General features: G+C 35.1%; 52 protein-coding genes and 1 pseudogene (1 of these 53 only partly in view). 35 read left to right on the top strand and 18 right to left on the bottom strand.

The genetic code is table 11. From position 1 onward, the window contains the following. Positions 1-349 precede the first annotated feature (349 nt). Together ychF and I5435_RS23035 are read left to right on the top strand one after the other, a co-directional pair. Positions 350-1,450: a redox-regulated ATPase YchF gene (gene ychF, locus I5435_RS23040; RefSeq protein ID WP_024364641.1), complete on the top strand. Its 1,101-nt coding sequence runs from the start codon at positions 350-352 to the stop codon at positions 1,448-1,450. A gap of 169 nt (positions 1,451-1,619) precedes the next feature. Beyond that, entirely contained in the window at positions 1,620-2,660 is a 1,041-nt protein-coding gene (locus I5435_RS23035; protein ID WP_024364642.1) for an acyl-CoA dehydrogenase family protein, read from the top strand. Between the two features lie 26 nt (positions 2,661-2,686). Here I5435_RS23035 and I5435_RS23030 read toward each other — a convergent pair whose 3' ends face one another. After that, entirely contained in the window at positions 2,687-3,250 is a 564-nt protein-coding gene (locus I5435_RS23030; protein WP_108031100.1) for a DUF3267 domain-containing protein, read from the bottom strand. 173 nt (positions 3,251-3,423) lie between these two features. Here I5435_RS23030 and rpsF point away from each other — a divergent pair, with 173 nt between their 5' ends. The 12 genes from rpsF (at position 3,424) to I5435_RS22970 (ending at position 14,933) form a co-directional block, all read left to right on the top strand. After that, a complete protein-coding gene (rpsF, locus tag I5435_RS23025) occupies positions 3,424-3,714 on the top strand; it encodes a 30S ribosomal protein S6 (protein ID WP_024364644.1) in 291 nt (96 codons plus the stop codon). Positions 3,715-3,750: 36 nt separating this feature from the next. After that, entirely contained in the window at positions 3,751-4,323 is a 573-nt protein-coding gene (gene ssb / locus I5435_RS23020) for a single-stranded DNA-binding protein (protein ID WP_024364645.1), read from the top strand. A 47-nt stretch (positions 4,324-4,370) separates the two neighbouring features. After that, positions 4,371-4,607: a 30S ribosomal protein S18 gene (gene rpsR, locus I5435_RS23015; RefSeq protein ID WP_024364646.1), complete on the top strand. Its 237-nt coding sequence runs from the start codon at positions 4,371-4,373 to the stop codon at positions 4,605-4,607. A 233-nt stretch (positions 4,608-4,840) separates the two neighbouring features. Next, the gene (locus I5435_RS23010; RefSeq protein WP_108031099.1) at positions 4,841-5,260 is read left to right on the top strand and encodes a hypothetical protein; all 420 of its coding nucleotides are present in this window, start codon (positions 4,841-4,843) and stop codon (positions 5,258-5,260) included. Between the two features lie 286 nt (positions 5,261-5,546). Then, on the top strand, positions 5,547-6,479 hold the full coding sequence (locus I5435_RS23005; protein ID WP_153062816.1) for a hypothetical protein: 933 nt from the start codon (positions 5,547-5,549) through the stop codon (positions 6,477-6,479). Continuing rightward, a complete protein-coding gene (locus I5435_RS23000) occupies positions 6,476-7,762 on the top strand; it encodes a hypothetical protein (protein ID WP_337983045.1) in 1,287 nt (428 codons plus the stop codon). The genes I5435_RS23005 and I5435_RS23000 overlap by 4 nt, the downstream gene beginning before the upstream one ends. Next, entirely contained in the window at positions 7,755-8,420 is a 666-nt protein-coding gene (locus I5435_RS22995; protein ID WP_051147788.1) for an ABC transporter ATP-binding protein, read from the top strand. The genes I5435_RS23000 and I5435_RS22995 overlap by 8 nt, the downstream gene beginning before the upstream one ends. A 286-nt stretch (positions 8,421-8,706) precedes the next feature. Beyond that, positions 8,707-9,648, top strand: a complete 942-nt coding sequence (locus I5435_RS22990) for a YybS family protein (protein ID WP_231785345.1) — start codon at positions 8,707-8,709, stop codon at positions 9,646-9,648. Between the two features lie 14 nt (positions 9,649-9,662). Then, the gene (locus tag I5435_RS22985) at positions 9,663-11,636 is read left to right on the top strand and encodes a DHH family phosphoesterase (protein WP_025220901.1); all 1,974 of its coding nucleotides are present in this window, start codon (positions 9,663-9,665) and stop codon (positions 11,634-11,636) included. Continuing rightward, entirely contained in the window at positions 11,633-12,079 is a 447-nt protein-coding gene (gene rplI, locus I5435_RS22980; protein WP_024364652.1) for a 50S ribosomal protein L9, read from the top strand. The genes I5435_RS22985 and rplI overlap by 4 nt, the downstream gene beginning before the upstream one ends. A 13-nt stretch (positions 12,080-12,092) precedes the next feature. Continuing rightward, positions 12,093-13,454: a replicative DNA helicase gene (dnaB, locus tag I5435_RS22975; RefSeq protein ID WP_024364653.1), complete on the top strand. Its 1,362-nt coding sequence runs from the start codon at positions 12,093-12,095 to the stop codon at positions 13,452-13,454. 189 nt (positions 13,455-13,643) lie between these two features. Beyond that, entirely contained in the window at positions 13,644-14,933 is a 1,290-nt protein-coding gene (locus I5435_RS22970) for an adenylosuccinate synthase (RefSeq protein ID WP_024364654.1), read from the top strand. Between the two features lie 282 nt (positions 14,934-15,215). On the opposite strand, the gene I5435_RS22965 is transcribed toward I5435_RS22970, so the two are convergent. Beyond that, positions 15,216-16,028 carry a YitT family protein gene (locus I5435_RS22965; protein WP_167397278.1) on the bottom strand — a complete coding sequence of 271 codons (813 nt, stop codon included), beginning with the start codon at positions 16,026-16,028 and terminating at the stop codon, positions 15,216-15,218. A 401-nt stretch (positions 16,029-16,429) separates the two neighbouring features. Between I5435_RS22965 and I5435_RS22960 the strand changes: the two genes are divergently transcribed. From I5435_RS22960 to I5435_RS22910, 11 genes are all read left to right on the top strand, one after another. Beyond that, positions 16,430-17,896, top strand: a complete 1,467-nt coding sequence (locus I5435_RS22960) for a peptidoglycan DD-metalloendopeptidase family protein (protein WP_337983044.1) — start codon at positions 16,430-16,432, stop codon at positions 17,894-17,896. A gap of 202 nt (positions 17,897-18,098) precedes the next feature. Further along, positions 18,099-18,812 (top strand): response regulator YycF, encoded by a 714-nt coding sequence (yycF, locus tag I5435_RS22955; RefSeq protein WP_024364334.1) that lies wholly within the window; start codon positions 18,099-18,101, stop codon positions 18,810-18,812. Between the two features lie 5 nt (positions 18,813-18,817). Beyond that, positions 18,818-20,683 carry a cell wall metabolism sensor histidine kinase WalK gene (gene walK, locus I5435_RS22950; RefSeq protein ID WP_024364333.1) on the top strand — a complete coding sequence of 622 codons (1,866 nt, stop codon included), beginning with the start codon at positions 18,818-18,820 and terminating at the stop codon, positions 20,681-20,683. Further along, positions 20,680-21,996 (top strand): YycH family regulatory protein, encoded by a 1,317-nt coding sequence (locus tag I5435_RS22945; protein ID WP_025220898.1) that lies wholly within the window; start codon positions 20,680-20,682, stop codon positions 21,994-21,996. The genes walK and I5435_RS22945 overlap by 4 nt, the downstream gene beginning before the upstream one ends. Further along, positions 21,983-22,816 (top strand): two-component system regulatory protein YycI, encoded by an 834-nt coding sequence (locus tag I5435_RS22940; protein WP_231785343.1) that lies wholly within the window; start codon positions 21,983-21,985, stop codon positions 22,814-22,816. Before I5435_RS22945 ends, I5435_RS22940 begins: the two co-directional genes overlap by 14 nt. 2 nt (positions 22,817-22,818) lie before the next feature. Continuing rightward, on the top strand, positions 22,819-23,607 hold the full coding sequence (locus I5435_RS22935; protein ID WP_337983043.1) for an MBL fold metallo-hydrolase: 789 nt from the start codon (positions 22,819-22,821) through the stop codon (positions 23,605-23,607). A gap of 182 nt (positions 23,608-23,789) precedes the next feature. Then, entirely contained in the window at positions 23,790-25,088 is a 1,299-nt protein-coding gene (locus I5435_RS22930) for a S1C family serine protease (protein ID WP_337983042.1), read from the top strand. 262 nt (positions 25,089-25,350) lie between these two features. After that, positions 25,351-25,515 carry a CxxH/CxxC protein gene (locus I5435_RS22925; RefSeq protein WP_036205521.1) on the top strand — a complete coding sequence of 55 codons (165 nt, stop codon included), beginning with the start codon at positions 25,351-25,353 and terminating at the stop codon, positions 25,513-25,515. Positions 25,516-25,605: 90 nt separating this feature from the next. Further along, the gene (gene rlmH / locus I5435_RS22920; protein WP_024364328.1) at positions 25,606-26,085 is read left to right on the top strand and encodes a 23S rRNA (pseudouridine(1915)-N(3))-methyltransferase RlmH; all 480 of its coding nucleotides are present in this window, start codon (positions 25,606-25,608) and stop codon (positions 26,083-26,085) included. A 118-nt stretch (positions 26,086-26,203) separates the two neighbouring features. Continuing rightward, positions 26,204-26,662 (top strand): Panacea domain-containing protein, encoded by a 459-nt coding sequence (locus tag I5435_RS22915; protein ID WP_337983041.1) that lies wholly within the window; start codon positions 26,204-26,206, stop codon positions 26,660-26,662. Then, positions 26,663-28,549 (top strand): SUR7/PalI family protein, encoded by a 1,887-nt coding sequence (locus tag I5435_RS22910; protein WP_337983040.1) that lies wholly within the window; start codon positions 26,663-26,665, stop codon positions 28,547-28,549. 113 nt (positions 28,550-28,662) lie between these two features. On the opposite strand, the gene I5435_RS22905 is transcribed toward I5435_RS22910, so the two are convergent. From I5435_RS22905 to I5435_RS22890, 4 genes are all read right to left on the bottom strand, one after another. Then, entirely contained in the window at positions 28,663-29,904 is a 1,242-nt protein-coding gene (locus I5435_RS22905; RefSeq protein WP_337983039.1) for a restriction endonuclease subunit S, read from the bottom strand. Between the two features lie 2 nt (positions 29,905-29,906). Beyond that, entirely contained in the window at positions 29,907-31,460 is a 1,554-nt protein-coding gene (locus I5435_RS22900) for a type I restriction-modification system subunit M (protein ID WP_337983038.1), read from the bottom strand. A 22-nt stretch (positions 31,461-31,482) separates the two neighbouring features. Further along, entirely contained in the window at positions 31,483-32,073 is a 591-nt protein-coding gene (locus I5435_RS22895) for a restriction endonuclease subunit S domain-containing protein (protein ID WP_337983037.1), read from the bottom strand. Positions 32,074-32,225: 152 nt separating this feature from the next. Beyond that, positions 32,226-34,997, bottom strand: coding sequence for a type I restriction endonuclease subunit R (locus tag I5435_RS22890; RefSeq protein WP_337983036.1), 2,772 nt, complete (start codon positions 34,995-34,997; stop codon positions 32,226-32,228). Between the two features lie 1,152 nt (positions 34,998-36,149). On the opposite strand from I5435_RS22890, the gene I5435_RS22885 reads away from it, so the two are divergent. Both I5435_RS22885 and I5435_RS22880 read left to right on the top strand, forming a co-directional pair. Further along, positions 36,150-37,442, top strand: coding sequence for a reverse transcriptase/maturase family protein (locus I5435_RS22885; RefSeq protein WP_337983035.1), 1,293 nt, complete (start codon positions 36,150-36,152; stop codon positions 37,440-37,442). A 163-nt stretch (positions 37,443-37,605) separates the two neighbouring features. Continuing rightward, a complete protein-coding gene (locus I5435_RS22880) occupies positions 37,606-38,787 on the top strand; it encodes a hypothetical protein (protein ID WP_337983034.1) in 1,182 nt (393 codons plus the stop codon). Positions 38,788-38,889: 102 nt separating this feature from the next. Here I5435_RS22880 and I5435_RS22875 read toward each other — a convergent pair whose 3' ends face one another. Further along, entirely contained in the window at positions 38,890-39,558 is a 669-nt protein-coding gene (locus I5435_RS22875) for a uridine kinase family protein (protein ID WP_337983888.1), read from the bottom strand. Positions 39,559-39,728: 170 nt separating this feature from the next. Between I5435_RS22875 and I5435_RS22870 the strand changes: the two genes are divergently transcribed. The 3 genes from I5435_RS22870 (at position 39,729) to I5435_RS22860 (ending at position 42,640) form a co-directional block, all read left to right on the top strand. Beyond that, entirely contained in the window at positions 39,729-40,469 is a 741-nt protein-coding gene (locus tag I5435_RS22870) for a MerR family transcriptional regulator (protein WP_024364325.1), read from the top strand. Further along, positions 40,462-42,171, top strand: coding sequence for an ABC transporter ATP-binding protein (locus I5435_RS22865; protein WP_337983033.1), 1,710 nt, complete (start codon positions 40,462-40,464; stop codon positions 42,169-42,171). The genes I5435_RS22870 and I5435_RS22865 overlap by 8 nt, the downstream gene beginning before the upstream one ends. A gap of 259 nt (positions 42,172-42,430) precedes the next feature. After that, positions 42,431-42,640 (top strand): TM2 domain-containing protein, encoded by a 210-nt coding sequence (locus I5435_RS22860; RefSeq protein ID WP_024364324.1) that lies wholly within the window; start codon positions 42,431-42,433, stop codon positions 42,638-42,640. Between the two features lie 151 nt (positions 42,641-42,791). Here I5435_RS22860 and I5435_RS22855 read toward each other — a convergent pair whose 3' ends face one another. Genes I5435_RS22855 through I5435_RS22840 form a run of 4 tightly spaced genes read right to left on the bottom strand, consistent with a single transcriptional unit; the run spans position 42,792 to position 44,237 of the window. After that, positions 42,792-43,118 carry a zinc-ribbon domain-containing protein gene (locus I5435_RS22855; protein ID WP_024364323.1) on the bottom strand — a complete coding sequence of 109 codons (327 nt, stop codon included), beginning with the start codon at positions 43,116-43,118 and terminating at the stop codon, positions 42,792-42,794. Between the two features lie 18 nt (positions 43,119-43,136). After that, positions 43,137-43,556, bottom strand: coding sequence for a zinc ribbon domain-containing protein (locus I5435_RS22850; RefSeq protein ID WP_024364322.1), 420 nt, complete (start codon positions 43,554-43,556; stop codon positions 43,137-43,139). 15 nt (positions 43,557-43,571) lie between these two features. Further along, a complete protein-coding gene (locus tag I5435_RS22845; RefSeq protein ID WP_024364321.1) occupies positions 43,572-43,853 on the bottom strand; it encodes a zinc-ribbon domain-containing protein in 282 nt (93 codons plus the stop codon). 18 nt (positions 43,854-43,871) lie between these two features. Continuing rightward, positions 43,872-44,237, bottom strand: coding sequence for a DUF2085 domain-containing protein (locus I5435_RS22840; RefSeq protein WP_337983032.1), 366 nt, complete (start codon positions 44,235-44,237; stop codon positions 43,872-43,874). Positions 44,238-44,558: 321 nt separating this feature from the next. Here I5435_RS22840 and I5435_RS22835 point away from each other — a divergent pair, with 321 nt between their 5' ends. Together I5435_RS22835 and I5435_RS22830 are read left to right on the top strand one after the other, a co-directional pair. Beyond that, positions 44,559-45,629 carry a DUF2920 family protein gene (locus tag I5435_RS22835; protein ID WP_337983031.1) on the top strand — a complete coding sequence of 357 codons (1,071 nt, stop codon included), beginning with the start codon at positions 44,559-44,561 and terminating at the stop codon, positions 45,627-45,629. A gap of 275 nt (positions 45,630-45,904) precedes the next feature. Then, positions 45,905-47,396, top strand: a pseudogene (locus I5435_RS22830) (IS1182 family transposase); the annotation flags it as partial. A gap of 130 nt (positions 47,397-47,526) precedes the next feature. Here I5435_RS22830 and I5435_RS22825 read toward each other — a convergent pair. Continuing rightward, on the bottom strand, positions 47,527-48,261 hold the full coding sequence (locus I5435_RS22825) for a glucose 1-dehydrogenase (RefSeq protein ID WP_024364318.1): 735 nt from the start codon (positions 48,259-48,261) through the stop codon (positions 47,527-47,529). Positions 48,262-48,369: 108 nt separating this feature from the next. After that, positions 48,370-49,002, bottom strand: coding sequence for a TetR/AcrR family transcriptional regulator (locus I5435_RS22820; protein ID WP_337983030.1), 633 nt, complete (start codon positions 49,000-49,002; stop codon positions 48,370-48,372). A 448-nt stretch (positions 49,003-49,450) separates the two neighbouring features. On the opposite strand from I5435_RS22820, the gene helD reads away from it, so the two are divergent. Beyond that, positions 49,451-51,775 (top strand): RNA polymerase recycling motor HelD, encoded by a 2,325-nt coding sequence (gene helD / locus I5435_RS22815; protein WP_025220889.1) that lies wholly within the window; start codon positions 49,451-49,453, stop codon positions 51,773-51,775. Positions 51,776-51,926: 151 nt separating this feature from the next. Here helD and I5435_RS22810 read toward each other — a convergent pair whose 3' ends face one another. Next, entirely contained in the window at positions 51,927-52,418 is a 492-nt protein-coding gene (locus I5435_RS22810) for a hypothetical protein (RefSeq protein WP_024364315.1), read from the bottom strand. A gap of 231 nt (positions 52,419-52,649) precedes the next feature. Here I5435_RS22810 and I5435_RS22805 point away from each other — a divergent pair, with 231 nt between their 5' ends. Together I5435_RS22805 and I5435_RS22800 are read left to right on the top strand one after the other, a co-directional pair. Beyond that, positions 52,650-52,799, top strand: coding sequence for a hypothetical protein (locus tag I5435_RS22805; RefSeq protein ID WP_227665392.1), 150 nt, complete (start codon positions 52,650-52,652; stop codon positions 52,797-52,799). A gap of 163 nt (positions 52,800-52,962) precedes the next feature. Further along, complete coding sequence (locus I5435_RS22800) at positions 52,963-53,181, top strand: hypothetical protein (RefSeq protein ID WP_024364314.1); 219 nt, start codon at positions 52,963-52,965, stop codon at positions 53,179-53,181. A gap of 79 nt (positions 53,182-53,260) precedes the next feature. Here the strand turns inward: I5435_RS22800 and I5435_RS22795 are convergent, their stop codons facing one another. The 4 genes from I5435_RS22795 to I5435_RS22780 form a co-directional block, all read right to left on the bottom strand. Continuing rightward, positions 53,261-54,994: a sensor histidine kinase gene (locus tag I5435_RS22795; protein ID WP_025220888.1), complete on the bottom strand. Its 1,734-nt coding sequence runs from the start codon at positions 54,992-54,994 to the stop codon at positions 53,261-53,263. A 3-nt stretch (positions 54,995-54,997) separates the two neighbouring features. Continuing rightward, positions 54,998-55,765, bottom strand: a complete 768-nt coding sequence (locus tag I5435_RS22790; RefSeq protein WP_025220887.1) for a response regulator transcription factor — start codon at positions 55,763-55,765, stop codon at positions 54,998-55,000. Positions 55,766-56,023: 258 nt separating this feature from the next. Beyond that, positions 56,024-57,136 carry a bifunctional peptide-methionine (S)-S-oxide reductase MsrA/peptide-methionine (R)-S-oxide reductase MsrB gene (gene msrAB, locus I5435_RS22785; RefSeq protein ID WP_337983029.1) on the bottom strand — a complete coding sequence of 371 codons (1,113 nt, stop codon included), beginning with the start codon at positions 57,134-57,136 and terminating at the stop codon, positions 56,024-56,026. 18 nt (positions 57,137-57,154) lie between these two features. Beyond that, a protein-coding gene (locus I5435_RS22780) for a redoxin family protein (RefSeq protein WP_337983028.1) crosses the window boundary here: on the bottom strand, positions 57,155-57,671 show its 3' portion. 14 nt of this gene lie beyond the right edge of the window; the window shows 517 of its 531 coding nt (coding positions 15-531); the start codon falls outside the window, past its right edge; its stop codon occupies positions 57,155-57,157.

The following is a 57,671-nucleotide window of genomic DNA, read 5'->3' as shown; positions in this document are numbered from 1 at the left end:
GTGTATTAGACTTTTTATGGGCGAATCAATATAATAGATAGGGTTATAAAGAAAACTTTAACTTGCTTCAACAGAAGTTCCCTGCCCTTAGGTGGGGAATACCAACTATGCACTTAAATTCATGGGGGATTTCAATCCCGATTGCTTCAAGTGAATTGCCCCAGCGAATGGACAGATTTATAGAGAAACTTTTTGACAAGGAAGCTCGAAAGAAAAATCTGGACAAAATGACGTAGGGTGTAATTGCTTGTGTCGGTCTCCTTCATTACGGATTAGGCGTTAGAGTGTCATAATACTGTGGTTTAACAGAAACAAAATTGAACTGATTATAGAAAGGTTGTGTCCATTTATGGCATTAACAGCTGGAATCGTTGGTTTACCTAACGTTGGAAAATCAACATTATTTAACGCAATTACAAAAGCGGGCGCTTTGGCTGCCAACTATCCATTCGCAACAATCGATCCAAACGTAGGTATTGTTGAAGTACCTGATGCACGTTTAGACAAACTGACAGAGTTAGTAATACCAAAAAAGACTGTGCCAACAGCATTTGAATTTACTGATATTGCAGGTATCGTAAAAGGTGCTTCTAAAGGAGAAGGCTTAGGAAACAAATTCCTTGCACATATCCGTGAAGTAGATGCAATCTGCCAAGTAGTACGTTGCTTTGTAGATGAAAATATTACACACGTGTCAGGTGCGGTAGATCCAATTGATGACATTGAAGTAATTAATTTAGAGCTAGCACTTGCTGATTTAGAATCAGTGGATAAACGTTTACAACGCGTAAGCAAAATGGCAAAACAAAAAGATAAAGAAGCGATGGTGGAAGAACCGATTCTTCTAAAAATCAAAGCTGAATTAGAAAACGGACGACCTGCTCGTGCTGCTGAACTTTCAGAGGACGAACTAAAAGTGATTAAAGGTCTTCACCTATTAACGATTAAACCAATGCTTTATGTTGCCAATGTTTCAGAAGACGAAGTGGCAGATGCAGATAATAATGAATATGTTCAAAAGGTACGTGAATATGCATCAGCTGAAGGTGCACAAGTCATTACAATTTGTGCAAAAATTGAAGAAGAAATTTCTGAGCTTGACGATGAAGAAAAAGCGATGTTCTTAGAAGAACTAGGCATTAAAGAATCAGGTTTAGACCAACTAATCCGTACTTCATATGATTTATTAGGTCTTGCCACATACTTCACAGCTGGAGTCCAAGAAGTACGTGCATGGACATTCCGTAAAGGCATGAAAGCACCACAATGTGCTGGTATTATTCATACAGACTTTGAGCGTGGATTTATTCGTGCAGAAACAGTTGCTTTCGATGATTTAGTAGAAGCAGGCTCACAAGCTGCTGCGAAAGAAGCGGGGAAAGTACGTCTTGAAGGTAAAGAATATATTGTACAAGACGGCGATATCATGTTATTCCGCTTTAACGTGTAATTTAAAATTGCCATTATGAATGTAAGCAATTCTCATGAAATACGAACAGAACTTAGTTTATATTCATAAAAACATAATAGGCTATCTCCTAGCGAATCTTTTCATGTTTGGGATAGCCTATTTTTGGTTATATAGATATCAGAATTTTCAATTTCTAAAGGGGGATATTATGAACATAGTAGAAATAAAAAAGCGGGCTTTAGAAATCGAACAGTCAGGAAAGTTACCACAAGATATATTAGAAATTATTTATGAGCAACGATTGTTTAAATTATTTATTGCAAAAGAGTTAGGTGGTAAAGATTTAGACTTACTCGAAGGAATAAAAGTATTTCAGCGCATGTCTGCTATCGATGGAAACTTTGGCTGGCTTGTGACAATAGGAACAGGCGGAAATATGTTTGTGCCAACGTTTAAGCAAGAAATAGCTGAAGAGATTTTTTCACCAAGCGATGCAGTAATAGCAGGGAGCGGCTACCCTACAGGTACAGCCGTAAAAATGGACAGCGGTTATTCGGTAACAGGGCAGTGGAAGTATTGTAGTGGTGCTGACTATGCAACAACATTTACCATGAATTGCTTTATTAAAGAAGATGGTATGCTGACAGATAAAATCATTAGTTGCGCGGTGAGCCGGGAGCAAGTAGAAATTATCAATGATTGGCAAGCAATGGGTCTAAAAGCAACAGCAAGTCATACAATCCGAGTACAAGATATATGGATACCATTCGATCAAACATTCCAATTAGGTATTTGTAAAAATAATTATGATAATGCAGTCTATCGTTTTCCGTTTGGCACTTTTGCAGAGGCTTCTTTTTTAAGTGTTTGTCTGGGCATTACGGAGAATTTCTTAGAGGAGGCTGCAACTGTCATTGAACGAAAAAATAAAGAATCCCATCGCACAGAACGTATTGGCGCATTGCAGTTTCTTTATATGCAACAACTAAAGCGTTTTAGACAGATTGAAGAACATTTTTACGCTATGTTGACAATCTATTGGCAAAAACATAAACAGGGAATTGAACTGACAGAGCAAGAATACCAACAGTTTACGGAAATGAGCAAAGAAAGTGCAGCTGACTGTGTGGACATTGCTAATAGTATTATTCGCAGTCTCGGAATGGACGCTATTATTGAAACAGCAACGATTAACCGCATTTGGCGAAATTTATGTACAGCTGCACAACATGGATTTTTAACACCATAATAACTTATGCTCCTAGAAGATAGCCATTACTTATCCGTTTTCTGTGGAGGATAAACATACAGCTTTGGTAACTGAGGATCGTCCTCTACAAGAGCATGTTTAGGATATTTGCGTAATTCCTTATACATGGCGAAATCTCCGACTGCTCCGCCAATTAAAAAGGCACCTGCAAGTAGTAAGATGGTATTGTTAAAGTAAAAGCCAGCAATGGTTGGAACAATACCAGTTGTCCAAAATGGCAATAACAACGCCTTTTTCATTGCATAATTAGGGAGAGGTTTGTCGGTCGTTGCATAGGCTACCCCAAGCTCTAAGTTAATACCGTATTTTAGCGATTTAAAAGGCACGCCACCAAAGAGCATAAAGCCAATTAAATGAAAGGCTTCATGCAATATGATAAGCACGATATAAAGTACGACAAAAAGGATAAATCCACTTAGCATTTGCCAAACCGAAATTTGAAACTCCTTCATACATATGAATTGTATGGCAATAAATAAAATAGCGAGGCCACTAGTAATAACAACACTATCCATCATTAGTTTCTTAATATCTAATTCAATTACTTCGGGTTTTTGATCGGGTAACATAGAAGTCCTCCTTCATGAAATTAGTAATCTTCATTATATCGAATGAATTATTTGATTGCGACTTGAAAGACAGATGCCAATGTGTTACAATTCATTGATGTGAGTAATATTTATTACTTACTCCTTGCTCCCTGCAAACAGGAGAGCCTGAGTCCATAAGGAGGTGTAAACAGATGAGAAAATACGAATTAATGTACATCGTACGTCCAAACATTGAAGACGAAGCGAAGAAAGCTTTAGTTGAACGTTTCAACGAAATCTTAACTTCTAACGGTGCTGAAGTCATCGAAGCAAAAGAGTGGGGCAAACGCCGCTTAGCTTACGAGATCCAAGACTTCCGCGAAGGTTACTACCAAATCGTGAAAGTAAACGCTCCTTCAGAAGCAATCAACGAATACACACGTCTTGCTAACATCAGCGAAGATATCATTCGTCACATTGCAGTTCGCGAAGAAGCAAAATAATTTTAAACAAAATGCTGAAAAGGAGGTTGCATTCTGATGATAAATCGTGTCGTATTAGTTGGAAGACTAACAAAAGACCCTGAGCTGCGCTACACACCGAATGGTATTGCGTCTACTCGATTTACAGTAGCTGTGAATCGTACATTCTCAAACCAACAAGGTGAAAAAGAAGCAGATTTCATTAGCTGCGTTGCTTGGCGTAAACAGGCTGAAAACTTAGCGAACTTCATGAAAAAAGGAAGTTTGATTGGAGTAGAAGGTCGTATCCAAACAGGTAGCTATGAAGGACAAGATGGTAAGCGTGTATATACAACTGATGTTGTGGCAGATAGCGTACAGTTTTTAGAGCCTCGTAGTGGTGGAGGTGCTCCTGCATCGAACCAATACGGCGGACAATCTTACGCTAATAGCCAGCCGTCATATGGCGGTGGACAACCACAACAACAGTATGGTGGCGCGATGCCTCAGCAAGGTTCATTTGGCGGCGGTGCTTCTTATCAGCAAAATCAACCACCAATGAATCAGCCGAACTATACACGAGTAGACGAAGATCCGTTTGCGAATAGCAAGGGACCGATTGAAGTATCAGAAGACGATCTTCCATTCTAATTCTTCGAGCTACAAAAACTATAAACTTATAAGGAGGAGACATCACTATGGCACCACGTCGCGGAGGCCGCAAACGCCGTAAAGTTTGCTATTTTACATCTAATAACATTACGCATATCGACTATAAAGATGTGGATTTATTAAAAAAATTCATCTCTGAACGCGGTAAAATTTTACCACGTCGCGTAACTGGCACTAGCGCTAAGTACCAACGTAAATTAACTTCAGCTATCAAAGTTTCTCGTATTATGGGATTACTTCCATTCGTATCTGAAGATAAATAAGATGATTGAGCACAACAAGGTTTAATGCCTTGTTGTGCTTTTTTATTTCCTTGAAAATCGATACAGAACAAACCCCTAAAAACGGAGGCAGATTTACATAGATGTCTAAATAAACATCACTATTAAAACTATCAATTTTTATTAAATTTAGAATATTGACAGATAATTATATTTTAAATTATTATAATATTGAAAATTTTAAAATTTATTTTGTAATTCAAGGGGTGTTAAATTTGAAAACTACAAAATGGATGTTGGTAGGTGCACTTACATTAAGTTTAAGCGGCACAATTTTATCTTCAGCAAAGGCAGTAACACTAGATGACCCAACGATTTATGGCGGGTGGAGTGAAGATACGGGCTATTTTACTTTACGACAAGATAGCAGTATTTCTTCATTGGCTACTACTAACCCTGTACATAGGGCAACAAAAGATTATACTAGAAGAGGTTCAGCAGTGTATGAACGTGTTATTGCAAACACGACTTGGCCGGGTGTATACCATTATTCTAGAGCTCGTTACGAATCGGCTATTACGGGTAGTGTAGCAGCAGATAGTGGCCGTGTATGGGGGCTTGGTACAACACAAGCAATTAGCGGTTGGCACCCTGGAGATTTAGACTGGGTTGCAAAAACCTACTACGGAAAATAATATACATGAAGAGGCAGGGACATAACTAAAAAAATTTGGGGAACAGAGGAAAGGTGTTCATAAATTTGCTATATGGAGAACTTAGCTATCTAGTTGTTGGTAGCGGAGGCGGTGACTCCTGCTCAGAACGCACACAGCGTAAGATGCATCAAACCTGCGCGTTAGCGAGGGTTGCGGCTTACTGTGCTGAGCGGAAAGCACCGCCGAAGTTGACAACAACGGCGCAGCAAAAAAGTGTTAGATCTCTTTTGTCCCATCCTCTTTCTTACAATGAAGGTAAAACAAAGTGAAAAACTGTTTAGTATCTAGTAGGTTTTTGTTACTAACGTTGCTATTGTTTACTAGCGCCACTTCCTTGCTTTATATACTGGACTCTGTTAGTTATACCAATATGATTAACAATGGCTATATCAGTAAAAATGCTGTTGAATTCATTATTAAAACCGAAGAGCCTTCTCTAGACATTGACTTAGAAGAACCATATTTGTTAATGCAATATAAACTAGACAATCCACAATTAAAATATATTTATATTCATCCATCCGTAAAGTTGCCACCTATAAACTATCAAAAACAACCACGCTCAACAGACTATATAATTACAGGCAATGTTTTTCCTGAAGAGGTACTGTCAAGAAATATGAAAAGCCTCGTTATTGGACAATTTGACACACCATCCTCTTACTTAAATAGAGAGGCATGGTATATAGTCATGTCTCAACAAATCAACTTGAAAAATGGAACGAAGTTTATTCTCAATGTGGAAAGTGGCAATCCACATCTATTAATTGAAAAAATATTTCCTAATACGAGTTATCAGCTACTTGAAAACGAGGATAGAGGAACTGCCATATTAACTTCCAATATTTTATTGAAAGGATTCTTAATCATTTCTTTACTATTTGTCATTATTGCACAAGCTGTTTCAGTCGTTTATGCCATTCAAAGTAAAAAATCTATTGTTCAAATATTGTATTTTGCAGGAGGGAAATGGCAACTTATATTTCTTAAAGTGTTTAAATTAGAATTCATTGCGCTCATCATGATCATGTTATTGGCATTTTTATCATTAATAGCGTTTAACCATTTCTATTCGATTTGGGGGAATCAGTGGTACTACGTATCTGTTTTCTATATATTAGTAACATTTATAGTGTATTTTTTAGCCTGTCTGCTCATGACAAAGTCCTTGATTAAAAAAGGAGTAAGATCGTTTTGAATACAGCTAGACTTCTACTGAAAAATAATAAATGGTTTACGTTGTTTATAGGGTTACTTTCATTTCTATTTTCTGCCGTTTTATTTGTACTGTTAGTAAATATAAATATTTCAAAAATAGAAATACGTTCAGCAAGTAAATTTCATCACTACAATATCTATCAGATTACGGATGATTTAATCGGTAAAAGAGAAATTGAATTTTTTAAAGATGTAAAAAACTATGATATACTCAATGATTTTAATAACCGGGTATTTGAAAATAGTAAATTGATCTTTTATAATGCCGTATCGCAACCAATAGGCCTAAAACAATATCCCCCTGATAAGAAGTTCTCCGCCAACTATGAATTTGGTTCCAATAATGATGTATACGAGTACGATGGGCAGTTTTATCAATCCACTAAATCGATTCAAATTACTAAATCCGTTTTTGATTATAATGTCGTTGAACTGGTGGAAGGACAGCCTTTTGATGATTCTGCTTATGTCTACGTAGCAGGAAAAAATGAAATACCGGTCATTCTTGGCTCTGACTATCGTCAATACTATAAGTTAAATGACCAATTAGAGCTTCATTATTACTATGAAAAATTTGTCGGGCGAGTAGTCGGTTTTGCAAAGGAAAATTCATTTATTTTCACTAATCTTGAACCGCAGCAAGTGCTCAATCGCTACATTCTACTGCCTTCCATGTCGCTTTCTGAACAACCTTCTATGTTGTTACAAAAAACAGAGGTAGATGAAATATTCTTTCGCGCACTTCTATTAAGTAACATGGGTGGTTATTTAATGACCAACTTAAACGCGCTTGAGTTAAGAAAGGAAGTTGCAGACATAGGAAAAGTTACGAATTTCACTAATTATCAAATTATTGGTGCGAATTCGCTATCAGTGAATCTTTTATACAAAATGGTTGATGCCAATCAAACACTTATTTTTACAATATCGGGTGTTGTATTTATTTTCATATTGTGTGCTTTCTATTTGTTCGTTAAGAGTTTCATAAAAAGACAATTCGATACGTATTTAGTGTTCATTATGAGTGGGGTTACAAATAATAAAATTAAAAAAACTATACAATTCCAATTTTCAACCCTCAATGGTATGAGTATAGGACTGGCATTGTTGTGCACCGTTCTATTTATGCAAGACATTACGCTACTATCTATTTTATTAATTGCTGGGTTCTTGGTTTGGTTGTTATTCTATGTCGTAGTTTATATATTAGTGAATCAATTATTAGCAACGACGAATATCATTGAAAAGTTAAAGGGTGATTAAAATCATAAGCTTTATTTCTTTAGATAACATCGTAAAAGCGTATAATGAAAAAATAATATTACATCACATTAATTTAGAAATTGTTAACAATCAATTCATTTCTATAAAAGGACCTAGTGGCGTTGGAAAAAGCACACTTTTAAATATATTGGCTGGACTTGAAAAAGCGGATAGTGGTAAATATATTTTGGATCGTATAGAAATGCATGCCCAAAATCTTAATGAGCTTTCGGAAATAAGAGGCAGTCGAATCGGATACATATCACAATACAATCCAATGATTCGCAACCTTACAGTTCGGGAAAATATCGTAGTACCTTTATTATTAGGCAACTATAATCAAAAGCAAATCACGGCATATCTCGATGAACTAAGTGCCTGTTTAAAAATTAATCATTTACTTGATAAGAAAATTGACAAGTTATCTGGTGGAGAAAGACAACGAGTAGGAGTCATCAGAGCACTGATTAAAAAGCCTATATTGTTGATAGCTGATGAGCCGACTGGGTCATTGGATGACGATACGACAATTTTAGTGTTTCACCTTTTTAAAAGGCTTTCTGAAAGTGGAACGACTATCGTTATGGCTACTCATAGTCATTTAAGTTCTCAATATGCTGATAAAGAATATAGGATGAGTTCGGCGGGGATTTTTTAAAACGCTCAAACCGTGGGTGATATGTAGCTATTATTCGGTGAATTTTGGTATTTTGAGTTCGGTATTGTACCGGACTCATTTTTTATTTTCTCCTTTATCTGTGGTGATTTTTTTGCCCCAAAATAGTAAAATTCCATACCATTATCCTATTTTGATAAGGAAACTTCACTTTTGTCATTATTTCATCAAAAAGCCTTTAGACGTTCTTAGCGTTTTTTGTTCAATAAGGTGAAAAAATGGTACAATAAAGTTTAGTAAGTTTGACTGATAAAAAGGAAGGTTTTCAATGCCGAATAATCAAACAAAGGCGCTTGTACAAGGCTCGATGATGGTTGCAATGTTTACAATCTTAATGATTGCTTCAGCATATGTACCAATTATTTCTTTAGTAGCCTTACTATTTACTCCATTACCAATTGCTTGGTATAGCGCAAATTACAAGCGTTCCTCATCAATACTCGTCGCAGTTGTAGGTTGTATATTAACTGTGCTAACGAGTGGACTGTTTATGCTACCATTCGCCTTTATTATGGCGTTACTTGGGGTAATCATAGGTAATGCAATTCAATTAAAGAAGAGCAAACTTTATTTATTCATGTCATCTGGTATCGCGGTACTTTTATCGTCAGCACTTGTCTATTTAGCCTATGTGCAATTAGCGGGAATTAACGTGATGGAAATGAGCTTGGACATTGCCCGAGATAGTTATGAGCAATCCAACGAGCTTGCTAAAAGTATGACAGGTCAAATCGCTATTCAACCTGAACAAATGGAGGCTATGCTTAACACAATTGAGCTAACAATACCTTCGACAGTAACAATCTTTGCATTTTTAATAGCATTTATTATCATTACATTGAATTTACCTATTTTAAAACGATTAGGTTTAGCAGTACCAAAATTTCCAGCATATGAAAATATGCGACTTCCGCGCTCTATTTTATGGTACTACATGATTATTTTGTGTATTAATCTATTTATACGTCCAGAAGCGGGCTCTATGCTAGATATTATTGTATTAAATGTGTCTTATATTTTGTGGCTTTTATTAATTCTTCAAGGAATATCATTTATTCATTATTTCATTGCGACGAAAGGAATGCCGAGTGTTGTCAAATGGATAGCTACCATTTTAGCTATTCCACTATCATCATTCATTATCTTACTCGGTATTATAGATTTAGGTTTCGACGTGCGTTCACTTGTGAAAGGGAAGACTAAGGAATAAGGGGCTGATGAGTAATGGGGACTTTTAGAAAACGACCAATCCGCTATCCGCTTTTTGTTCTTTCCATTTTTGGCATTGTGACGTTCGCGCTTCTTTGTATTTGGAATATCGCGATTGGTATTGGCTATGGAGTAGGCTTTGCGTTGTTAATGGCCTACACATGGAAAATTGAAAAAGCTACTTTTGAAGAGACCGAAAAGCATATAGAATCCATTTCCTTCCGTATGAAAAAGGTTGGGGAAGAGGCATTACTTGAAATGCCGATTGGGATATTGCTCGTCAATGAGGAATACGAAATTGAGTGGTCAAACCCATATATGCAAAATGTATTAAACAATGAGGCATTAGTGGGTGAAGGAATTGTCAATATATCCGACGACATCTACGTACTGATGAAGACCGAGGAAACAAAAGAAGCAACGATTACGCTTCGTGATCGTAAATATCGTGTCTTTTACAAGGAAGAGGAGCGTCTACTATATTTCTTCGATATTACAGAGCAAATTGCAATTGAAAAACAATACTTTGCAGATCGTACAGTTATTGCTATTTTATTTGTCGATAACTATGATGAAATTACACAAGCAATGGATGACCAGCCGCGTAGCTTAACTAATACGATGGTAACGTCTATTGTCAATGACTGGGCAGCGGAGCACGGAATATTTGTCAAACGAATTTCATCGGATCGTTTTTTAGCAGTTTTAAATGAATCGATTTTAACAGAACTAGAAAAGAAAAAATTTGCTATTTTAGATACAATTCGTGAAAAGACAGCACAAAAAAACCTTTCACTAACACTAAGTATTGGTGTTGGTGCTGGCTCTTCTTCACTAGTCGAACTTGGTGAATTAGCCCAATCGAGTTTGGATCTTGTTTTAGGTCGTGGTGGGGATCAGGTAGCCATCAAACAACCTACAGGAAAGCTCAAGTTCTATGGAGGGAAAACCAACCCTGTTGAAAAACGTACACGTGTTAGGGCGCGGGTTATCTCACATGCCCTACGTGATTTAATACAAGACAGTGACCAAGTGTTTGTTATGGGGCATAAAAATCCTGATATGGACTCTATTGGTGCATCTGTTGGAGTTCGCAAAATGGCTCAAATGAATGATGTAAAAGGCTATGTCGTCATTAATTTTGATGAACTGAACGGTAGTGTCACACGTTTAATGAATGAAATTGAAAGTAAATCCGATTTCTACGAGCACTTCTTAACGCCAGAAGAAGTGGCTACAAAAATGACTGAAAAATCCTTACTTATTATTGTAGATACACATAAGCCGAATTTAGTCATTGATCCATACTTATTAAAGCTTGCGGAAAAGGTAGTCGTAATCGACCATCATCGTCGTAGTGAAGACTTTATTGAAAATCCAACGCTTGTGTATATGGAGCCTTATGCTTCGTCTACAGCAGAGCTTGTTACTGAGTTATTAGAGTATCAGCCAAAGCGGGCAAAAATTAATATGCTAGAAGCGACCGCGCTATTAGCAGGGATTATTGTAGATACAAAGAGTTTTACACTTCGTACAGGTGCCCGCACGTTTGAGGCAGCTTCTTATTTACGAACAAATGGAGCCGATACAGTTTTAGTACAAAGACTTCTAAAAGAAGACATCCATACGTATATTGAACGTTCGAAAATTGTGCAAACTGTGAAATTCGTGAAGCCTGGCATCGCACTAGCCGTAGGTGAAGATTCAAAAATTTACGATTCCGTTTTAATCGCGCAAACGGCTGATATTTTACTAACGATGAAAGATGTAAACGCATCTTTTGTCATTGCGCATCGTGCTGATGGTAAAATTGGTATTAGTGCAAGGTCATTAGGAGAAGTAAATGTACAGCTTATCATGGAAAGGCTCGGCGGTGGCGGGCATTTAACAAATGCTGCTTGCCAAATAGAAGCACTTTCCATTAGTGAAGTAAAAAAATATTTAGAAGAGGCCATATATGAGGTACTCGAAGGGAGTTCTGAATTATGAAAGTAGTATTTTTAAAAGATGTTAAAGGTAAAGGAAAAAAAGGGGAAGTAAAAAATGTAGCAGATGGCTATGCACAAAACTTCCTAATTAAAAACGGTTATGCTGCAGAAGCAAATGCACAAGCAATGAGCCAATTACAAGGTCAAAAGAAACTAGAAGAAAAAAACGCAGCAGCAGAATTAGCTGAAGCACAAGCTTTAAAAGAAAAGCTAGAAGCATTAACAGTGGAGTTAAAAGCAAAATCAGGAGATGGTGGACGCTTATTCGGTTCAGTTTCGACAAAACAAATTGCAGAAGCACTGCAAAAAGTACATGGCATTAAAATTGATAAACGCAAAATGACTTTACCTGATGGCATCCGTGCACTAGGCTTTACAAATGTACCTGTAAAACTACATCATGAAGTATCAGCGACATTAAAAGTACAAGTAACGGAAGAATAAGGGGCGACTATCCATGAACGAACCGATGATAGACCGCGTTCCACCGCATAACCGGGAAGCGGAGCAATCGGTTATCGGTGCAATTTTTCTAGAACCACAGGCACTAATCACAGCATCGGAAATTCTGTTAGCTGATGATTTTTACCAAAACGCGCATAAGAAGATTTTTGAGACCATGTTGCGTTTAAGTGATCAAGGAAAAGCGATAGATGTTGTAACAGTTACTGAGGAATTATCAGCAAAAAAAGAGATTGAGGATGTTGGCGGGCTATCGTATTTACTAGAGCTCGCCAATGCTGTCCCTACGGCAGCAAACGTTGCTCACTATGCCAAAATCGTTGAGGAAAAAGCGTTATTACGTCGTTTAATCCGTGTAGCTACAAAAATAGTTGAAGATGGCTACACACGTGAGGACGAGGTAGAGGCATTACTCGGCGAAGCAGAGAAGAAAATGATGGAGGTCGCCAACCGCAAAAATGCTGGCGACTTTAAACATGTAAAAGATGTTTTAGTCGAGACATTCGATAATATCGAGCAGCTTCAATCACGTAAGGGCGATGTAACAGGTATTCCAACAGGCTTCCGTGATTTAGACCATATTACAGCAGGCTTCCAACGCAATGACTTGATTATTGTTGCGGCACGACCTTCTGTAGGGAAAACGGCTTTTGCGTTAAATGTTGCACAAAGTGTAGCTGTACAAGCACGTGAAAATGTTGCCATCTTCTCATTAGAGATGGGTGCTGAGCAGCTTGTCATGCGTATGCTATGTGCCGAAGGAAATATTGATGCACAAGTTTTACGTACAGGTGCTTTAACTACCGAAGATTGGGGTAAACTAACGATGGCAATGGGAAGTTTATCGAATTCAGGTATTTTTATTGATGACACGCCAGGTGTCCGTATCAATGAAATTCGAGCAAAGTGTAGACGTTTAGCACAAGAGCATGGACTTGGAATGATTCTAATCGATTACTTACAGCTTATTCAGGGTAGTGGGAAGCCTGGAGAGAACCGTCAACAAGAAGTATCAGAAATCTCACGTTCATTAAAAGGATTAGCACGTGAGTTAAAGGTACCAGTAATTGCACTATCACAGCTTTCGCGTGGTGTGGAGCAACGTCAGGATAAGCGACCAATGATGAGTGACTTACGTGAATCAGGAAGTATTGAGCAGGATGCCGATATTGTTGCCTTCTTATATCGTGATGACTATTACGATAAAGAGTCCGAGAGTAAAAATATGATTGAAATTATTATTGCTAAACAGCGTAACGGTCCTACAGGAACAGTTACACTTGCTTTTAAAAAGGAATTCAATAAATTTATAAACGTGGATTGGTCACAAATGCCACCACCGCCACCACGTGATTAGTAATATTTATCTATTAATGAGATAATATTCATACCATTCCGTCATTAAACACGAACGTTAAATCATAGTAATTGATTTTATGTTCGTGTTTTTAACTATTTTTTTATTGACGAGTTGTTTCTAACATTGTTACAATAATTTACGGCTTGATTAATGAGATACAATACGTATCTAACGGAGGTGCTGATTATGACATCAGTTGTAGTTGTAGGAACACAGTGGGGAGACGAAGGTAAAGGTAAAATTACAGATTTCCTTTCACAAAAGGCAGATGCTATTGCCCGCTTTGCAGGTGGCGATAACGCTGGACATACCATTAAAATTAATGGTGAAACATATAAGTTACATTTAATCCCATCAGGTATTTTCTACAAAGAAAAAACATCTGTAATGGGAAATGGGATGGTTGTTAACCCAAAATCACTTGTAACAGAATTAAAAGGACTGCAGGAACGAGGCATCAATACAGAAAATCTTCGAATTTCAAATCGTGCCCATGTCATTTTACCATATCATATTAAACAAGATATCGCAGATGAAGAAAGCCGTGGCGATAACAAAATCGGTACAACTTGTAAAGGTATCGGACCTTGCTATCAAGATAAAGTAGCACGTATCGGTATCCGTATGGCTGATTTATTAGATAAAGAAGTATTTGAAGAAAAACTACGTCATAATTTAGCAATTAAAAATAAGTTGTTCGAGAAATTTTATGAAGTGGAAGGTGTAACATTCGAAGAAATCTTCGAAGAATATTACGGTTATGGACAAGAAATCGCAAAATATGTTACAGATACTTCAAAAATTTTAAATGATGTATTAGATGAAGGTGGCAGAGTATTATTTGAAGGGGCACAAGGTATTTTACTTGATGTCGATCAAGGGACTTATCCATTTGTTACTTCTTCAAACCCTGTTGCTGGTGGTGTAGCGATTGGTGCAGGTATTGGCCCATCAAAAGTTTCAAGTGTTATTGGAGTATGTAAAGCCTATACATCACGTGTAGGAGATGGCCCATTCCCAACTGAATTATTTGACGAAGTTGGTCAGCAAATTCGTGAAGTAGGTCGCGAATATGGTACAACGACTGGACGCCCTCGTCGTGTAGGCTGGTTTGATACAGTTGTCGTTCGCCATTCACGCCGTGTAAGTGGTATTACGCATTTAGCATTAAATTCAATTGATGTTTTATCAGGTTTAGACACTGTAAAAATCTGTACAGCTTATAAATATAAAGATGAAACAATTACAGAGTACCCAGCAAATCTTCATATTATTGAACAATGTGAACCTATTTATGAGGAGCTTCCAGGCTGGTCAGAAGATGTTACAGGCTGCCGCACATTAGAAGAGTTACCAGAGAATGCACGACGCTATGTAGAACGTGTAAGTGAATTAACGGGCATTCAAATTGCTACCTTCTCTGTCGGCCCTGGTCGTGAACAAACAAATGTATTAGTAGACATTTGGGAAGCATAATCAAGAGACGAGGATCAATTTTAAAAAGAGGGAAAACGGTATTCGTAAATCTCCACTGTTTAAAATGAATGGAACCTTATAGTTGTTGGTAGCGAAGGCGGGCGACTCCTGCGGGAACGCACAGCACGTAAGACGCAACAAGCCGCGCGACAGCGAGGGTTGCGGCTTACGGTGTGCCCGCGGAAAGCGTCCGCCGTAGCGGACAACAACGGACATAGTAAAAAGTGTTAGATTGATTTGAGTCAATCTAACACTTTTTCTCTTTTGTCCAAGCTGTGCTTTTTAGTGAATATCCTTCTTCTTGAAGCGGCCACCTTTAACTTCTGCAATATTCCCTATTGCAAGGAATGCATGGTCGTCTATTTCCGCAACAATTGTTTTCAATTTTGATTCTTCCAAGCGTGTAATAACGGTAAAAATAACTTTTTTGTCGTTGCCTGTGTAGGCCCCCTCCCCGTGAAGAAAAGTAACCCCACGACCAAGTCGATCCATAATAGTTTGACCAATTTCTTCAATTTCATCACTGATAATATAAACAGATTTTGACTCTTCCATCCCTTGTATAACAATATCAATCATTTTATAGGCTATATAATAGGCAATGATAGAGTACATAGCTTGCTCCCATGTGAAAACAAAACCTGCAATGGTAAAAATCAGTACATTGAAGAACATAATAATCTCTCCGACTGAGAATGGAGATTTTCTATTAAATAAAATGGCTAAAATTTCAGTTCCATCTAAAGAACCACCGTAACGTATAACGATACCGACACCAATACCTAAAATCATGCCACCAAAAACTGTCGCAAGTAAAGTGTCTGTTGTAAATGGTTCAAGATTATGTAAGAAGATTGTGGTTACGGAGAGCACTGTGATGCCAAGCCCTGTAGAAAGTGCAAATGTTTTACCAATCTGTTTATAGCCTAAAAAGATAAAAGGTAAGTTTAAAACGAAGATGAAAATACCTAGGGGTAAGCTTAATAAATGCGAGGTAATAATGGAAACACCAACGATTCCTCCGTCCATAATGTGGTTGGGTACTAAAAATAGCTCTAGTCCTAATGCCATAATGATAGCACCTATGGCAACCATAACAATTCGGGCGGTTATTTTCCGAATTGTATTCTTTTTTTGCTGTCTTGCTTTAGCTATCTTAGTGGTCTGTGAATCACTCAAATCAATCGCTCCAATCAACTAGTATACGTCTCTTACTCTATTTTATCGAAATATTGAAAAAGTAAAAAGAAATATGTTTAAATACTCATTTAAAACAAAATAATAAGGATAATACTTCCTAATTTAAAAATAAAAGGAGTGAGAATAAGATTATCAAATATAAGATTTATGTAACAATTCGTAGAGAAATAATACATTTTCATTACAAAAGGGATAAAATATTCAAACGCCATTTTCTTTATGGTACATTATAGTGGTGCAAAATCTTTGTGGGTAATTAAACCTATGTTAGGCTAAAGTTGGAAGGGGCTTTATTGATGAGTTCGTCTTGTAATAAAAAAGAAGAAAGCAATCGATTCACCTACAATTTTTCTTCTTTTAAAAAAGTGTCAATTATTGCGGTACTAATGGCTAGTTTCACAATAAGCGCAGGCTTTACAAAAGAAAATAATCATAAAGAAACACTAAATAAAATATATCATGTATATGTAGAAAATGAATATATGGGTGCTGTATCTGATGACAAAGCTGTTCAAGAAATAATTGCATTGAAAGAACAGCAAGCAAGTAATCAGTATAAAGACTTATTAATCGATGCTAACTCGGTTGTGAAAATAATACCAGAGCAAGTGTTTAGTAATGAAACAAAGGATGCAGAAACTTTGGCAAAATTAGAGCAATCATTAGTTGCACAATCACCTGCCTTTGCATTACTAGTAGATAATAAGCCAATCACCTTTTTAAAAGATGCGAAAGCCTATGAAGAAACAATTCGCTTATTAAAGCTACAATATGTTTCTCAACCAGCGTTAGATGATTTACTTGCTAACCAACAATCTATAAATGAATTACCAGCTTTACAGTCTGGTGAATCACGCCTGTTAAATATTGCGTTTAAACAAGGTGTTTCAGGTGTAACACAAAAAGTAAATCCTAATGCCATTGTATCGCCTGAAGAGGCAGTGAAATACTTAATGACAGGATCCCTTGAGCAAAAAGAATATAAAATTCAATCAGGGGATGTATTAGGAGCAGTCGCTAAAAAACATAATTTAACAACTGCTGAATTAGTTGAATTAAATCCTGGTCTGACAGTAGATACCGTGTTACAAATAGGACAAGCACTAAATGTTACGGTTGCAAAACCATTTGTAACTATTGAAGTAAAACAAGAAAAGACCGTTACAGATACAATTCCATTTAAAAAAATAATGAAAGAAGACCCTACAATGTACAAAGGGGAGTCCGTTATAAAACAACAAGGCGTTAACGGGAAAAAGGAAACCTCTTACTTAATCACGACTGAAAATGGCACACGTACCTCTAAAGTAGCTTTAGAAGAAAAAGTGTTACAACAACCAGTGGATCATATTGAAGTAGTAGGGACAAAAGTAATCTCGTCTCGTGGAACGGGTGAGTTTGTTTGGCCAACAGTCGGAGGCTATGTATCTAGTGTTATGGGACAACGTTGGGGTGATATCCATCGCGGAATCGACATTGCTCGTCCTAGTAACTACAATATACTAGCTTCAGATAATGGTGTAGTAGTAGCTGCTGGCGTTTCGGGTACCTATGGTAATCGCATTGTTATTAATCATAAAAACGGCTATACAACGCTTTATGGACACTTATCTTCTATAAAGGTTAGCGTTGGGCAGGTTGTTGAAAAAGGTTCTGTTATTGGAATTATGGGCTCTACAGGAAATTCAACAGGTACACATTTACACTTTGAAGTTGAGAAAAATGGTGAGCTGGTCAATCCTTTATCATATGTAGGTCAGTAATTGTAAAAGGCAGTCCAAATAGTGGGCTGCTTTTTTGTATAGTAAGCATAAAAAACTAAATTATTTCCCAAGAAATAATTGTCGAAATACGGAAACTGTTTGTGAATAATGCATGGAAGCAAAAAGCATGTTACAGTTAAGAGTAGTAACTTTACAAATACACATTGTTTAGAATAGATGAATAGCGAAAGGGAGAGAATGTATGAGTAAAACAATTTTAGTTGTTGACGATGAGAAACCAATCGCAGATATTTTACAGTTTAATTTAATTAAAGAAGGCTACAAAGTAATTTGTGCGTATGATGGAGATGAGGCATTAGAAAAGGTTGAGGAAGAGCAGCCAGATTTAATGCTATTAGATATAATGTTACCAAAAAGAGATGGTATGGAAGTTTGTAGAGAAATTCGAAAAAAATACGATTTCCCTATTATTATGTTAACCGCTAAAGGCTCAGAGATTGATAAAGTATTAGGGTTAGAAATGGGTGCGGATGATTACGTAACGAAGCCCTTTAGTACTCGTGAGTTAATCGCGCGTGTGAAAGCGAATATGCGTCGCCTTCAAGTAGTAGCTCCTGCAGCAGAGGAAGAAGAGGAAACATCCAATGAGATTGTAGTAGGCTCTCTTGTTATTCAACCTGACGCTTATCAGGTGATGAAGCGCGATGAAGCAATTGAATTAACACATCGTGAGTTTGAATTGCTACATTATTTAGGAAAACATATTGGACAAGTGATGACGCGTGAGCATCTTTTACAAACTGTATGGGGTTACGATTATTTCGGAGACGTACGTACAGTCGATGTAACGATTCGTCGCCTTCGTGAAAAGATCGAGGATAATCCAAGTCATCCGGCATGGATTGTCACTAGACGTGGCGTAGGGTATTATTTACGAAATCCTGAACAGGAGTAAAGGAAATGCAGAAAGTAAGCTTCTTTAAATCAATTCATGTCAAGCTTGTACTAATTTATATTTTGTTGATTATGTTGGCGTTACAAATTATAGGCATCTATTTTGCAAAGCAACTAGAGGAAAATTTGAAAAGTAATTTTCAAGAGTCTATTTTTCAGCGTGTAGATTTGATGCAATATAGCATTCGTGAAGAAATTTTAAAAGAACGCGATGAAAGTATGCCTTCACTTGAGGAAAGTTTGAAATCCATTGTAAAAGAATTTTCCACAGGGTTGAAGGATGTTTCGACAGGTGATATTTTAGAAATTCGCGTAATTGATAGTAGACAGCGTATACTTGCAACTTCAGAAGTAGATAATCAAAATTTAATAGGACAACGTTCGAATACAGACCTTGTCCGTCGAGCAATATCAGCCGAAACACTATTTGATCTGATAAAATTGGACAATAAAACGAGAAATCGAGTATGGGTGTTGGCAACGCCAATTCGTGATGGCGCTGGACCTGATGATGAAATTATTGGGGTGCTATACATTGAAGCAAATATTGAATCTGTTTTTGAGCAAATGAGTGATATTAACCGTATTTTCCTAGGGGGTACCGCTGTATCATTAGTGGTTACTATTTTCTTAGGCATTTTAGTAGCGCGTACTATTACGCAGCCGATTGCTGATATGCGTAAACAAGCACAAGCCATGGCGAAAGGGAACTTTTCTCGTAAAGTACGAGTCTATGGAACTGACGAGATTGGCCAACTGGCTACTACATTTAACCACTTAACCAATCGATTGCAAGAGTCTCAATCGACGACAGAGGCTGAACGACGGAAACTTCATTCGGTCCTTAGTAATATGACCGATGGTGTAATTGCAACAGACCGTAAAGGACGCATTATTCTTATTAATGATCCAGCCTTAGAGTTATTGCATATTTCGAGGGATATCACATTGGGACGTCCAATCGCTTCGGTGTTAGGCATCGACCAAGAATATAGCTTTGAGGATTTAATCCATATGAATGATGCCGTCAATTTGGATTTTAGCACATCAGAGGCACCGTATATTTTACGTGCCAATTTCTCGGTAATTCAAAAAGAAACAGGGTTTATTAATGGGTTAATTACTGTACTTCATGATATTACGGAGCAGGAAAAGATTGAAATGGAGCGTAGAGAGTTTGTATCGAATGTCTCACACGAACTTCGTACACCATTAACAACGATGCGTAGTTACCTTGAGGCATTAATTGATGGGGCTTGGAAAGACGAAAATATAGCACCTACATTTTTAAATGTTACGCAAACAGAGACAGAGCGAATGATTCGTTTAGTGAATGATTTACTACAATTATCACGAATGGATAGTAGTAATTACAAATTGAACACAGATATTGTGTTATTTAATTCATTCTTTAATCGGATTATCGATCGCTTTGAAATGTCTAAATCAGAAAATGTAACATTTGAACGATTACTTCCAGAGACATCCTATTACGTTGAAATTGATACGGATAAGGTGACGCAAGTAATTGATAATGTGATCTCAAATGCAATAAAATATTCTCCAGATGGGGGTAGTGTACGTTTTGGTTTTACCGTCCAAGGAGATACACTGAAGGTCATGATTTCGGATGATGGCATGGGTATTCCAAAAGAAAATGTAGGGCGTATTTTTGATCGTTTTTATCGGGTGGATCGCGCCCGTGCACGCTCTATGGGTGGTACAGGTCTTGGGCTAGCGATTGCGCGAGAAATGATTGAAGCACATGGTGGGAAGATTTGGGCTGAAAGTGAAGAAGGATATGGGACAACCGTTTTCTTCACATTACCATTTGAATTAGACGATTTTGACGAGGCAGGTGAGTGGGAATGAAATATATAGAACCGGTAAAATCCATTGTTTTATTTCTACTCGTTATGCTAAGTGTTGTGCTAACCTTTATTATTTGGACATATACGCCTGATTACAAAGTAATTGAGCAAACAGAAGGTAAGGAAATTTTAATTGGAACACAAAAGAAAATAGAAGATGTTATTAAGCCGTATAAAACTCTTTATAGCAGTGATGAAGAATTAACAGGTACTGTATCAAACGGCGTCATGAAAGATATTATGAATATCTTTCATGGTTGGAACATCCTAGACCTAGTTCGAGTGAACAATAATATTTCACCAGAAAATGTTAATGAGATGATACGTGCTAATAACCGTATGACTGTATTTTTTGCTGGGGAAATTCCATTTTCAGAGCTAGGTACAATTTTTAACTTTGGTGAAAAAGAGTTACCAGAGACAACGTTTAATCGCATTATAATCGATTGGACAAATTACGCTAACAAAGAAGTACAAATGTATTTCATTAGTAGCTCTAACAAAACTCTGTTACGCTCACATGTAAGTATTACAAATGCCAATCAATTTGCAAAAGATATTATTGAACCATCTAAACTGCATAGTACGTATAAAGAAGTGGAACGAGATGGCTATACGTCGCTTTACGTGCCAAATGATACAATTGAATCTGTAAAATATACGTATTATATGAATGAACTTTCACCTGAATTATTTAAAAATGTCTTATTTTCAGAGCCAAACGTTGTACAGCGTAATGTAGAAAGTGCGACATTTGAAAAATATACCGATGGCTTTTCTCTAATGACTGTGGATACAAGGTTTAAATCATTGACTTATGTATATCCAGCGGCAGAAAGTAGTGAACGCATAGAGCCATCGAAACTCTTCCGAGATAGTTTTGAATTTATCAATGAGCACGGAGGCTTTACAACAGATTACCGCTATGTATCAAGCAATCCAAGTAAAAATCAAATCGAGTACCAGCTGTATTTACAAGGGTTCCCCGTCTATAGTGATCAAGCAAGTACGCGAATCAAAACGGTATGGGGAGATACCCGCATTTTCCGCTACAATCGTCCATACTTCTCTTTAGACATATCGGAAAAAGAGATTAAAGAACTGCCATCCGGTACAGAAATCGTTGAAAAAATTCATAAACTTAATAATATTGTATTATCAGATATCGATGAAATTGCTGTTGGATATTATTTAACACAAGATGAAAATTTAAGATTATTTACATTAGAGCCAAGCTGGTTTGTTATTCGCAATGGTTCATGGGTTTTACTGACACCTGAGATGCTTGGGGGTGTAAAAAATGGATTGGAATAGAACAAAATCCATTTTTATAGTTGTCTTTTTAATATTAAATATATTCTTATATTCATTGTATGTTAATCGTTACAATGAGGCGCAAAGTGTTGAAGTAACAGGTGAGAAAACGATAGATGCTCGATTGAAAGAGGATAATATTACGTATGGTATACTGCCGAATAATGTGGAATCAGCTACCTTTATTAAGGGTAAAGTCCACACTTTTAAGGCTGCTGATTTTACTAATTCTAATCATCGCGTAAATAATTTAGATGCAAAATTAGAAGGAAAAGAGGCGCATGTCATTCTCGTAAATCCAGTAAAATTGCGAAATGTTAATGACGATGCCAGTTTCACAGAATTTGTGCAAGCAAATATTAAAGAAGGCAGTTCCTATGGATTATGGAAGGTTAATCGTGAAGAGCGTGTAGCCATCTTCTTTCAAAAAACAAATAACCGAATGCTCTATTACAATAAGAGTGGGCTGTTAAAAATACAATGGAATGCCAACGATGAAGTAACGATGTATGAACAAACGATGCTAGACAATATTGAGGAAGTGGAGCAACAACAAAGTGTGCTACCGCCGATTCAAGTGGTGCAAGCATTATACGCAAAAGGGCTTTTAAAGCCAGATTCACATGTTGACAAGATGCAGCTAGGCTATTCCACACTTGTCTATTTAACGCAAACACAAGTACTATTGCCAACATGGGAAGTACGAGTGAAATTAGAAGATGGTGAAATGGAAGAGTATTTTGTTGATGCTGTGGAAGGTAAGATTATTGAAATTCAAGAAGAAAAGCAAGAGGTTGAAGAAGAAGACTGGGGAGTTTAAAGATGCGATTTAGTGTTTTAGCAAGTGGTAGTACAGGCAATTCGATTTATGTAGAGAACGATAATCATGCATTTATTGTCGATGCTGGCTTAAGTGGCAAAAAGATGGAGCAGCTCTTCACAAAAATCGATCGCAATATGAAACAGCTAAGTGGCATTTTAGTTACACATGAGCACAGTGATCATATTAAAGGAATTGGTGTCTTGGCTCGGAAATACAATGTACCGGTATATGCAAATGCTAAAACGTGGCAAGCAATGGATGGACTCGTTGGAGATATTTTGCTAGAGCAACGTTTTGAGTTTGAAATGGAGACGGTGAAGCATTTTGGCTCTTTAGCTATAGAATCTTTTGCTGTTTCACATGATGCAGCAGATCCGATGTTTTATTCATTTCATGAAAATGGTCGTAAACTCGTGGTTATTACCGATACAGGCTATGTTAGTGATCGTATGAAGGGCATTATCCGTGGCGCAGATTCCTTCGTGTTTGAAAGTAATCATGATGTCAATATGCTACAAATGGGTCGCTATCCGTGGTCTATAAAACGTCGTATTTTGAGTGATGTAGGACACGTATCGAACGAAGATGCTGCTATTGCAATGAGCGAGGTAGTATTTGAAAAGCCAACGAATATTTATTTAGCTCATTTAAGTAAAGATAATAATATGAAAGAGCTTGCGCGTATGAGTGTGACACAAACGTTGCAATCTTGCGGGATTATCGCAGGTGAGTTTGTTCATTTAGTAGATACGGATGCAGAGGAGCCAACAAAGCTAGTAACGGTTTAAGAATAAATCAGGTTCAAGCGTTCATATAAAAAAGAAAAGCTGTTCAATGACATTTTATAGTTAATGCATTGAACAGCTATTTTTTATGTCCATTTTATTTATTTTTCATGTAATTTTAATGTTTGAATCGTATGATAAAGGCAAGAATTAATAGATAGAAGTTGTACGAAAGGATGAGGAACATGAGTTATTTAAATGATGATGACAAAAACAGTGATTTTCTAAATAATGATGAAATCCAAAAATCCCCTCTACAGGAGAGATTGGAACGTGAGGAAAAAGAAATGCAAGCGAAGCGTTCTAAAAAGAAAGACGGCGGCGGAGGAAAAGGTGGCTATTTCTTTAGTGGTCTAATAGGGGTTATTATCGGTGCATTACTCGTGTGGCTAATGCTTCCTGGGCTTGTCAATCAGATGCCGGGGACAACAACAAGTAGTTCTGGTAAAAATGAGCCAACCATCAATCAGGTTGCAACAGAAGTAACAACTGATGTTACAGGTGCTGTAGAAAAAGCATCAGGTGCTGTTGTAGGTATTACCAATATTCAAGAAGTGGCAAGTGGCGGTTTTTGGAATAAGCAAACAACCCAAGATAAAGAAACAGGAAGCGGCTCAGGTGTTATTTATAAAGTAGAAGGTGATACAGCCTTTATCGTCACAAATAATCACGTTATTGAAGGCGCAAAACAGTTAGAAGTAACAATGCAAGACGGCTCAAAAGAAGAGGCACAATTAGTCGGTAGCGATGTTTGGACAGACTTAGCTGTTATTTCAATCAGTGCAAAAGATGTTAAAACAGTGGCGACATTTGGTAACTCAGATGTACTAAAACAAGGTGAAACAGTGATTGCAATCGGGAATCCACTAGGTTTAGAATTTTATGGCTCTGTAACAACAGGTGTTGTTTCAGGTAAAGACCGTTCAGTACCAGTCGATTTAAATGGCGACAAAGTTGCGGATTGGCAACAAGAAGTGTTACAAACAGATGCTGCTATTAACCCTGGTAATAGTGGTGGTGCACTAGTGAACTTAGCTGGTGAATTAATCGGCATCAACTCCATGAAAATTTCCGAATCGTCAGTGGAAGGTCTGGGCTTCTCAATTCCAATCAACTCAGCGATTCCAATTATTCAGGAATTAGAGAAAAATGGAGAAATGAAACGTCCAACGATGGGGATTTCATTAGTCGATTTAACAGACGTACCAGCGTACTACCAACAACAAACATTAAAATTACCTAAAGAAATTACAACAGGTGTTGTCATTACAGATGTTATCGCTAACTCACCAGCTTCAAAAGCAGGCGTGAAACAATATGATGTAATTGTTGAAATGGACGGTAAAAAAATCGAAACTTCGATTGATTTACGTAAGCATTTGTACAACGACAAAAAAATTGGTGATACATTAACAATGAAAGTATACCGCGAAGGTAAGTTAGTGGAATTAACACTAACATTAACAAATAGCGATTCATTGTAATAAGCTAATCGGTGGTAGATGTAAAATCTACTACCGATTTTTAATTTAAAAAATTAATCCGCAAGATGTATTTTACTAAGAGAATTTACAAATATAGATGTGGATAACTAGAAATTTGTGCATAATTACTTTACACAGCAAGTAGCGAGAGAAAGCCTTTCTTTCCTACTTGCTATTCCTTTGTTACAATAGGTTGTGGATAACATAGACCGAATTGTGCATAAGTTTGTGGAAATTTCGGAAAATAAGGAGACATGAAAAAATGGAAAAATTCAGTTGCGAAAAGCATATAGATCACGCTTTAGACATGTTTGTTGCGGAGCAAAAAGTATTCCCAATTATGGATAAAGTAGAAAAGGAAAAAAAGTTATCCACAAAATGTAGTTACTGCGAACAGCCAGCAGAATATATTGTATCAAGTAAATAACTTTACACAATATATAGAAAGTACTTGTGGATATGTTGATAACTTTTGTGGATAATTTGTTTGTAAATGAAATGTAAAGGTGGATAACGTGTGAATATAACAATTGTATCAGTCGGAAAACTAAAAGAAAAGTACTTAAAAATGGGGATCGACGAATACGTAAAACGCCTTGGTGGCTATGCCAAAATGGAGTTAACGGAAGTGCCTGATGAAAAAGCACCGGAGCAATTAAGCGAGGCAGAAATGGAAATTGTGAAGAAAAAAGAAGGCGAACGGATCCTTGCAAAACTAAGCCCAGATACATACGTGATCGCCCTTGCCATTAACGGCAAAATGAAAACATCTGAAGAAATGGCAGCCGATATCGAGTCCTTGATGACGTATGGAAAAAGTAAAATTGCCTTCGTCATAGGCGGTTCACTCGGCCTACACGACGACGTCCTCAAACGTGCCGACGAAAAACAATCATTTGGCAAGATGACATTACCACATCAGCTAATGAAGCTAGTCTTGATTGAGCAAATTTACCGAAGCTTTCGCATTATTAAGGGAGAGCCTTATCATAAGTAGGTGCTGTTTTTAGAACAAATATTCGAACTAATGTTCTTTTTTGTTTGTTTTTCTCTTTCTAAATTTGGATATATACATTATAATATAAGTAAATAAATCTAATGGAGGAATGAAAACTATGGCAACTGTTCAACAAGTAACGAATTTTTTACTTAACTTAAGAGACAATGACATGGAATCAGGTAAATATTACTCTTTAAGTAATTTAAAAATGCAAAAGTTACTTTATTTTTGTCATGGTATTTTTTCAGCTGCAAATCAAGGTAATGCTTTAATTGTTGATGAGAATTTTGAAGCATGGCGTTATGGTCCTGTAATACCTTCTGCATATTTTAGATTTAATATGTATGGTCAGAATGATATACCAAAAACAGAGACAGGTAATTTTACTGGATTACAATCTAATGAAATTAATGTTATACAAAATGTTTGGAATAATTTAAAACATAGAAGCGCTTTTGAATTAGTGGAAGCGAGTCATGTTCCGGATGGTCCATGGCATGATGTATATTATGGTAATAATGGGAATGTTATTGCCCATGAACAGATATTAAATTATTTTGGGGGACAAAGATAAATGTTCTCAAAATATACAAAGAACGAAATTTTAAATCACCGTATTAAAAAGGCTGTTGGTTATACATCAACAGCCTTAGTTGTATTTTTTATTTACTTATTTATTATCAATGCGTATTTATCTACTGCTACATCAGAAAATGTCAATACATATATAACAATTGTGTCTAGAATATCAATATTTTATTTGGGTTCAATAGTTACTATGAGTGTTTATATTTATACCAAAACTTATAGTATGTCTACCATACAATTTACTTCACCAATAACCTCGTTAACTATGGGAATTGGTGTCATATTTTCATTTCTTTCTATGATTACCTTACCAAGTAAGTTGTATTATCCAACTCCTATATTTCAAAGTTATATTAAGTTAATAACTAGTTTAAATTGGAACTGGCAAATGTTCTTAAGTTTTTTAAATATCATATCTTTTTTAATTGCAACAGCTGTATTTGTAGTTACTTTAATAAGATTTATATACTCATTTAACATAGACGCTATATTAAATGATAATTATATTGCAGTTGCAAAAATCTGTGGAAGTAAAGAAACTCAGATTAAAAATAAAAGTGAAGTTGTTAAATATACTATTGAGCCATTATCTGAAACGGAAATGTTACGTTTAGAGAAAAAACTTAATATTTATAACCAAAATTTACTATACCTTTTAACTTTAAAGAATGAAGTTTTAACAGAAAAATATCTTTATAAATGGAGAGATATTATTAGTAATACTCAAGAAAGATTATTTCATTCTCCTGTTAAATCTAATATAAATAAAAAATTATATGATAAGACATTAGAGCTTTCAAATAAATTAATAATTGAAACTGCTGATAATATTACATTAAAGCAATATCATGAGATTTTATTAAAAACCATTTTTAATAGTATTCCTCTTTTTGAGGAACAGTACATAAAAAAAGAAAAATTAAAAGAAATTCAAAAAAATTATGTTCAAAACTATGATTTTTTATTAAAAACTTGCTATATAGAGTTAAATAAAATAATTGAATATCTATATAGGAATCAAAAAAATAGTGATATTCTTCAAAAAATGTCTAATAATGAAGTTGGCTTTCTTGATTCTACAGTTAATCAGTCAAAATTTATTAGTGAAAAAGCAAATCTAGAAATTAAAGATAAAAATAACTATATGGAAGATTTATTAATTGGAATGCTATTTAACATAGTTAATAAAAATAATAATGTAGACTTGCCTGTAGTTTTATCATTACTTTTTAAAGCTCAAAAGGAATCAAAAAAAAATAATGGTTCGACTGATAATGTAAATGCTGTTTTATCATTTGTAACTGCAGGAGTCTTTGAGGATCTAGGGAATGCCCTTGAAGGAATAAAAGAAAAACAAGATACAAAGCAAGAATCTAAGTTTTTAAGAAATATTGAAGATGCAGGAATTATTAATGAAGAAATATTAGAAATAGTTTTAAGTGATAAAACTATTAAATATATAATCATTGTAATAATAAAAGCTAATGAAATAGAAAATTATAAAGCTGTTGGTTATTTAATTAAGAGATTATGTAATCATTTAAGCTTTGATGAGATTTTAAAAAACTTACATGAACTAGAAAAAAGTATATACGATAATGGATATCGAGAATTGCTTCTTTCTAAAATAAGCTTAAATGAATATTCATTAAAGTATTGTTTTAATAAAACTAAAATATTATTATTCTTACAATCTTGTGTTAACAAATCTGAAATGATTAAAGAGTATAAAAACACTATTGAAATTGAGTATAAAAAAGAAATCATTGAAACTCTAAAGGACAAGCATAAAGAATATAATATGTCATGCATTAAAGAGAAGTCGTTAAATGGTTTAGAAGATATAAAAAGGAATAAAATAGGTTTTAAATAATTTTAAAAAACGCACTTAGCTATATCACAGAGAACCGTACCATAAATAAGTGCGGTTTTTTTGAAAAATAGAGACAGCACCCTCCAAGAATGGAATGGAGGGTGCTGTTTTTATTAGATAAACATTTGCTGCATGAAGGCTTTTTTTTGCTGTTGTAAGTTAAACAGAGTCTGTTCGTTAAGTTTAATTTTTTTATTTATCTGGTCAAAGAAGTTAGCAATTTTTTTTTGCTCATCTAAGCAAGGTAAATAGTGTTGTGTCTCAAAAAATTCATTAACACTTACATTTAATAAACCATGATTTCGTGCTCCCTCTACACAAATTAGAGATACTTCTTTATGCCATTGGGTAGAGTCAAAATAATGGACTAAGAAATTACTGTTTACATTATCCTTTGGTGTAAAACAAATATAGAGCGTAGATAAAGCACCATTTTCATAATTGTCTAGTCTTTTAATAGCCCCAAGTGGATAGCCATTGGAATAACTTTTATTGTATGCAAATTCACCCTTACTAAGTAAGTAGTAACCTGTTAAATTTTCAGAAGCAACGGTTTTATTGAAAAATTCAACTTGATCTATAAGTCCATGTTGTGCCGAAATAGTTAATGGTCTAGTAGTTACTAAATTAGAATTTTTTCTTGTAACACGTTCCGAAAAGTTACCAAGTTTTTGTTGAGACCATTCTGGATACTCTAGGCCATCTGTATCCTTAAAGCGCAATTCCTGACTAAAAATCTTTCGCATATAGCCTTTTTTTTGTTCTTTCAGCAAGTCAATTTTTTCTTGTTGAAGTTGGATTCTATGATTTATAGATTTGAATAACCCACTAATTTTAATTTGTTCTTTAACAGAAGGTAATGTAATTTTGTGTTTTTTAAAATCTACGGTTGTAAAACTTGCTTGGTTAACAGCAGGCTTAGTAATTAATTTTATATAATCTTTATATTTTTTAGAATCTGTATAACAATAGAAAAAATAATTATCAGCAAGCTTGTTTGTATTCATTTTTAAAATGTTCGTAGTATAAATCATTTCTCTGGAGGGCTCTTCTGCAACAATTGCAGAAGTTCCCATTTTGGCTTCACTATTAATGAAATTAATCAAGATATCATTTTTATGCACAAGATAATTAGAAGTATTTGCGCCCTGAGGATCGTCAAGGTACCAATATTTTAAATCATTAAAATTAAGGCTCCCATTTTCAATATTATTGGCTCTTATTACAGGAATACCTATATCTTGATGTTGTAATAATCTAGATAAACCACTTTTTAATGATTCTGTAATATCACCTATTGAATATGTTTTCCATTCATCATTAAATTCTTTAAATCTCAACTTAGGTATATTCATTTTTATACCCCTAACTCTTTAAAGAATTTCTCTAATTCAACATCTACTGACGCAATTTCTTCATCAATCTCTTTCAATCGTTGTTCGACTGCTTGCAGGTCAATCGGTTCTTCTTCTTCAAATGTATCTACGTAGCGAGGGATGTTTAAGTTGTAGTCGTTCTCTTTGATTTCCTCTAATGTTGCTGCGTATGAATACTTATCGATTGTTTCACGGCTTAAGAAAGTCGCAATAATCTTTTCAACGTGTTCATCAGATAAAAGGTTTTGATTTTTACCTTTTTCAAATTCATTCGATGCATCAATGAATAACACCTTATCATCATCTTTACGACATTTTTTGAATACAAGGATACATGTTGGAATACTTGTACCGTAGAAAATATTTGCTGGTAATCCGATTACTGCATCTAAGTAATTTTTTTCTTCGATTAGATACTTACGGGTTGTTGCTTCTGCTGCACCACGGAATAGAACACCATGTGGTAGTACGACAGCCATTGTCCCGTTATTATCTAATTGATGAATAAAGTGTTGAATAAAGGCGAAGTCTGCCTTTGATTTTGGTGCTAGTTTTGCATAGGCACTAAAGCGCTCATCATCCATGAACTTATCATCTGCGCTCCATTTAGCAGAGTACGGAGGATTGGCAACAATTGCTTCAAAACGTTGGTCGATATGCTGTGGCTCTTCTAATGTATCAGCATTACGAATATCAAAACGTTGGTAAGGGACATCATGTAGCAACATGTTCATGCGAGCTAAGTTGTATGTTGTTGATACTTTTTCTTGCCCATAATATTTGTGTACTTTCGTTTCTTTCCCTACACGTAATAGTAATGAACCTGAACCACAAGCACCATCATATACATCACGAATTTCTGACTTTCCAGCAGTGACGATTTTGGCTAAAATTTTTGAAACTTGTTGAGGCGTATAGAATTCTCCAGCTTTCTTCCCAGCGTTTGCTGCGAATTGAGAAATCATGTATTCATATGCATCGCCTAAAATATCAATTTCGACATCGTCTTGTAAAAATGGAATGTCAGCAATGTTGACAATAACTTTACTAATTAAGCTCGTACGATCCTTTACTGTACGTCCTAAACGTGATGAAGTTAAGTCCATATCATCAAACAGGTTTTGGAAATCGTCTTGGCTATCTGTTCCTAACGTAGAAGATTCAATGGCTTTGACACCATTTTGAAGCATTTCTACGTCAAAGTTACCGTTTGTCCCTTTTTTGATTTCTTCAAGGAAGTGAGAGAATAGAAATTGTGGCTCTACGATATAACCCAATTCATCGATTAAATATTCTGCTAAGTCTTCACGATATTCTTCGTTTTCCCATGCATCTGCAAATGAAATATTATCTTCTTTTAGTAACACGTTAGCGCGTACTTCTACTTTTTCTGAAAGATAACGATAGAAAATTAATCCTAGAATATAATCTTTAAATTCGTTGGCATCCATTTGACCTCGTAAGTCATTTGCCATTGCCCATAATTTTTTATGCAGTTCAGCTTGTTGCTGACGTTGTTTTTCACTTGTCGTCATTATTAATTCCTCCTAGAGTTGATTAGTTAATTTCCATACTTTGAATTAGCATTTGTTGTATATATAGTTGCTGTAATTCATTTTTCTCGGTCATTAATGATTCTTTTTTCTTTTTCAACTGAGCAATTTTTCCAATTATAATTTGCTGTTGGATAGGCGGTAATTCAATTTCTAAATCCTTCAAATGTGACAGTTTCAATAATGAACTAACTGTCCCTTCACTTAAAAAGGCTAATTGTTTTTGAATGGCAGGGTGTTCATTAAAGTACCACTCAAAAAAGGCTTTGTCTACAACACTGGATAATTGAATCTTAATAAAGTTATTAGTTAACAATAAACCACTATATTTCTCAGGTAACAACGCAATTTTTTGCGTATGAGTGTGTAAAACAAGACTATCTGTATCAGTTAACAGTTGTGGGACTAATTTTTCTTTCGGTACAGTAATTTTTACATCTTTTTCATTTGAAATTCGATAAGCTAAACCAAGTGTTTCGTTAAACTCTTTTAATGAAAGAGGCTTAAGTTTTGTTGTTTTAATATCAGTTGATAAAGTTTCTAAACGGTTTACAAATGCACCTTGTGTAAATTCGGCGATTTCATAAATTTTCATCGTACACCTCCTTGATATTTTTAAATATATCACCACTGATAGTTATATCTTAAATGATATTTTAAAAAATATCAACATTTAATTTGATTTTTTATGATATTTTTTAAAATAACAAAAAAGAGCGCGTGATTGCGCTCTTTAATCCTGTTGTATTAGGAACCATACTTTTCAGTAAAGTCACGTATAAATGATGTAATAGCTTTAATTGTTTTGTTTTTCTTCAAGAATGACCCCGATAAAGAATCCATAATCGCATTTTTTTCAATTATATTGGAATACTCATACGTTGATACTTGTTCACGTAACACACTATCTTCAATGTCTACTTCTTTTGCAAACGTTGAGAGTTCCTGTTCACTCACTTCTTCCTCGTAACGATTGTAAGCATCCATAACTGATTCATTAGGTGCTAATGTTGGAGCTACCTTATCTAAGAAACCTTTAATTAGTTCAATTTTCAAACGTAACTTCGGATCAGAGGCGTGATCTAATTCTTGTTTGATGAAACGAATCTCTTTGTCACGTTCTTTTTCATCTTCTGTGTTCAGGTTTGCAATCAAATTCAAAATGTAGCTGACATTTATTTTATCTGTATGCATCAGCTCTAACTCAAAATCTATGTCATGTAAAATTGATTCTTTTGGTACTTCGCTACGTTTAAAATCTTCATATACCTTAAAGTATTTACTCTTAAAGTCTTCATACGTTTGCTGTGAAATCGTTAGTTCTGTTTCATCAAATTCAAAATCAGAAAATGACTGTAGACGCTGAAGTAATTTAGTCACATTTTTAAATGCAACAATAAATTGGCGCTTTTCTTCTTCGCGCTCGAGTTCATCTACTTCCTCTGGAATGACTGCAATCTCACGTAAATTCTTCACAGCTTCTTTAAATGCTTTTAAGTATTCAGCGTAGCTGCCCATTAAAACGGTATCAACATTATCTGTTCTAGAGAATAGTTTAATTGCATCATCGGTCTTCTCTTTTAAATTTCGATAACAAACGATATTACCATAGGGCTTAGTCGATTTCTCTACACGATTTGTACGGCTATATGCTTGAAGTAGGTCATGGTACACCATATTTTTATCTACATACAACGTATTAAGTGGCTTACTATCAAATCCAGTTAGGAACATTTTTACGACAAGTAGGATATCTACTTGTGCATTTTTTACTTTTTTCGATACATCAGAAAAATAGCGATCCCATGTTTCAGTTGAAAAGTCTGTATCATACATTTTGTTATAATCTGCAATCATACGGTCTAATGCTTCACGAGAATGTTCACCTGTTCCGTCACTTTCCTCATTTTGTCCATATGAATAAATACCAGCAATTTTTAAGTCGTGATTTTTTAATTTAAAAATATCGTAATACTTAATTAATGTTGGAATGGAATCTACTGCGAACATGGCACAATAACCTTTACTCTTAGCACGTCGTTGATGATTATCAATAATATGATCAGCTACTAGATTTAAACGTCGTTCATCATGCCATACTTCATCTGTATCAATTGCCTGCACTTTTGTGTTATCGGCTTCATCAATATGGGCGTTAAATGTACGAATGTACTCTACTGAAAAGCCTAAAACGTTCCCGTCACGAATTGCATCTTTAATGAGGTAATGATGTAGGCACTTCTCGAATAAATCGGCTGTTGTACGTCCATCTTGGCTCTTGTTCTCGATAAAGCGTGGCGTACCTGTAAATCCGAAGTACTGTGCATTTTGGAAATGTCGATCGATTTCTTTTCGCATATCACCAAATTGACTACGGTGGCATTCGTCAATGATAAATACAACACGTTCTTGTTTGTATGGCTCCATGATTTTTGTATATTTAGGATTTTTCACTGCATTATTCATCTTATCGATTGTTGTAACTATAAAACTGCGCATAGGGTCTAGAATTTGGCTAATTAGTACATCTGTTTTTTCTGTACGGTCGACTGAACCTTTTTCAAATTTATTAAATTCCTGGATCGTTTGACTGTCTAAATCACGACGATCAACAAGGAAGAACACCTTTTTAATGCTTTCCTCATCCGCTAAGATTTGCCCAGCTTTAAAAGATGTTAAGGTTTTACCAGAACCAGTTGTATGCCAAATAAATCCATTGTTGTTGGTTTCCGTTGCACGTTGAACAAGTGCTTCAACTGCATAGACTTGATAGGGACGCATAACCATTAAGGCTTTGTCTGTATCATTAATAACCATATAACGACTAATCATTTTTGCTAGATGGCATGGCTTTAGAAAAGCACTAGAGAAATTTTGTAAGTTCGTAATGAGTTCGTTGTTTTCATCCGTCCAGAAGAACGTAAAACCATATTGAATGTCATAGTCAGAGTTTGAGAAGTACTTCGTATCGACACCATTACTTACAACAAAAATTTGTAAGAATCTGTACAATCCATTAAACGTATGACGACGATAACGTTGAATCTGATTGAATGCTTCTTTAAAGTCTAGCCCTCGTCGTTTCAATTCAATTTGTACGAGAGGCAAACCATTGATAAGAATGGTCACATCATAACGATTTGTATATGTACCTTTTACAGTTGTTTGTGTTGTAACTTGGAATAAGTTTTTGCACCAGTCTTTCGTATTCATAAGTTCTACATATAACTGTGAACCATCTTCACGTTCGATTAATAACTTATCACGCAAAATTTTAGCTGAATCATAGATGCTTTTGCCTTCAATGAGTGTTAAAATCCGTTTAAATTCGATATCAGTTAACGGTTGACCACCTAGCTTATGCTTATTAAATTCATTAATCTGCTGCTTAAAGTTTGTAAGGAGTGCATCATAATCTGCAATCTTTACAGGTTGATAGCCTTGATTAACAAGTTGTGTATATAAATTTTTTTCAAGTTGTGCTTCAGATTGATAGCCCATCGTCAAAACCTCCTGCAATACATATCTCCTTTATTATACTGGAATTCTTCCCAAATAGTTTCATTAGTCTAATTAGCTCACAAATATTTCTAAATAATAATCTGTTTGAATCTGTATATGAATATATTATTTCCTTGTATAAATTTTAGCAGGTATTACTATGCAGGAATTTGAAAGGAGTGCAAGAATTAATGAAAATGCTAAAAGGCGTTTTAAAACAGAAGTCACATATGATTACCAAATGAGGAATAAGTACGTTTGTTAAAAAGGAATGGGACAAAAGCGAAAGAAAGGCACTTATTTTGATGGACCAACAAAGAAGCATTAAAACGATTGCAAATAATCATGGCTATTTTGCTTGATAAGAAAGCAAATATTCTTCTAATAGAAAGTTCTAGAGGGAGAAGAGGCTTCTGTTCGTTAGTTGACCCTATGATTTGATTTGTGAAATGCGAATCATGCGGATGAAAAGGTTGAATTACTATACGCTAATTATGAGGAGACAGGAGATATAATTAGGAGGTATTGTAAAAAAGATGAAGTAGTAAAGCATTTTGAACAGGAGAGTTCAATATCAAAAAGATTGGATTGAGATGAGAGGGCATATGTTAAAAATGTATATGGTTTATTCACTATGATCCAACAGAGGTGGGATGAGAGATTAATAACGAGAATAAATAAGTGTAACATAATCACAAAAGCTTATTCCCCTGGAGCTCCTAGTCTTTAAGAGGGTGTTTAATGTTAACAACTATCACTCTATCTAAAATTATTGATATAAGGGTATATAATAGACAAAACATAGATAAACAGATATTTTTGACTATTCAAATAGTAAAATGGTAAAATTATCATAGTTAACGCCCTATAAAAGTAGTTATGGGGGAAAATGGTGAATTTCTGTCAAGCTTTATCTCAATTGTTATCGCAAGGCTGACCCAGCTAATAATAACAATAGATACTGCTTCTGAATAACTTGGCACTTGGATACCTCCAATCGTCATAGTCAACCAATTCAATATACTAGTTATAGTATACGCAATCAGTGCATTTAAGTAGCCTCTTTATAGGTTAGCAATAGTCTATAATTTGAAAGGAGAGTATGCTTACAAGGAATTCTTTAATAGAGTAATAGGCTACGATTATATACCCTTGTAAGCTCTGCCAAAAATGAATAAAAAAAAGTATCGTGTAAAGGGGTATAAGCACCTCGATAGTAAAAAATCAATTGAAAAAGTTAAGGATAAAATTCAGAATCCTCAATGGGTTGCTAAACATGGATTCTACCCGTTTATGCATTTTGAAATTAAATTTCAAAAATATAGTAGAAAAGAAAAACGACCAAAAGAAAAAATCCGTAAAATATTTTATGCATCTCACATTGATAGCTTCATATATAAATACTATGGAGATAAGTTAAATAATTACTATAATTCTATTGTCGATGAAATGAGTATTAATGAAGTTTCAACTGCATATAGAAATAATTTATCTGGAAAAAGTAATATTGATTTTGCTAAAGAAGTTATTGACTTTATAAAAGTTCAAAAAAATGCATATATTTTTGTTGCGGATTTCACTAATTTCTTTGACACTTTAGACCACAGGTATCTTAAAGAAAAAATCCGTTATGTTCTGAAAAAGGCTACATTACCTGACGATTATTATAACGTCTTTAAGAATATAACAAAATTTAGTTATTTTATTAAAGATACAATAGAAGCAGAATTGAAGACCAAATATACAGAAAGTGAAATTAAGGATAGCTATAAATATTTCACAGAAGAGGAGTTTAGAGCCTTTAAGCATAAAAATATATATAAGAACTCTAAAAGCTATGGAATTCCTCAAGGAGCAGGTATTAGTTCAGTTTGCTCTAATATTTATCTGTTAGATTTTGATGAAAAAATTCAAAAATATACGAATGAACAAAATGGATTATACAGAAGATATTGTGATGATCTAATTATAGTTATTCCTGTTGAAGGAGATATCAAAGAATTTAACTATAAAAATCATCAAAAGTTTGTGGAAGATGTAAGAAGGCAGATTCCCAATTTAGAAATCCAACCTGAAAAGACAGGTAATTATTTTTATTCTAACAATCAAATTACTGATTTAGAATTTAAAAAGACAGAATTAGACTATTTGGGATTCAGTTTTAACGGTGAAGAAGTTCGAATTAGAGAAAAAAGCCTTTTTAAATATTACACGAGAACATACCGTAAAATAAGGATAGTTAATCGCAAATCAAAAGAATTCGGTCGTAAGTCGTACAGGAGAGAGTTGTATAAGAACTACTCACACTTAGGTAAAAATAAAAAAGGGCATGGGAATTTTCTTAGTTATGTAGAAAGAGCACAGAGAATATTTGATGAGGATTCAAAAACTGTAAATCTCATGGAAAAGCAAGTGAAGAATCACTGGAAAAACATTCAATCACGGTTAGAAAAGCCAGAGTAATAAAGACAAGCTTGTGTATCTTAAGTAGATATTCAGCTTGTCTTTTTAATAGAATAAAACCCCGCTTTATCCCATCACGCTGTACCTTAGTATAAGATAATTTATAAAAAATGGCGGTTTAAATCCTTATATTTACAAAATAGTATATAATAGAGGGGTATTTATGGAAAAAAGAAAAGTAGTAACTGATATAAATAACAAAATATACTTAGATATGATTGAAGGGGGTTACTCACCAGCAGAGATTAAACAAATGGTAATAGAAGAGTTTAGCGAGTTCTTTACAAATAAGGATGTGTTACAAAGAAATGCTATCGAAATATTATTGCCAGAGTTAGTAAATAAGACTAAATTAAAACAATATTCAAGGTATTACCAAGAATTCATAATGTGTATAGATATGTTTAAAAGCAGTATGAATACTGACAGTGAAGAATGCTTTAAAGCATTTGCCAAATGGTCTTTAGATATTAATAAAGCAATAAATAAATATTGGACTATATACAATTTAGATAGATTAATCGAAACATTAACTTTGGAGGAATATGTAGAAGTTACATTCAAAAATATTGGTAAACTAATAGAAGGCGTGATAAAACCTTATTCATTTAATATATTAAATAATATATATATAATTAAAAACGAGAAGGAAAAAGTTTCTAATTTTAAAAATAAAGATTTAGGAATGTGCTTTGAAGAAATAATACAGACTAATATGTTAGGTGAACTTTTTAAAATACAATTAAATACTACAATTGGAATAAAACAAATAAAGTTAAATCAACTAAGAAATATAGTTGCACATGAAAATTATGAATTTAATGGAGAAATTATTAATTGTTTTATAAAAAGAAAGAATGAAGTAATAGATTCATTTAGTCTAACTATAGAACAACTCAAAGATACTTTTAGCGATGTATATTATACACTGGGGGCAATAGAGTTAGCGCATACTATATTTTTTGTTGATAATATTGAAGAGATAATTAAGTATAACCCAGATAAAATAACTTTAAGAGTAGAGCAGTTAATTACTAATACTTTTTTAGGAATACAATCTCAAGGATTTGAGATTGTTGATTTTGTAGAAGATAGTATAGAAAGCAAATTAATTCTGCATGATATTTCGAGTAATAATGAAGAACAAAGAATGATTCATTCATCACAATTTTTATTTAAACTATGGCAAATTACTAGAGCTAAAAATAACGTTATAGAATATCTTGATAATACAGGGAAATTGAAAGCCATATTTCAGTTAGATTCTGATGTATGTGAGCGTATTAATAGTGGAGAGTTGGAGCCACTAGCACAAGCAAAAATGATGAAAATAAATATCATGTAAAACCGCACTTAGTCACATCACGGTGAGCCTTATCATAAGTAAGTGCAGTTTTAGAAAAATACCAGTTAAAACGTTTGTTTTCAACGTTTTAGCTGGCTTTATTTAAATAGTAGGTTCAATGACTTTAACATCAAATGTATTTTTCTCAATAATCGTTGGCTCGGTTTGAGTACTTTTGATAATGACATCGAAATTTTGACTGTATGGATGCATAAAGATTTCGTATTGCACACGGCGATTATTGTGAGATTGCTTTAAATATTCGATAGCCATACCTCTTTCCTCTATATCTCTTACAAATCTTCTTTCGAATTCGGTATCACCATCAGTATAAAAATATATGAGAAGGTCAAATAATTTTGGATTAGTAAATGCAACGCACATACCTTCTACAATTGTTAACTGGTTTTGTGAAGATAAAATTTCGCTAGGTGAATAATGTGTATCTATCGTTAACAAATCCATATTGTTTTTAATCATACAAATATCTCTTTCTAAAGAGGAGATATTATGTGCAGCAGGATGGCAGGCAGTCATTTTAGAACGATATGAAATTTCTTTATATGTATAATCAATGTCAGCATATTTTCGAATTGCTGAATCTACTATATAGGGGTCTGTATTAAGAAAGTTAACATCTGTCTTTAATTCCTCCATTAATAGGTGAGCGAAGGTAGTTTTTCCAGCAGCTCCATGACCGGAAATACCAAGAATGAGTTTCTCATCAGAATTAAGAACCCATGCTTTAATTTGTTGAATTAAATTGTTCATCATCTATCCCCTCTTCAATTTTATTTCTCGGTCAACATTGCTAATAATTATAATATAGAATTTTCATTCACTAAAGAACACGAAATGGGTGTTCTTTTTTATTTATTGAGGAAAGTAGTTGCAACTGACGTAACGATAGATTTTATACTGGAGGAAAGGGAGCTGAAAATATGTATTCAATTGGGCAATTTGCAAAGAAGACAGGGCTAACGGTTCGGGCTTTACGATTTTATAGTGAAAAGGGATTGATAGAACCATGCTATATTTCAGAATCGGGGCATCGTTATTATAATGATGGTAACATAGAGACCCTTCAAAAAATCGTCACATTAAAATATTTAGATTATTCTTTGGAGGAGATAGATGATATTTTACAGAACGGGGAACAGCAGTTAATCGAATCATTAATGTTTCAAAAACGCCAATTAGAGAAGAAGCGAAATCAAATCGATCGGGTAATTACGAGCTTGGATCAGGCGATTAACATAGGAAAACAAAAAGAAGCCATTGATACATCCATTTTTTTAACGATGATATTTAACTTACTCAAAGAGGATGAGCAACGAGACTATTGGCGAGGTAAGTTACCTGATGAGTTAATCGAGCGACTATACGACTTTTCCGGTATAAACATGATTGAATTTAATCGAAAATACATGGCTTTAGCTAATCAATTGAAGCAGGCATATATCCAACCGATTCAAGATGATTCTTTAAAAGCACTAATGGAGCAGCTATTATCATTAATTCCACAAGATATGGTAGAAGATTTAGTCGAAGTATTAAAGGAATATGAAGATATTGAGCTTAATGATTGGTTATTCCCTACACCTTTTACAAAGGAAGAGGAAGAATGGTTTATTTCGCAGGCTGAACGACTAGGAGTGTATAGGGGGGAAGCTGATGAATAATTCAGTACGAGGCATTTGGCAGCTTGTGAATAGCAATCGATTATCAAAGAAACTGACGATAGGCACTCTTTTACTGAGTATTGTTGAAACACTTATTGGATTGACTGTTCCATTATTTACGATGAGAATGATTAATGATTTTTCAACGATTGGTTTCTCATGGCAGTCCATTTTATTAGTAGGTGTATTTCTTATTTTCCAGGCTGTACTTAGTGGTGTAACGTTTTATATGATGCGTAAGCTTGGGGAAAGAATTGTGGCTAATTTGCGTATGAAGGTATGGGCGCATGTTTTACGGTTACGTATTCCTTACTTTGATGCACATGAATCTGGGGAAACCATGAGCAGAATTACGCAAGATACGAATGTTATTAAGGAACTTATTACAGATCATTTAATTAGTTTTATTTCGGGCTTATTTGCCATCGTGGGTGCGGTAATCATATTAATCATCATTGATTGGAAAATGACATTATTGATGCTAATATCAGTGCCGGTAGCCATTTTATTGACCTTGCCTCTGGGACAACGTATTCATAAAATCGCGAGGGCAAATCAAGATGAGCTTGCTAGTTTTACAGGACAGTTGGGGCGTGTATTAACGAATATACGACTCGTGAAAACGTCACAAACAGAAAATTATGAGCAGCTAAATGGAGAAGAAAAAATCCAACATTTGTATCAATTTGGATTAAAAGAATCAAAAATTTTAGCCGTGTTATCACCCATTATGACGTTTATTATGATGGTGGTACTCATTTTATTATTCGGCTATGGCGGCGCAAAAGTAGCAACAGGTGCGATTACTGCAGGTGAACTTGTAGCAATCATTATTTACCTTGTTCAAATCATTATTCCATTTACACAAATGGCAACATTTTTCACTTCGCTTCAAAAGGCAATGGGTGCAACAGAACGATTACAAGAAATTTTAAATGAACCAATTGAAGGACATGGAAAAAATGCTATTGCGTCTTCCAATGAGTCAATTACATTTGAAAATGTTGTGTTTCAATACAATGATAATCCTATTTTAAAAGGTATTTCTTTTACGATTCCAGCTGGTAAAACAACCGCATTGGTTAGTGCCAGTGGCGGAGGGAAAACGACAATGTTTTCATTAATAGAACAATTTTATCATGTTACAGAGGGTACTATTCGATTTGGAGAACAGCCAATTGAACAAATCCATTTAAAGGAGTGGCGTAACTTATTTGGATATGTTTCGCAAGAAGCTCCACTTATGAATGGCACAATTCGTGATAATGTAACATATGGAAAAAGTGATGTTTTAGAAACAGATATTATAGCGGCATTAAAAAATGCCTACGCATGGGATTTTGTTCAACAGTTTGAAAGAGGATTAGATACAGAAGTAGGCGAAGGGGGAATGAAATTATCAGGGGGACAAAGACAACGGATAGCAATCGCACGTGCTTTATTCCGAAATCCAGCAATCCTATTATTAGATGAAGCAACATCTAACCTTGATAATGACTCAGAGCGAGCGGTACAAAAGGCAATAGAGTATGTTATGAAGGGACGTACAACCGTTATTATTGCACACCGTTTATCTACAATTGTACATGCCGATCAAATTTTAGTGTTTGAGGATGGCCTTATTACGGGTTCAGGAAAACATGAGGAACTTCAAGAACATCATACGTATTATAAACAGCTAATTAAACTAATGACACAGTAAAAGATTGCTCTTCGTTAGACATATTCAAAGAAAAATGAATATGTCTTTTTTTATGTTATAAGGCGTTAATAGGTATATTAAGTAAAAAATACCTGTATGACTGGAACTTATATAGCATATTCTAGTTACTGAATAACTAGAATATGATTATAAAAATGCGGAAAAAGGTATAAGAAAAAATTGTTAAAAAAACCTTAATATGTAATATAATTATTTGGTGGGAACTTATAGTATTTATAAAATTATCGGAGGTATTTTCATGTCAGACAAAAGTTTTGTAGCAACAATATTACTTTGCTTCTTTTTAGGTAGTTTAGGTGTTCACCGTTTTTATGTAGGCAAAATAGGTACAGGGATACTAATGTTTATTACATTAGGCGGTTTAGGTATTTGGACACTAGTAGATTTAATTATAATTATCGTTGGTAAATTTACTGATAAAGACGGCAACCTTGTTAAATCAAATTAAACATAAGAAGTACAATAGTGAATAAAAAACAATGAGTTTGTACATACATTTTACGCTTGTTGCTTTTATTTATAGCAATACATTAAAAGAAGGGAGACTTTTCAATGTCTACCCTTCTTAATTGTTTCATACAGTTAGTGTTCTATTGTAATTAATAGTAATAATAGCTATCATTCATCATTTCAGTTGCAAAGCCTATTACAAATGAAATAATCGCTACAATAATTGAAATAGCTAGACCAATTACCGCGAATATTAAAGCTGATTTTGCTGCTTTTGGCTGTGTATCTTTCCATGCAAAATAGATAATAAAACCAAGTAGAGGGAAACAGCATAAGCTGAGTACATTAATCCAAATATTTGGTGCATCTTCTTTTGCTACAGTCTTTTGTTTGTGAAATGTTAATACGTTAACACCGCAATGTATACAAATTTCGGCATTGTCATCAATGCTAGAACCACAATTAGGACAAAACATTGTAAAACCCCCTACATATTAAAAAAATTCCCATTTGCCAACTTGCTTCCCTTGTCGTTTTTTATTTGCAATCAGGACAGCATCGATCACGTTAATAGGTGTAATAATAAAAGAAGATAATCCTAAGGTTATCAATGTTAATATAAAAGAAACGACTAACATAACTAACCCTTTAAAAATTTGTCCCATTATTATTTGTCCTAATCCAACGAGGAAAAAGCTTAAAATCCCTATAATCGCTGGATGATAAGATTCTGCAGCTTGCGTTTTTTTAATTTCTTTTAGCATAGAGCCGCAAGCAATACACATGGCTTGATTACAATCTACCTTAGAGCCACATGAGTGACAGAAGTTTTTAGTGACGTAAGGTCGTACACCACATTTCGTGCAAATTTCCGTTAACGCAGCAATAGGTTCACTACAGTGAGTACAATACATAACTATGCCCTCGTGCTATTGACTTGCTAGTCCAATAATGAACATTACGATATAGAATAATACGATAACTCCTATGCTAATGAAGAAGAATATTAAAGCGGATTTAGCCGCAACTGGTTTTTCATTTTTCCAAATAAAATACATAATTAATCCAACAAGTGGTACACAGCAAAGTGTAATGATGTTAATACCCCAGTTTGGTTTGTCATCCCCAACTGCATTTTTTACTCGGACACCACAGTGAATACAAATTTCGGCGTGCTCTGAAATTTGTTCGCCACAGTTTCTACAAAACATAATAGTACCTCCAATAATTCATTGTAAATTCCTTCCAACATTTTGACCCAATAAAAAAAATTGGTAACCCATAATGTAGAAAATATATATAATACCGATACCACCCGATAATCCAGTAAGGAACCGTCTATTATTAGTACTTTTCCATTTACCAAATAATTGTCCAAAACCATCAATAGCCATTGGTAAAATTAGTAATATGATAATCCGCAAATCTATTAAACCTAAAAGTATCACTAACATGATGGATAAGAGATATCCTACAGCCATCCCAGTACATCTTGCACATAAAGGGAACTTTTTACCTTTAAAATGGAATGAGCGGTCTGGTCTTTGATGGCAAAAGAAAAAAACTTGCAATAAAAAATTAATATTTTTTGCCATATTTGTAAGCTCCTTTATTATTCTAGCGTATAGTATATAACAAAAATGGAAACTAGTGAATACAATACATAATTTTAGTTTTATTGTAATGTAAGGTAAAATTATACATAGTAACTTTTTGCGAAAATATAGATGTTTGAATGAAGTTTTTAGCTAATCTGAAGTGTAATATGCCATTTGATTTAGAGCTGTTGAAAAGAAATTTATTTTTCGCTTGAATCTAGTACATGATAAAAAAAGCACTCAAACAGGTTATTGAGAACCATATTATAAATAAGTAAGATTATGTATAATTGTACTTACGGTAAAAGGGGGAAAATTATGGCACACTCTGAAAGCATAAAAATATCTGCACACCCTAATCTTTATAATGGAAAAAGTGGAAGAGAACTAAGGATAGATTTTTCTTTACCCACACAAGGCACAAATAGTGAAACAGGTATTGTCGTTTTTGTTCCTGGATTTGGCGGGAATGTTGATTCTAAAGTATATAAAAAGATGCGTGAAACCTTTGCTGACCAGTATAATTTAATTACGATGCAATGTGATTATTTCGGAAACAGATTTATGCAGGGTGCAAAAAATATTTCTATAGATCAATCTAAAGTTAAAGAAATACTTAGTAGCGATGAGTTTGCATTAGTAGCTGACAAAAAGGCTACAATATTAGAGTTAATAACAAATAAAGAACTAACTATCCAAGTTGCAGAGGATTTACAAGAAGACCTAGATGAATTTAATGATATGGGCTTTATGCAAGCTATAGATATTATAACAGCCATTGAAGCTTTAAAAATTATTTTAGTTGATAATCATATTGAATTTGATACTAAACGATTAATTGGATATGGACATTCTCACGGAGCATTTTTGTTACATTTGTGCAATAAAATGTATGAACCATTTTCTTTTATTATAGATAACAGTGCTTGGATAGAACCATTATACTTACACGAGAATAGACAGTTATTTAATAGGTTTGAAAATTCTAAATTATTAATTGAATTTGATTACATTGCAAAAGACATTATAAAAAACAAAGATAATCTCAATTTGTTTGAAATCTATAAAGGCTTTGAAAATAAAGCACAAATTCTAACATTCCAAGGTACAGATGATAATTTAGTAGATTATCAAGAAAAGAAAAAATTAATAAACAATTTAAGCAATGCTGATTACATATTAATCACTGAATCTGATGTTGATAATATTAAGTATAAATCACACAAACATGGATTAGATGCAGACTTTTTAGAGTTATTCTCCTATGCGCTGAGTTTTGAAAAAAATGCTAGTAATGAATTAGTAGATAAACGAAAGAATTTCGCAATTGGGGATTTAGAATTTATTTTAGACACTAGTCACGGGCTACCAATTTTTAGTATCAATTAAAATGTGTTTTGGGATACAAAAATATATAAAAAACTAGAATGCTTTGAATAGTAAAAGATATTAATAATAATTTATCCCTTAACTACAGCTTATCCTCAATAATGAAGAAATAAAAAAGAGGCTGGGACAAAACCCTCCTCTAAAAACTAATAAGCCGTTGAAATTTTACTCATCGTAAAATTTCAACGGCTTTGATTATTTTTACATAAAAATAAGAACCACTTCTGATAAGATAAAAGTACACCACATACCAAATCTCTGAAAGAAGGGTTCTTATGTTCAAAAATTATAACATGAATCAATTAGTTTTGCCTTTAGATTTAGAAATGAAATTACAAAAGAATGACATTGCCTTCCATGTCCATCATTTAGTCGAAAGTATCCCGCCCGAAGCGTTTGAACCATTTCTTCGAAATGAGGGCTGTCCTGCCTATCATCCACGCATGATGCTTAAAATTATCTTATGTGCCTACACGCAATCCGTCTTCTCAGGGCGCCGAATGGAGGCGCTTTTAAAAGATAGTCTTCGGATGATGTGGCTAGCACAAGGGTATGAACCAACCTATCGCACAATCAACCGATTCCGTGTCCACTCAGAAGTCAAAGAGTTGATTCGACAATGCTTCGTTCAATTCCGCTGCCAGCTGGTACAGGAAGAATTAATTAATCAGGAAGCGATTTTTATTGATGGAACAAAAATTGAAGCGAATGCAAATAAATTTACATTCGTTTGGAAAAAGTCGATTGAGAAATATCATAACGGACTCATTGAAAAGTCCAACCAGCTATACAATGAGCTACTTGAAAAAGAAATCATACCCGAAATGGAACGGGAAAATGAACAGGAATTAGCATTGGAAGACCTTGACCAAATGGTCAAAAAAGTAGATGAAGTGATTTCTGAATACGATCGAAAAATTGGGGACTCATCGGATGTGGCAGAGCGAAAGGCTTTAAGAAAGGAACGAAAATTCCCAAAGCAAACGCGCAAACAATTAATCGACTATATGGAACGCAAACTAAAATATCAAAGAGACTTCGAAATCTTTGACGGACGAAATAGTTACTCGAAAACAGACCCGGATGCGACATTTATGCGTATGAAAGATGACTATATGAAAAATGGTCAATTGAAGGCAGGTTATAACATACAAGTAGCAACAGAGGGTCAGTATGCGCTTGCCTACAGCATTTTTTCGAATCCAACGGATACACGTACATTAATCCCATTTTTGGATGAAATCGAACAACATTATTTGAAGTTACCAAAACATATCGTAGCAGATGCTGGATATGGAAGCGAACAAAATTATGATGATATCCTTGTGAACCGTAAGCGAGAAGCCTTAATCACATACAACATGTATGTAAAAGAACAGAGGAAACCGTATAAGCAAAACGAATTCAATACAGGGAACTGGGCTTATGATGAAGAAAATGATCGATATACTTGCCCAAACCAACAACAGCTTGAATTTAAATATCGTACCACGAAAACGGATAAGTATGAGTACACGCGTGAGTTTAAGGTATCGAAAGTTAACAGTGAATGAGAAGTGGGAACAACAAAAAGAACATGTGAGAACAAAGCTTTCAGAAGAAAAAACGAGTACCATTTATCGTCAACGCAAAATTGACGTGGAACCCGTTTTTGGATTCTTGAAGGCTAATTTGCGTTTCACTCGATTTTCTGTACGAGGAAAATCGAAGGTTGATAACGAGATGGGTCTCGCATTAATGGCTGTGAATTTAAGAAAATTCACAGCCATTAGCTAAAAGCTATATGGAGACAACATTAAAAAACAGAGAAATCCGAATTTGAATAAATTCAAATTCGGATTTCTCACTAATCAAAGCTAGTTATGTCCCAGCCTCTTTTTCAGTTGTCGGAAACTTCTTATTGCGCAGTTAATCCGCCGTCGATAATGAATTCTGAGCCTGTTGAATAGCTAGATTCATCAGAAGCTAAAAATAGTACCATATTCGATACTTCTTCTGGTTGTGCTACACGTTTTAATGGAATGTGTTTAGAGAATTCTTCTACTGCTGCTTTTGTATCTTCTTGTACAACCATTGGCGTTGCGATTACGCCTGGGTGCACTGAGTTTACGCGAATGCCCATTGGAGCTAGATTGATTGCGGCTGCTTTTGTCATACCACGTACTGCAAATTTTGTATCTGTATATCCTACAGCACCAGCAACTAAACCGTTCATTGAAGAAATATTGACGATTGAACCGCCACCAGCTTTCATCATTGAAGCTGCCACAGCTTTCATACCTAAAAATACAGATACTTGGTTAATATCCACAATGCGTCGATATTCTTCTAATGTCATATCAAGCATATTTTTCGCCATCGTAATGCCGGCGTTGTTAACTAATACGTTTACTGGACCAAATGCTTCTTCCGCTTTTGCAATGACTGTAGCCCAATCTTCTTCAGAAGTAACATTTTGTTTAACGAAAATTGCATTTTCACCTAATTCAGTAGCGAATGCATGGCCTTTTTCTTCATTTAAATCTGTTAAAATAACTTTTGCACCTTGCTCTACGAATAATTTAGCATGTGCAGCACCCATACCTTGTGCAGCGCCTGTAATGATTGCTACTTTACCTGATAAACGACTCATATAAAAAGCCCCCTAAACCTCATTTTTAAAATGTGATAGTTGACTATCACTTTATACTTCCTAGTTAACAACTTTCTAGTTGGAATGTCAATTCAAACGACTACCCAATTATTGTGGTCGAATATAGGTTAAAAATACATCCTTTATCATCGTGAGCTGCTTGTCCGCTGAAAGGAATGTAGAGAGGTTTGTATCATGGGTTGTTAGGCTTGATTTAAATGTAAATAAACTGAAATTCTGCACCATCGTTATAATAAAAACATCTAAATCAATGTCCGTTCTTAATGAGCCATCTTTCTTGCCTTGCTCAGCTAATGCTAATAAGATAGTAGCTAATTTGCTTCGTGCAAATAAGTATTCCGCATATTGCTCCGTTGATTCAGCAGCTATTTTTTCATATAGATCAAAGGACTCAAAAAACTTTGCTAAACGTAGCTGTGGGTCCTTTGTGCCGCCTATATAATAATCTAAAATTTGCTCGATTTTTTCAAAAGCCGGAATCGTCTGCTCGACAATTTGTCCTATATCTGTCGCCATTTCATTTGTAATAGAATTGGAAGCTGCGATAACTAAATACTCTTTTTTAGGGAAGTACCGAAATATTGTTGCAATCCCAACCCCAGCGGCATCTGCCACGTCTTGCATCTGTATGTTTTGAACGCCTTGCTCTAAAAATAAATCCTTGGCAATTTGGATAATATTTTGGCGACGTTGTAGTTTTTGTTGTTCTCGTTTACTCATTTTCGTCACTCCAACTATTCTTCTTACATTAATTGTAGCATGTTTACTTGCTATCACTTATGTTCGCATTGCAGCTAATTCTACTTATTTCTTTATGTTTGTAATAGCGCTCATAGCATTTATTGTAGTGTGGTTTGTACCCAAAAATAAAAAAGTAAGTAATTAATGCATGAGTTGCCAAAATAGAAAGTACCGTTCTAAATTTTTAGAGAGGTGCTTTTTCTAAATAAAAAACACCTCTAAGTGGCATCTTAGAAGTGTTTGGGATATCAATTTATAATAAATAATAGAAAAAATGCTCAATCCATTGATAAAAATGTGAGCATGTGTTAGATTTATATAGATAGGCACTTTCGTATTTAAAAGTGTATAATATCTCTATTTTAATTATAGATCATTGTTTTTCATAAGTCAACCCATATACTTTAATTTTTAAGGAGTGAATGCGATGAAGTCGGAGTTTCAGCAAGAGCAACAACGTTTGGACATTGTTATGGAGACTATTTCAGAGCAACTGAGTAAGTTGGAGAAAGAAACTTTACAGCGTAAGAATGAAGTAGTAAATATTCGCAAACATTTTTGGGACGAAATTAAGGTCAATATGGATACCTTTGATGATTACCTTGAGACGATTATCGGCTTAAGACAAGAAACGCAAGCACTGTCTGTCAGTCAAAGCACACACAAACATGCTTCTAAAAGATTGTCTACACTGCGTCGGATGCAGAAAGTGCCTTACTTCGGTCGAATTGATTTTTTAGAAGAAGGTATGTCGGTGAAAGAACAAGTCTATATTGGTATTTCATCGCTTATGGATAAAAGCGGGGAGGATTTCCTTATTTACGATTGGAGATCACCTATTTCGAGTGTTTACTATGATTACATGCCAGGCCCTGCCCAGTACACGACACCGGAAGGCATTATTTACGGGGAATTAGAGAAAAAGTGGCAATACCTAATTCGTGAAGGGGTACTTCAATCCATGTTTGATACAAGTTTGACAATTGGGGATGAAATTTTACAGCAAGTGCTAGGGCAAGGTACAAACAAGCATATGCAAAGTATAGTAGCAACGATTCAACAGGAGCAAAACCGAATTATCCGCCATGATCAAGGCAGGTTGCTTATTGTACATGGAGCAGCTGGCAGTGGGAAAACTTCAGCAGCTTTACAACGCATTGCTTATTTGCTTTATAAATACCGCGACAGACTGAATGCCGATCAAATTATATTATTTTCACCTAATGCTATGTTTAACAGCTATGTCTCTAATGTATTGCCTGAACTGGGCGAAGAAAATATGCAGCAAGTAACGTTTCAGGAGTACCTACATCACCGACTAAGTAAAGAGTTCGAGGTTGAAAATCCGTATGAACAATTGGAATATGTCTTAACTGAAGCCCATACGCCTGCTCATAGTATAAGAGTAGCGAACATCCGCTTCAAAGCATCTACTCGCTTTTTTGAAGTTATTAAAGCATACAGAAAGTCGCTGGAGTTTAACGGTATGATATTCAAAGACATTCACTTCAGAGGACAACCGATACTTACCGCACAACAAATTGGTGAACAATTTTATCGTAACGACACGTCACTTAATTTCCATAATCGACTGGAAAAATTAACAGAATGGATTTTAAAGAAAGTGAAAGAAACCGAAAAAGTTGAATGGAAAAAGGAGTGGGTGCAAGAAGAAATTGAGTTGCTTAGTAATGAAGAATACCATAAGGCACGAGTTTATTTAGCTAAAAAGCAAGGCTTTGCCAGAGAGACGATAGCCGATTATGAGATGGAGCCTCATAAACTTGCGCGATTGATTGTATCTAAGAAGCTGAAGACATTGCGGAAACGAATTCGTGCGTTACAATTTATCGACATTAAGGAAATCTACAAGCAGTTGTTTATTGAACCTGAGCAAATAAAACAGTGGGTAGATAGAGAAACACCAGTAGAGTGGGAGGCTATTTGCCAAGCAACGCGAGAGATGTTAGATGAAGATAAATTATATTACGAAGATGCTACTCCTTTTTTATTGATGAAAGAATTGATTCAAGGTTTTCAAACGAATAGCGCAATCAAGCATATTCTTGTGGATGAGGCGCAGGACTATTCGCCATTTCAATTCGAGTTTTTAAAACGCTTATTTCCTTTTGCGAGGATGACGGTGCTAGGTGATTTTAATCAGGCTATCTTTGCACATGCTAGCGAAATAATTGATTTTAATATGCTGAGTAGCCTATATGGGCCCGATGAAACAGAAGTTATTACGATGACGCGTAGTTATCGCTCGACAAAACCGATTATCGAGTTTACACGTAAACTAGTGCCGAATGGCGAACGCATTATGCCGTTTGAACGAGATGGCGCATTACCTGTGCTAACGCAATTATCGGATCGTGCAGCTTTACATCTTGCTATTACAACGAAAGTCGAAGCTTTGCGACAAGACGGCTATAACAGTATTGCCATTATCTGCAAAACTGCTGAGGAAAGCAAACATGCATTTGAAGCTTTGTCCGATATTGAGGATGTGAAGCTTATAAAATATGGCTCACCGGAGTACGAACAAGGTGTCGTCATTATTCCATCTTATTTATCCAAAGGAATCGAATTTGAAGCGGTTATCATTTACGATGCATCTGAGCACATATATGGTGATGACAGTTTACGTAGGGTTTTCTACACTGCCTGTACGAGAGCTATGCATTATTTGCAACTATATAGCGTAGGGGAACCGAGCCCACTTTTACGCAATGCTATACAGGAAAATTGAAGTGCCAGTCACTCAAACAATTTGCCTTGCAAGACGCACAGGATGTAAGCCGCAACAAATGTAAGTTGCGGCTTACGTTGTGCCTGCGGAAAGGACGTGGATTTTTATGGAATAGGGGATTTCATCATTATTCAATTTGCTGTGTAATAGCTTAACACCAAACAATTATTTCATGCGGTGTCGTTTGGGCGGGAATGCTTCTTGTCGTAGGGCCATAGACAACAATAAGAGTGCGATTTGCAGGGCTTTTTGAAAAAGGTTGCCCATTTTTAAGTAAAATGGGCGTGTAGGGAGCAACATTTAATTGTAATTGCCCATCACTACTCAACAATTGCGAATTAAAAAAGTCGACTTTTACATTTTGATAGCTGTTTTCTTTGGCAACGATTAGTGCTTGGTATTGTGGAGGATAAATCATTGGGGCAGGTGCATTCCCATCATAATACCCAACAATGCGATCCCCACGGCTCACAACTTCTTGATTTACAAAGTAAGTAGAAGGTGAAATAACAAAATTAACGATGCCACCAGCACCGTCTTCTACAGTCATTAAAGTATAACAACCTTCACTTCCCCCATTCTGTCCGACAGCAAAATCATTTATTTGTGAAACAATTCCTTGAAAAAATTTAAAATTGACCATAGCCATTCCTTTCTTAAAAAAGTGTAAGCAATTACTGAAGACAACTTCACGCCCTGCATTCAATTCAACATCCATTCGTACAGGGTCATTGTAATCTATGTAACAAGCCTATTTGGGGTGACTAAAAATATGTAGCTTTATTTTTAATACAAAGCAATAATATATTTTTTACTTAAATCACTATATACTTATCTAGAACTAAAACGTAATTTTTCTAAGGAGGGGAGCCTTTTGAATTGGATTTCTAAAAATAAGAAACCCTTTTTAGCATTCATCGTTATTCTTATTATTATTGCGGGTCTGCTCGATATTAAATATGAAGGACTATTCTTTCAAATGTTACCTAAAACTGTTCAAGACTTTTTAGCTAACTTGTTGTAAATACAAGTTTTATTAAACGTCTAGACAAGCAAAAGTACAGACTGTGCTTTTTTGCATAAATGAATTCATGTATAAATAAAAGTCCATCAGACTGGCCAAACTTTAAGATGAAAAGTAATCGCGTAGTTCGATTCCTTTTCAATAAAAATCATGGAGGATGGCTATGTCAAATATAAACACAAATCGTAACAATGCAAAAGCTAAGGACAAGTTTAGTGCGAAAAAACAAGAAGTTAATCAAAATGGTAAAAAGCTCTATCAAGGAGAGTTTGGCTCTGAATTTGATTTTGATGGGGCGGTAGCACAAGCAAATAACTTTCCTGAAGCACAAGGGAAAAATGCCGCTCGACAACCCGTAAGCGAGCGGACTGCATGGCACTAGTTTGTATTTGACAACTATTCAATACATTGAGTTAAAGGACTAAGGCGTCAATGCCTTAGTCCTTTTTAAAAGAATGCGTTCATGATTTTATTGTTGATGGAATTTTAATAGAGATGGTTGTTCCTATGCCGATACTCGAATCAATCGTTATGCCATAATCAGGGCCATAATAGAGTTTAATGCGCTGATCAACATTTTTAATGCCAACGCCTCCTAGTTTTGTGCGCTTTTCAGTTGGCTCCTTGTTTAATTGATTAACGTCGAAGCCTTGTCCGTTGTCTTGGACTCTAAGTTCTACATCACTACCAGTAAGTTTTGCACTAATATGAATATGACCAATATGAGAAGAACTTCGAATTCCATGATATAAAGCATTTTCTACGATGGGCTGTAAAAGGATTTTAGGCATTTGGACATTGCGTATGGCTGGTTCACAGACAATCGTGTAATTTAACTTCTCCCCATACCGTTCTTTTTGAATAAATAAATATTGACGAACATGATCTAATTCATTTTCTACGGTTGTCAGTTCGTTTCCACCACTTAGTGAAAGTCGGAAAAATTGAGCGAGTGCTTTTGTCATTTCTATCACTTTCTCACTATCATTAAACTCAGCCATCCAAACAATTGTATCTAATGTATTGTATAAGAAATGCGGATTAATTTGACTGTGGAGCGCACTAATTTCTGTGGCTCTTAAGTGCTTCTCTTTTTCAGTAATTTCTTGCATTAATTTTTCAATTTGGACAATCATACTATTGAAATGTTTTGCTAAACTTTGTGCCTCATAGCATCCTTTTGCATCAATAGGCACCTCTTTTAAGCCGTATTCGATAGTTTGCATAGCTTTTTCTAAACGTTGGAATGGTTTCGTAATGCGTCCAGCGAATAATGCAACACTAACAGCAGCAATAATAAAGAGAACAGTTCCTACTAACAGAAAGATTTCGAGCAATTGCCTTTTAATCATTAACAATCCATCTTGCGAAGAGACACCAACAAACGTCCAGTCTGCATTCATTAACTTATAGGTGTGCGTTAACGTATTTTTTTCTTTATCATAGCCTGCTTGATTGGCGATTATTTGCTGTAATTGTTGTTGTTTCATGGAGTCTGCAAAATACGCTGTATCTCTGTGATAAACGACTTCGCCTTGATCATTGATAATGAAAGAAAAGCCATTCTTCCCTAAATCTAAATTAGCTAAAAAGTCTTCAATCACTTTATACTGGATATCGATAAGCAATACGCCAATATTTTGACCTTCATTATTTTTTATTTCGCGACTAATCGAAATAACCCAGTTGTCTTTATCCATTGAAAAGTGCTGCATCCGTGCAGAGGTTAAAACGGGTTTGCTACCGTTATTAACAGCCGCCATATACCATTGTTCCTTCATCATATTGCTCGACATACTCATAATTAAACCTTTTTCATTGGAAAGTACTTGCCCATCTTTGCTCACAATAACAACCGATTGAATAAATGGATCGGTTGTCATCGTTGTCCGAATCATCGACAATAAATTTTGCTTCATAGCGGAATCACGCTCTGTAGTTGAAAAATAGGATACAAGCTGAGGGTTTTCAGCAAGTAAAGCAGAGACCGCTTTTAGACGCTCAATATAAAGGTCAATATACATACCGCTCTTTTCTACTGCTGTTTTCGTACTAGAGGTTGCTTCACTCAATACAACGGAGGAAATACTATAATATAAAATGCCGCCCATTAATAACAAAATAACACCACTTGCTTTTAAATAGTGAAGGGCAATTTGCATGCGTAAAGTTTTCAGCATATTGGACTTCTTCATTTACTATTCCCTCATTTTTTCTCTAAACTGATTCGGAGAAACATCAAATTTCCTTTTAAATGTGGCACTGAAATAATTAGGGTCGTCAAAGCCGACAGCTGCTGCTACTTCATATACTTTCATATCAGTGCTAAGTAAAAAAATTTTCGCTCGGTCTAAGCGAGTAGAGAGCATATAATCTTGAAAGTTTTTGCCGTACAGGCTTTTAAACAAGCTACTCAAATAAGAATTACTTAGTGCCAGTTGTTTTGCTAAGTAGCTTAAAGAAAAATCGACATTGGCAATATTGCGGTCAATTTCCTTTTGGATTTTTGCTTTATAACCAGTATCATCATGTACTTTTGTATCGTTTAATATTCCTTCGACAAGCTTCGATATTTCATGCTGGCTTTGTGTTGCTTGCAGTTTTTCAATCAGATTTTTTAATGTTTCTTGAATGTCTTTTTTAGAGACTGGTTTTAGAACATAGTCATCAATGCCAGCCTTTAATGCTGTTACAGCATAATCAAAATAGTCATAGCCTGTAATAATAGCAATTTTGACATCTGGTTTTAGTGCCTTTGCCGCAGTGGCAAAATCAAGACCGTTCATTTTCGGCATATTGATGTCAGCTAGTATAAGGTCAGGGCTATGTTTTTTGAAAATTTCAAGTGCGGTTTCACCATTTGAAGCTTCGAATACCGTTGAAATAGAAAGCTCCTCGAAATTAACAAATGAGCGAATTCCTTTAATGATAATAGCTTCGTCATCGACGACCAATAATGTATACATGACATCACCTCTTTAAAAACATTCATAAAATAGGAGCTATTCCTTCATTGACAACTAAACAAGCATAGATGCAGATGGCACTGCTTATGCGCAAAATCCACTGTACTTTCTGCGGGCACGACGGAAGCCGCAACATTCGTCGCTAACCGCGCGAACCTGTTGCGGCTTATGTTCTGTGCATTGCTAAAAGGAGTCTGCGTAAATTTTAGTGGATCGACATAAATTGTTTCAGAATTGTTTGAGTGACTGGCACCGTCATTATTTTGTGAGATGTACTAAGTATCCGTAACCTGCTGCTTCCATTTCGGCTTGTGGAATAAACTTAATGGCAGCACTATTGATGCAATAACGTAAGCCGCCACGATCTTTAGGCCCGTCATTAAATACATGCCCTAAGTGGCTATCACCACTGCGACTTCTCACTTCAGTTCTAATCATATTATAACTTGTATCTTCATATTCAAGCACTACTGCTGGGTCAATTGGTTTTGTAAAGCTTGGCCAACCGCACATCGAATCATATTTGTCCGCTGATGAAAAAAGGGGCTCCCCCGTAACAATATCAACATAAATGCCTGGATCATAATTATCCCAGTATTCATTGGAGTAAGCCATTTCTGTACCATTGCCTTGTGTTACTCGATATTGTTCTTTTGTTAATATTTTTTTAATTTCATCGTCGCTTGGCTTTGGATATCGTGCAGGATCAATGAGTGATGGTATTTCTTGATTTTCCAAAGAATCAAACTTTACATGACAATAGCCATCTGGATTTTTTTCAAGATAATCTTGGTGGTACTCTTCTGCAATTGTAAAGTTAACAAGTGGTTCCACCTCGGTAACAATAGGCTTATCATAGCGTTCTTGTTCTTTTGCTATTACTTTGTCAATAATCGCTTTATCGGCTTCATCTTTATAATAAATACCTGTACGATATTGGGTACCACGGTCATTTCCTTGCTGATTGAGTAAAGTTGGGTCAATTATTTGAAAGAAATGTGCTAATAGTTTTTCTAAATTAACACGTTCAGGGTCATAGCGCACATGAACTGTTTCTGCATGGCCAGTATTTTTCCAAATGACGTCTTCGTAGGTTGGGTTTTCTGTGTTGCCATTTGCATAACCAGATACGGCATCATAAACACCATAAACACGCGCCATATAATGTTCTACACCCCAGAAGCAACCACCTGCAAGCCAAATATCTTTTAAATTATTTGTATCAAAACTGACATTGACGTTAGGGTTTGGTGGATATTTAGATTGTGCTTGTGCTGTACTTGCATTACTTGCTAACAGAGAAGTGTCCGCTGAGCATGCAGATAAAAGTAGAAAGATACTTACTAATACGCCAAATAATTTTATCTTCATTAGAGATTCCTCCCTTTATTATTGGATACTTTTAAATTTCTCAATAATTTGTGGATTGCCTACATGGCCGGGGAGCGTTTGAATTAGTTTGCCATCAGATCCAATATAGGAAGACGTTGGATATGCTCGCACATTGTATTGTTTTGCAATGGCGCCATCTTCATCTAATAGCACTTTAATATTTGAAGTGTTTTCAACCCCATTAAACCATTTAATAAATGCAGCACTGTCTTTTTCATTATTAAAATTCGGTGAAACGATGCTTAAGACAACAAAATCCTGTTCCTCACCAGCCAATGTATTTAGTTCTTCTAAGCCAGCTAAACAAATAGAGCACCAAGAAGCCCAAAACTTTACGTACACTTTTTTACCCTTGTAGTCAGCAAGATTATAACGATCCCCTTTAACATCAACTAAGTTAAAGGAGGGGGCCACAATGCCCTCGTTACTAGCCGCTGCAGTAGTAGCAGTATTTTTGGAATCTGCAGAACATGCCCCTAAAAAAAGGACTGCTACGAACAAAATAACAAGATGT

This window comes from Lysinibacillus sp. C5.1, assembly GCF_016350185.1.
Lineage (GTDB): Bacteria > Bacillota > Bacilli > Bacillales_A > Planococcaceae > Lysinibacillus > Lysinibacillus sphaericus.
Note: the sequence above shows the minus strand (reverse complement) of the source record. Positions and strands in the feature narration are given on the sequence as shown.

Coding starts and splice junctions, on each gene's coding strand:
- I5435_RS22895 (WP_337983037.1), bottom strand. CDS start 32,073: ATGAAAATTTATGAAATCGCCGAATTTACACAAGGTGCATTTGTAAAC.
- I5435_RS22910 (WP_337983040.1), top strand. CDS start 26,663: ATGTTCTCAAAATATACAAAGAACGAAATTTTAAATCACCGTATTAAA.
- I5435_RS22915 (WP_337983041.1), top strand. CDS start 26,204: ATGGCAACTGTTCAACAAGTAACGAATTTTTTACTTAACTTAAGAGAC.
- helD (WP_025220889.1), top strand. CDS start 49,451: ATGAAGTCGGAGTTTCAGCAAGAGCAACAACGTTTGGACATTGTTATG.
- dnaB (WP_024364653.1), top strand. CDS start 12,093: ATGAACGAACCGATGATAGACCGCGTTCCACCGCATAACCGGGAAGCG.
- I5435_RS22825 (WP_024364318.1), bottom strand. CDS start 48,261: ATGAGTCGTTTATCAGGTAAAGTAGCAATCATTACAGGCGCTGCACAA.
- yycF (WP_024364334.1), top strand. CDS start 18,099: ATGAGTAAAACAATTTTAGTTGTTGACGATGAGAAACCAATCGCAGAT.
- I5435_RS22930 (WP_337983042.1), top strand. CDS start 23,790: ATGAGTTATTTAAATGATGATGACAAAAACAGTGATTTTCTAAATAAT.
- I5435_RS22935 (WP_337983043.1), top strand. CDS start 22,819: ATGCGATTTAGTGTTTTAGCAAGTGGTAGTACAGGCAATTCGATTTAT.
- I5435_RS22795 (WP_025220888.1), bottom strand. CDS start 54,994: ATGAAGAAGTCCAATATGCTGAAAACTTTACGCATGCAAATTGCCCTT.
- I5435_RS22865 (WP_337983033.1), top strand. CDS start 40,462: ATGAATAATTCAGTACGAGGCATTTGGCAGCTTGTGAATAGCAATCGA.
- ssb (WP_024364645.1), top strand. CDS start 3,751: ATGATAAATCGTGTCGTATTAGTTGGAAGACTAACAAAAGACCCTGAG.
- I5435_RS22790 (WP_025220887.1), bottom strand. CDS start 55,765: ATGTATACATTATTGGTCGTCGATGACGAAGCTATTATCATTAAAGGA.
- I5435_RS22990 (WP_231785345.1), top strand. CDS start 8,707: ATGCCGAATAATCAAACAAAGGCGCTTGTACAAGGCTCGATGATGGTT.
- rpsF (WP_024364644.1), top strand. CDS start 3,424: ATGAGAAAATACGAATTAATGTACATCGTACGTCCAAACATTGAAGAC.
- I5435_RS22940 (WP_231785343.1), top strand. CDS start 21,983: ATGGATTGGAATAGAACAAAATCCATTTTTATAGTTGTCTTTTTAATA.
- I5435_RS22840 (WP_337983032.1), bottom strand. CDS start 44,237: ATGGCAAAAAATATTAATTTTTTATTGCAAGTTTTTTTCTTTTGCCAT.
- I5435_RS22820 (WP_337983030.1), bottom strand. CDS start 49,002: ATGAGTAAACGAGAACAACAAAAACTACAACGTCGCCAAAATATTATC.
- I5435_RS22885 (WP_337983035.1), top strand. CDS start 36,150: ATGAATAAAAAAAAGTATCGTGTAAAGGGGTATAAGCACCTCGATAGT.
- I5435_RS22945 (WP_025220898.1), top strand. CDS start 20,680: ATGAAATATATAGAACCGGTAAAATCCATTGTTTTATTTCTACTCGTT.
- msrAB (WP_337983029.1), bottom strand. CDS start 57,136: ATGAAGATAAAATTATTTGGCGTATTAGTAAGTATCTTTCTACTTTTA.
- I5435_RS22870 (WP_024364325.1), top strand. CDS start 39,729: ATGTATTCAATTGGGCAATTTGCAAAGAAGACAGGGCTAACGGTTCGG.
- I5435_RS22905 (WP_337983039.1), bottom strand. CDS start 29,904: ATGAATATACCTAAGTTGAGATTTAAAGAATTTAATGATGAATGGAAA.
- I5435_RS22925 (WP_036205521.1), top strand. CDS start 25,351: ATGGAAAAATTCAGTTGCGAAAAGCATATAGATCACGCTTTAGACATG.
- I5435_RS22985 (WP_025220901.1), top strand. CDS start 9,663: ATGGGGACTTTTAGAAAACGACCAATCCGCTATCCGCTTTTTGTTCTT.
- ychF (WP_024364641.1), top strand. CDS start 350: ATGGCATTAACAGCTGGAATCGTTGGTTTACCTAACGTTGGAAAATCA.
- I5435_RS22875 (WP_337983888.1), bottom strand. CDS start 39,558: ATGAACAATTTAATTCAACAAATTAAAGCATGGGTTCTTAATTCTGAT.
- I5435_RS23030 (WP_108031100.1), bottom strand. CDS start 3,250: ATGTTACCCGATCAAAAACCCGAAGTAATTGAATTAGATATTAAGAAA.
- I5435_RS23035 (WP_024364642.1), top strand. CDS start 1,620: ATGAACATAGTAGAAATAAAAAAGCGGGCTTTAGAAATCGAACAGTCA.
- rpsR (WP_024364646.1), top strand. CDS start 4,371: ATGGCACCACGTCGCGGAGGCCGCAAACGCCGTAAAGTTTGCTATTTT.
- I5435_RS22965 (WP_167397278.1), bottom strand. CDS start 16,028: ATGGTTGCCATAGGTGCTATCATTATGGCATTAGGACTAGAGCTATTT.
- I5435_RS22855 (WP_024364323.1), bottom strand. CDS start 43,118: ATGTTTTGTCCTAATTGTGGTTCTAGCATTGATGACAATGCCGAAATT.
- rplI (WP_024364652.1), top strand. CDS start 11,633: ATGAAAGTAGTATTTTTAAAAGATGTTAAAGGTAAAGGAAAAAAAGGG.
- I5435_RS22850 (WP_024364322.1), bottom strand. CDS start 43,556: ATGTATTGTACTCACTGTAGTGAACCTATTGCTGCGTTAACGGAAATT.
- I5435_RS22800 (WP_024364314.1), top strand. CDS start 52,963: ATGTCAAATATAAACACAAATCGTAACAATGCAAAAGCTAAGGACAAG.
- I5435_RS22810 (WP_024364315.1), bottom strand. CDS start 52,418: ATGGTCAATTTTAAATTTTTTCAAGGAATTGTTTCACAAATAAATGAT.
- I5435_RS22860 (WP_024364324.1), top strand. CDS start 42,431: ATGTCAGACAAAAGTTTTGTAGCAACAATATTACTTTGCTTCTTTTTA.
- walK (WP_024364333.1), top strand. CDS start 18,818: ATGCAGAAAGTAAGCTTCTTTAAATCAATTCATGTCAAGCTTGTACTA.
- I5435_RS22960 (WP_337983044.1), top strand. CDS start 16,430: ATGAGTTCGTCTTGTAATAAAAAAGAAGAAAGCAATCGATTCACCTAC.
- I5435_RS22845 (WP_024364321.1), bottom strand. CDS start 43,853: ATGTTTTGTAGAAACTGTGGCGAACAAATTTCAGAGCACGCCGAAATT.
- I5435_RS22900 (WP_337983038.1), bottom strand. CDS start 31,460: ATGACGACAAGTGAAAAACAACGTCAGCAACAAGCTGAACTGCATAAA.
- I5435_RS22880 (WP_337983034.1), top strand. CDS start 37,606: ATGGAAAAAAGAAAAGTAGTAACTGATATAAATAACAAAATATACTTA.
- I5435_RS22835 (WP_337983031.1), top strand. CDS start 44,559: ATGGCACACTCTGAAAGCATAAAAATATCTGCACACCCTAATCTTTAT.
- I5435_RS22970 (WP_024364654.1), top strand. CDS start 13,644: ATGACATCAGTTGTAGTTGTAGGAACACAGTGGGGAGACGAAGGTAAA.